The organism is Chitinophaga sp. (assembly GCF_035761305.1).
Taxonomy (GTDB): domain Bacteria; phylum Bacteroidota; class Bacteroidia; order Chitinophagales; family Chitinophagaceae; genus Chitinophaga.
The window spans coordinates 1-45,454 of sequence record NZ_DASTRI010000124.1 but is presented as its reverse complement, the minus strand read 5'-3'; the positions used below and the strand labels follow the sequence as shown (position 1 = coordinate 45,454).

Here is a 45,454-nt window from a genome sequence, read left to right as displayed (position 1 = left end):
CATTCGTTTAATTTGTTTGGTCGTAGGGTGGTGTTGTTCTTTTAATGGCAATGGAAGTTGTTGCCTGCCGCCCCCCACCGGGCGTATTCCTGTGAATGATGCCAATTTATTAATTTTTGGTTAAAAAACTATCATTTCCCGTAAATTAGCTGTTAGAGAGAGTATTGTTTTTTTGACAAGTATTTTTGTATTTTACACAGGGCTAAATCGATTGAGCGTTTTATACCTGCGCTCAATAGGAGGTTCCGGCACACCTGATTTCAAGCACAAACTAATTATCGCGAATGAAACGGCCGTCGTAAAATTTTCATTATATATACAGGTGAATGAATGTTTTATCATGGTAAGTTCCATCTGACCGCCAGAGAAATAAAAAATTAACAGATGAAAGGGATTTCTATAAAGGACATCGCCAAACAGGCGGGTGTGTCACCTACCACAGTTTCTTTTGTACTGAATGGAAAAGCCAAGGAAAAGCGGATCAGTGACCAGGTTAGCAAAAAAATCCTCAAAATTGCCAGCAAGCTAAAATACAAGCCCAACCAGTTAGCACGGGGACTGCGCACCGGTAAAACCAAAACGCTCGGCCTTATTGTAGAAGACATTGCCAATAACTTTTTTGCCAACGTGGCCAAAGTAGTGGAGGACGAAGCCGATAAGCACGGTTATAAGGTACTGTACGGCAGCACCGAAGATAACAGTGAAAAAGCACGGGGCCTCCTGGAAGTACTGAAATACCGCCAGGTAGATGGTTACATTATCGTACCCACCAAGAACATGGAAAAAGAGATAGAGCTGCTGAAAATGGTGCGCAAACCGGTAGTGCTTATGGACCGTTACCTGCCTAATGTAGATTCCCATTACGTGGTGGTAGACAACTACCAGGGCGCTTATGACGCCACCACTCACCTCATAGAGAAAGGTTACCAGAAAATAGCCATTATTACCACCACCTCGGACCAGGTGCAGATGAAGCAGCGTATGGACGGTTTTATGGCCGCCTTTAAAAAACACGGTCTGCCCTACAACAAGAATGTGGTAAAGCGCCTGCCTTTTGAGCTGGACCGTGCAGGGCATACACAGGAAATTACCAGGTACCTCAAAAGCTCCAGGGTAGATGCGGTGTTTTTTGCCACCAACTACCTGGGCATTTATGGCATAGAAAGCATCCGCTCACTGGGACTTCGTATAGGCGCCGATGTGGGTATGGTATGCTTTGATGATCATGATCTCTTCAGGCTGCACAGCCCATCCATCACATGCGTATCGCAGCCGATAGAAGAAATAGGCCGGCAGATCGTAAATGTGCTGATGCAGGAGCTTAACCATCCATCCTCCACCTCACAGCACCTGGTGCTGCAGCCAACACTGGAGGTAAGGGAGTCAACCATGCGAATAGCTGAAACGATTATATAAAAGCGTACATACGTAGCTGTTACACTACTCATAAGCATTAATTACTGTTAAAGCAATCACAAAGCAGGGCTGAAAGCGCCCTGTTTTTTTTGCTAAATGCCTGTACTTATTTAGCATACCCTTCCCTTATTTTAACTATTTTATTGAAAATGATGTGATAAGCTTGCAGATTATAAAAAAAATATCTATGTTTGATGTTGATAAGTGATTGGGTAATAACCAGTGATTAATGATTAAAAATTTAATGTTATAAGTATATAATGATATATTTATAGCATATATTGGTTTCTTTTTTTTCGGAGAGTAATTACAAAACCTTTTCAGAACATTCGGGCGTATTAATCCCTTTGGGGTGGGACATTTAACAAACCCCCTGCAGTGTACGGGCATAAAAATATTATGATATTTTTTACTGTTTTGAAATAAATAACTATATTACATTATATTACGATAAGTTTGGCTATAAGAATTTTGCCATAAATGCCGTTCAAAGGGTGTAAAGAGCGCCTGAAAACGGAATTACTTTTTGAAACCTAATGAAAACCTTATTGACCTATGGAACAATTCAATGCAACGCCATGAAAACCAACGCTGTAAAAGCAGCGGGTAATAATTATTCCTTATACCGGTACTTCAAATTGTAATAGCGGGCTGCCCTGCCAATGAAACAATAATGAATAACTATTGCCAATCTCGTTATCCCCTGACGTGGGATGGATATGACTATGCCAATTCACACATTAACGCTTTAACACTATAGTAATTAATCTAAAAAAGAGTAAAATGAAAAGATCGCTACTCGTATGCGCGGTACTTTTCCTGCTATGTGCCAACTTTATATATGCACAGGAAAAGAAAACTGTAGCCGGTATCGTGCAGGATGAAAAAGGTGGCCCGCTGGTAGGGGTGAGTGTAATGGAGAAGTCCGGCTCGGCTGGCACACTCACAGATGCCAATGGCGCCTTTAAATTAAACGTAAACACAGATGCCACACTTGTACTGTCTTATGTAGGCTACATAAGGCAGGAAGTGCCATTAAACGGCCGCCTTTCGCTGGTGGTAAGGTTATTACCGGACAGCAAAGGGTTGAATGAAATAGTGGTAACAGCTATGGGTATCAAAAGAGAGCGCCGTAAGCTGGGTTATGCCGTATCAAACATCTCCGGCGATGACCTGGTAAAATCCTCTCCCACCAACTTTGCATCCGCAATGTATGGTAAAGCAGCCGGCGTAAGCATTCAAACTGCACCCGGTGGTAGCACCAGCGCCGCTATTATCAAGATTCGCGGTGTAAACTCTATCAATGGCGATGGCCAGCCGCTGATTGTTGTGGATGGTGTGCCTATCCGTAACGATATTGTGAACACCGGTGACGCCAATAAATACTGGGGAGATACCCGCATCCGCGGTAACAGCCTGCTGGACATTAACCCGGATAACATAAAAGAAGTGAACATCCTGAAAGGTTCTGCTGCAACGGCACTGTACGGTTCCAGCGGTAGTAACGGTGTGGTAATGATCACTACCAAGCAGGGTACTAAACGTGCCGGCCTGGGCGTAGATTTCAACTACTCTTATGGTATAGAACAAGCTGCTGTGCTGCCGGATGTGCAGTCAGAATATGGCCCTGGTTACGACAGGATAAATATGGTTGGTTCCGGTTACCCGGCTGATGGCTGGATTCCCCTGGGCGACATAAATGGCGATGGTAAAGAAGATGTAAGGGTGCCTTACGATATTGACGGCCAGTTTGGACCTAAGTTCGACGGAAGGGATGTGGTGTATGTGGATGGCAGTACCCGTAAATATTATGGGAACGACAATAACTGGAAAAAGCTGTTCAAGAATGGTTACAGCTCCCAGGCCAATATAGCAATATCCAATGCAAATGAAAAAGGCAGCTATCGCTTTTCTTATAATCGTATTGACTATAAAGGCATACAAATTGGCGGTAAACAGCAAAAGAATAACTTTAACCTGAATACCTCATATAAGATAACGCCTAAGTTAACCACCGACATTGTGATGACTTATGTGAATGAGTATGTGCATAACCGCCCGGAGCAGATGAACCGCGTATTGGCTAGCTATGCAGGGTTCTTTAGCGCCTTTGATGATATGGATTTCTTCCTTTCCAAGTATAAAACCAGCAAAGGTTATAAGTATGTAACGCTTGACAACCTTAACCGCGACCCTGAGGAAGCCTTCAAATATCCTTTTTATGCTACTGATTTTATGGACTTCCTGTGGAAGCAGCTGCGGAATAACTATGATGAAAGGTCTAACCGTTTTATTTCCAGCTTCACGCTGAACTATGATGTTGCCCCCGGCCTGAAGTTCCGCGGCCGTATGGGTACAGACTTCACCGGCTATACTGCTGAAACCAAAAACTATTCAGAGTATCCGTTGTATATCGGTGAATCTGGTCAATACTCAGTTAACAATAACCAGTATAACATCGCTTACGGCGACTTATTGCTGACTTATAACAAAGAATTCTCTCCCAAATTCGGTTTAAATGCCAGCCTGGGTTACCAGGCCCGCCGCGAAGAGCGCCGCTTTAGCGGAATGAGTACCGCGGGTGGTTTGCTGCAGGAAAACTGGTTTACTATACAGGCATCTAAAAACCCTGTTACAGGCCAGAACGATACCAAGAGAAGCTATTACCTGCAGGATGGTATATTCGGCATCCTGGGATTAAGCTACCGCAACTTCCTGTTCCTGGAAGGTACCGGCCGCTATGAAAGGATTTCTGTGCTTTCACCAGACAACAATAGCTATTTCTATCCCAGTGTAAGCCTTTCCTTTGAAATGTCTAAGGCATTGCATATGCCTAACTTTGTGGACTACAGCAAGCTGCGTTTGTCTTACGGTGTGGCTGCCAACCCTCCGGGCATTTACCAGGCTAATATCGTATATACCGGTAGCTCTGTTAATGGCGTAGCAACCATGTACCCTGGCAGCAACTATGGTAATAATGGTCTGAAGCCTGAGTTTAAGCACGAGTATGAAATCGGATGGGAAAGCAAAATGTTTGAAAACCGCTTAGGGTTCGACATCTCTTATTATAACAACATAGTAAAAGGTCAGATCATTAACCTGAACGTGGCTTCTTCAACCGGTGCAAAAAATATCTGGCAAAACGTAGGTGACCTGAACAACTATGGTCTGGAAGTAGCCCTGTATGGCACCCCCATATCTACAAAAGACCTGACATGGGATATACGCGCTAACCTGGGCTTTAACAGGAACAAGCTGAAAAGCCTGCAGCCCGGCCTTAGCCAGCTCACTTTAATGAACGTGGATAACGGTTCTGCATACATCGTTGCAAAAGTGGGTGAAGCAGCAGGCGACATCATGGTAAACACCTTTAAGAAAAACGACCAGGGCCAGAGCATCATAGATGCAAACGGCTACTACGTATCTGATAACTCCGCTCCCAAAAAAGTAGGTAACATACAGGCTAAGCTGAATGGCGGTATCGGTAATACACTGCGTTACAAAAACTGGACGCTGGACTTCCTGGTAGATTACCGTTGGGGTGGACAGATCCTTTCTGTAACCAACTTTTATGCACTCGGCGACGGTTTGTATAAAAGCACCCTGCAGTACCGTGACGAAGAGCATGGCGGTTTAGCATATTATGAAGATGCTGCTGGTAACAGAACACTGTTAAACGGTGGCGCTGCTCCTCCGGGAACCACTGTATATCATGATGGTGTAGTGCTGGATGGTGTGGATGAAACCGGGAAGAAAAATGAAAAGATCCTGCAGGCTGCACAATACTATGAATATACCTATGGTTGGGGTAACTATGGTGCAAGAACCAAGAACTCTTACCAGAATGCAGTATTTGACAACAACTTTATTAAGCTGCGTGAAGTATCGCTGAACTATTCATTCCCTGTAGCGCTTGCAAACAAAGCAAAAATGCAGACGTTGACCGTAGGGCTGTTTGGCCGTAACCTGCTCTATTTCTACAAAACATTACCTAACATGGATCCTGAAGTAGGTATTGGTAGCAACTTTATAAGCCAGGGTCTGGACGCCGGCTCTTCAGTAGCTGCACGCACAATAGGCGGAACTGTTAGACTGAGCTTTTAATTGATTTTTGCAAAAACTGAAAACATGAAGAAGAACTTTCTTATAATATTAATGCTGGCGCCAGTGCTGGGCTTTATCGGGGCGTGTAAAAAGTCTACGATAGACAGCAAATACCTGGACCCTGAAAAAACTACCGAAGGCAGTATAGATGCCTTTTACACCGGCATGTTCAAGAACCGGAGGGTTATACCGGACTATTGGGGCCTGTGGACATTCACCGGTATACAGATGGGTATTTATACCCAAACCCTGGGATTTGTGAATGCCAATAAAATGTACGAGCAGCCCGAGTCTTATGCACAAGACCGTTGGGACGACTTTTACAGCGCACCGGGTAGCGACAACAACTGGGCTGCTCCAATGTCCAGCTACAGGGAAATAGAAAAAGCCTACGACGCACTTTCTACAGATGCTGATAAGCAGGGTTACCTGCTGTTCACGCAAACTGCCAAAATCTTCCTGTATGACCAGGCCACACAAATGGTGGATCTTTGGGGGGATATTCCGTTCTCTGAAGCAGGTGGTTTGAATGCAACCGGTAGCTTAAAGCTGGCCGCGTTTGATGAGGGCAAGGCCGTATATGACTCTGCTATCACTAATCTGAAAGCTATCAGCAACTGGCTGGCAAATGCGCAACCAGAACAGTTTTACCTGAACAAGCTGGCCAAGCAGGACATCCTGTTCAAAGGCGACCTGCTGAAATGGCGCCGCTACTGTAACTCGCTTTTACTGCGTTTGGCAATGCGTAAGTCTTATGTAGATGAAGCCAATTCAAAAGCGCTGGTACAGGAGCTGATGGGTAATCCTACGCTGTACCCGATGATTGACGCTTATACAGATAATGCCGAAATCGTAACAGGCGGTACCAACCTTATAATAGACCTGACCGCTTCCTTTAACGATGGCCACCAATATGCGCCTGGCTACATGGTGGATTCACTGCTGAAACCCACCGGTGACCCGCGTTTGCGCATATTGTATACTAAAAACGCTGCCGGCCAGTATCACGGCATGATTACCTCAATGACCGCTGCGCAGCAACAGGCGGAAATCGGTGCCAAAGCGATCTCGCTTATAGACAGTACCACCTTTGTAAAAAATACAAAGTTCCCCGGTATCATCTTCACCTCCGCAGAAACCTGGTTCCTGAAAGCAGAGGCGCTTGAAAGATGGCCTGGCGGCGCTGGCGGTGGAAGCGCAAAATCTGCTTATGAAAAAGGCATCCGCGAGTCTATTTCCAACTACTATAAAATACACAACCTGAGCGATTACGGCACCAAGCAAACTGCAGCTACCGAAGCAGAGATCACACTGCTGCTCGCCAGTCCCAAAGTGGCTTATGGTACGGTTACTGAAGATAACCTGAACAAGATCGGGTTACAGAAATGGGTGGCTTTTGGTATCATGCAAAATACACAGTCCTGGGCCGAAATGAGAAGAAGCGGCTATCCCAAGCTGACCTTCCCTGCAGATCCGGGCATTTCAACTGTACCTTCACCGGCGTACAGGTTAACTTATCCTGGTAACGAGCGTTCACTGAATGCGGAAAACTACGCCAAGGTGGCTGACAAGGATCTGCCTTACAGCAAGATCTTCTGGATGAAATAGGCTACTTACTAATCCTATACCTACACAAGAAACAGAGATGTTGCATCCCGGGCTTAAGACCGGGATGCTTTTTTTTATCTGCACAATTCTATATTTTGTGTTTTTGCAGTAACTATAAAATTCCACTATGCAGAAAGTCATTATCTCCTTTTTTCTCCTGCTTTCACTCAGCGCCTCAGCCAATGTTACATTGCCCGCAGTTATTGGCAGCAATATGGTGCTGCAGCGTCAAACGCAGGCAGCCTTATGGGGCCATGCTACCGCCAATGCAAGGGTAACCGTTACCACCTCCTGGAACAAAAAACAGTACACGGTTAAAGCCGGTGCCGATGGCGCCTGGAAAGTAAAAGTGCAAACGCCGGAGGCCGGCGGTCCTTACAACATCACTATTTCAGACGGTAAACCGGTAACACTGCATAACATCCTCATCGGGGAGGTTTGGTTCTGCTCCGGCCAGTCCAATATGGAAATGCCGGTAAAAGGTTTTAAAAACCAGCCGGTATTACATGCCGCAGATATACTAATGAATGCAGATAATTCGCAGCTGCGGTTGTTTAATGTGCGTAAGAAAATCTCAAGAGTGCCATTGTCCGACTGCGATGCCAGCTGGCAGGTTTCAGATGCTGCTTCCGCAGCGGATTTCAGCGCCGTTGGTTACCAGTTTGCCCAAATGCTGCAGCAGAAGCTGAAAATGCCGGTAGGCATTATCGAAGCCACCTGGGGCGGTACCGTAATAGAAGCCTGGATGGATAAAGAAAGCCTGCAGCCTTTTACAAACGAAATTAAGATTCCCGATGCAGCAGATACCCTGAAACTGAAACCTAACGATGCTACCAACCTCTATAACGGTATGGTAGCGCCGGTAGTAGGTTACACTATCAATGGCGCGCTGTGGTACCAGGGCGAAAGCAATCGCGGTCGTGCCGCCCAGTATCAAAAGCTGATGCCCGCCATGGTAAAATCATGGAGAGCTGCCTGGGATTGCGGTGAATGGGGTTTTTATTATGTACAGATAGCGCCCTTCGTTTATAGAGGCGATAAGGGAGAAACGTTCCTGCTGCGCGAAGCGCAGCTGAAAGCCCTGGATGAAATACCCCACTCCGGCATGGCAGTAACCATGGATGTAGGCGATGAGCACAATATTCACCCTACAGATAAGACCATTGTTGCCAAACGCCTGCTGTATTGCGCGCTGGCCAATACCTACGGGTATAAAAACATACCCTGGGCTACGCCGGTATATAAAAGCATGAAAGTGGCTACTGATACCGTTCAGCTGTTTTTTAACAATGCGCCTAACGGACTAACATCCTTTGTTTATAACAAACCGTTATCAGATTTTGAGGTAGCCGGTGCAGATAAAGTATACCATCCCGCCACTGCTTGGATCACCGGTTATGGTATAGCCGTGAAAAGTGAGGAGGTAAAACAGCCCGTAGCGGTGCGCTATGGGTATAAAGACTGGATGGTGGGAACATTGTTCAGCAATGAAGGGCTGCCGGTATCGTCGTTCAGAACAGATGACTGGTAAGCCGGCAACGGCAAAAAAGAAAGGCCTCCTGTATGATACACACAGGAGGCCTTTTAACATTAATACGGACTAATGAACGTAAGGGCATAGCCGCCTGGCGTACTGTTCGTATTGTGGTAAATTACTGCTGTAATACCGGTAGTTGTTTTCAGATCATCAGCAATCCATTCATTACTGCTTGTTAGTGTAAAGGGTCTCGATACGATATAAGTGCCGGTTGACTGTAAATAAAATGTAATGCTGGAAGGAGTTGTACCGCTGCCATCAACCGTATAGGTCATGGTTCCGGGAGAACCCTGTACCGTACCGGTAATTGGCCAGGTTACAAACTTACCACTTTTGATAGCAAAAGCCGGCTTATGAACCGGTGCAAAACTTGATAAAGACAACAATACGCACAGCAAAAGTGCAATAGGAACAAACTTTTTCATAGATACTAATGGTTATTGAGTGATGGGTTAAAAAATTATCGTACTGAATTTAAGCATTTTTATAATACAAAACATGCTAACCCCTGGTAACGTTAAAACCCATACGATAACTAATCAAATAGTACCTATAAATGATCATAATAGCCGGGCTGCACTTACAGCAAACCCTTTATCTCATTCAGCTTCAGCAGGGCTTCTACCGGTGTTAGCCGGTTAATATCCACATGCTCCAGCATATCCCGTATTTGCTTGAAGGTATCGCTGTGCGCATCAAAAATACTTAGCTGCACTTTGGTGGAGCTGGCAATTTGTTTAATGTTTTGCTGCAGCGGCGCTTCAATATGTTTTTCTTCCAGCTGCGACAACACTTCATTGGCGCGGTTCACCAATGCAGGCGGCATGCCGGCCATGCGCGCCACGTGTATGCCAAAGCTGTGGCGGCTGCCCCCCGGCGCCAGCTTACGTAAAAAGATCACTTTGTTGCCGCTTTCCATATTGGTAATGTGAAAGTTCTTAACCCGGCTTAATTTATTTTCCAGCTCATTCAGCTCATGATAATGCGTGGCAAACAAGGTTTTGGGTTTGTGCGGCGTCATATCATGCAGGTACTCCACAATGCTCCAGGCAATGGAAATGCCATCGTAGGTGCTGGTGCCGCGTCCTATTTCGTCCAGTATTACCAGGCTGCGGTGCGTAATATTATTAATAATGCTGGCAGTTTCATTCATCTCTACCATAAAGGTCGATTCGCCGCCGCTCAGGTTATCGGAAGCGCCTACACGCGTAAATATCTTGTCGGTTAACCCAATGGTGGCGCTGCTCGCCGGCACAAAGCTGCCCATGTGCGCCATGAGTGTTATCAGCGCTGTTTGCCGCAGCAGGGCCGATTTACCGCTCATGTTAGGCCCCGTAAGTATGATAACCTGCTGCTGCTCCTGGTCTAAATAAATATCATTCGCTACATAGCTTTCACCCGCCGGCAGGCCGCGCTCAATTACAGGGTGGCGCCCATCTTTAATATCCAGCTCAAAACCTTCTGTAAGCACCGGGCGCCGGTATTTGTACTGCAGCGCATTGGATGCAAAGCACAGCAGGCAGTCCATACGGGCCATGGCCTGCGCGTTCTGCTGCACGGGCACAATATATTCCTGCAGCGCCAGCAGCAAATCGTCAAACAGCTGTACTTCCAGGGCCAGTATTTTTTCCTCCGCGCCGGTTATCTGCTCTTCATACTCCTTCAGCTCCGGGGTAATATAACGTTCTGCGTTGGCCAGCGTTTGCTTGCGTATCCAGCTGGCAGGCACTTTATTTTTATGCGCATTGGTTACTTCAAGATAGTAACCGAAAACGTTGTTAAACGCTACTTTCAGCGACGGTATGCCCGTGGCTTCCGACTCCTTTTGCTGTATCTGCAGCAGGTATTCCTTGCCTGAAGTGGCTATGTTGCGCAGCTTGTCCAGCTCTGCGTGTACACCTTCCCGTATGGTGCCGCCTTTGTTTACCTGCACCGGCGGGTTTTCTGTTACCTGCTGCAGTATGCGGTCCAGTATGGCAGGGCAGGGGTTCATTTGTGCGCACAGGCGTTGCAGGTAGTCATTAGCGTTATTGGTCAACAGCTCCTGTATGGTCTGCACCTGCTGCAGGGCTTTGGCCAGCTGCATCACTTCCCGCGGGTTTATTTTCTTCAGCGGTATTTTAGATACCAGCCTTTCCAGGTCGCCTGCCTGTTTCAGGTGATGCTGCAGGTTTTTGGCAAGGTCTGTTTCTTTAATGAAATATTCCACCACATCCAGCCTTTCATTGATCTGCTGTTTATCGCGCAGCGGAAATACGAGCCAGCGTTTCAGCAGGCGGCCGCCCATGGGGCTTACGGTATTGTCCAGCACATGCAGCAGGGTATGGCCGTTTTCCATGCTGCTGCTCATCAGCTCCAGGTTACGCACGGTAAAGCGGTCCATCCACAGGAAATCGTCCTGGTCTATGCGCTGCATGCTGCTGATGTGCTGCAGGTTGGGATGTTCCGTGTCTTTTAAATAATGCAGCGTGGCGCCCGCTGCAATGTGCGCGTCGGCCAGGTCTTCCACGCCAAAGCCTTTCAGGGAGTGGGTGCCAAAGTGCTTCAGCAGTATTTCCTGGCTGTACTGGGTGGTAAATATCCACTCTTCCAGCATATAGGTGTAAAAGCGGCTGCCAAATGACTGGCGGAAATGTTTCAGCTGGGGCTTTGCAAACACTACTTCTGCCGGGCGGAAGCTTTGCAGCAGCTTGTCAATATATTCCACGTTACCCTGTGCCACAAAAAATTCGCCGGTAGAAATATCCAGGAAAGCCACCCCGGTATTTTTATTGCCAAAGTGTACGGCGGCCAGAAAATTATTGCTGGCATTTTCCAGCAGCTTATCGTTAATGGCTACACCGGGTGTTACCATTTCAGTAACGCCGCGCTTTACAATGCCTTTTACAGATTTGGGATCTTCCAGCTGGTCGCACACGGCTACCCGGTAGCCGGCTTTTACCAGCTTATGCAGGTAGGTGTCCAGCGCATGGTGCGGAAAGCCCGCCAGGTCAACATAAGAGGCCGCGCCGTTGGCCCGTTTGGTTAATACAATGCCCAATACCCGTGCGGCAATCACGGCATCCTCATTAAACGTTTCATAAAAATCACCCACCCGGAAAAGCAGCACGGCATCCGGATATTTTGCCTTAATGGCATTGTGCTGCTGCATCAATGGGGTTTCTTCTGATTTGCTTTTAGCCATAGGGGGCAAATATAGTAAATGTGCAGATGCGGGAAGATGTGCAGATATGCAAATGTGCAGATGTGCAGATGCAGAGATGTTGCTGCACGGATGCGTTTTATCACATCTTCACTGTTTATCCGTAAGCTATCTTATTGGTGCAATCCAACAGGGTATTTTTTATTTACGTACATATATAATTTTAATATATGAATGATTTCATGCTCAATCGCGGCTGAGTTTACCCCGCACACTTTCCTCCCATCTGCACATCTGCACATTCGCATATCTGCACATTTGCACATTCTCCCTTTCCCCTCATCTGCACATCTGCATATCTGCACATTTGCATATATCTTTGCAGCCTATGCGTAAACTAACCATGGAGGAGCTGGGCCGTAAAACCATAAGCCAGTTCAAAGAGGCCGATAAAACGCCGCTGGTGCTGGTGCTGGATAATGTACGCAGCATGCATAATGTAGGATCGGTTTTCCGCACCGCCGATGCATTTCTCCTGCAGGGCATAGTGCTTTGCGGGTACACACCCACCCCGCCGCACCGCGATATTCATAAAACCGCCCTTGGCGCTACCGAAACAGTTGACTGGCAGTACCTGCCCACTACCCTGGAGGCAGTACAGCAGCTGCAGGCCGCGGGCTATTATGTAACGGCAGTGGAGCAGGCCGCCCAAAGCATTATGCTGGATGCTTTTACCCCGCCTGCCGGTCAGCCGCTGGCGCTGGTTTTCGGCAATGAGGTGTCTGGTGTGGATGCCGCTGTTATGCAGCAGGTGAATGGTTGTATTGAGATCCCGCAAAGCGGCATGAAACATTCTCTCAATATCTCTGTTAGCACCGGTATTGTGGTTTGGGATATATTTGTAAAACTAAAAAAACAGTAACCGGCGCTTAGTGGTTGGCTTTCATCAGCTAACCGTTCATAATTGCCGGTAAAAGTTCAGATAATATGATCAGCACCGTTAATAAGTACCTTTCGCTCGTAAAGTTCAGCCATACTATTTTTGCCATGCCTTTTGCCATGACGGGCTTTTTCATGGCCACCGCAAAGGCGCAGCAACCGTTTCACTGGCAGCAGTTTGTGCTGGTGGTGCTGTGCATGGTATTTGCCCGCAGCGCTGCCATGGCTTTTAACCGCTGGCTGGATGCGGATATTGACAAGCGTAACCCGCGTACTGCTAAAAGGGAAATTCCTGCCGGTATAATAGCACCGGGCAATGCATTGTTCTTTGTAATTGCCAATGCCGTGCTGTTCATGCTGTGCTGCTGGTTCATTAACCGCCTTTGCTTTTTCCTGTCGCCCGTAGCGCTGCTGGTAGTGCTGGGCTACAGCTATACCAAACGTTTTACAGCGCTGTGCCACCTGGTGCTGGGCCTGGGCCTTTCGCTGGCGCCCATTGGCGCTTTCCTTTCTGTTACCGGTTATTTTGCCCTGCTGCCGGTGCTGGTATCGGTACTGGTGCTATGCTGGGTATCTGGTTTTGATATTATCTACGCCCTGCAGGATGAGGAGTTTGACCGTTCCCTGTCCCTCAACTCCATACCGGCCTGGCTGGGCAAGCCCGCTGCGCTGCGCTTTTCGGAAGTGCTGCATCTCATAGCCGGCATCCTGGTGGTGGGCATTGGCGTGCAGGGGCACTTTCACTGGCTGTACTGGATTGGCGCCGGAGTATTTATTGTAATGCTGGTATCGCAGCATTTGCTGGTAAAACCGCACGACCTGAGCCGGGTAAACCTGGCCTTTATGACCACCAATGGTGTTGCCAGCGTGGTATATGCCGTATTTGCCATCAGCGATATGCTGGTGATCGGGTAAATATTTCAACCATCATCTTTTTTTAAAATAACTATGGGGCGCATACTAGCTATTGATTACGGGAAAAAACGCACAGGCCTGGCCGTTACAGACCCTTTGCAGCTGATAGCCAGCGGCCTTACCACCGTGCTTACACATGAGCTGGTGCCTTACCTGAAAAAATACTTTGCGCAGGAAACAGTGTCGGAGATCATTATTGGCGAACCAAAGGGGCTCGATGGCAACCCTACAGATGCCACTGCCCTGGTAACAGAATGCATCCGCATCCTGAAAAAGAATTTCCCGGATATGCCGGTGAAGAAGATAGATGAGCGCTTTACCTCCAAAATCGCCTTCCGCTCTATGATAGACAGCGGCCTGAAAAAAAAGGACCGGCAAAACAAGGCCCTGGTAGATGAGGTGAGCGCCACCGTGCTGCTGCAGGAATATTTGCAGTATAAATAAGCGGGTGCGTGGCAGCTGTGAAAGCTAACTATCAATAGCTAACGGCTATTTTTGTAACTTCGCCCTCTTTAAAAAACTGAATTAGCAATGATATTACCCATTGTAGCATACGGTCACCCGGTGCTGAGAAAAGTTTGCGACGATATTGCCCCCGACTACCCGCACCTGCAGCAGCTGATAGCCAACATGTGGGAAACCATGTACGGTTCCAGCGGGGTAGGCCTGGCCGCACCGCAGGTAAATAAGCCGATCCGTTTATTTGTAATAGATAGTGAACAGATTATCAATAACCTGGATGAGGATGAAAAGGCCGACTATCCCGGTGATAAAGGTGTTAAGCAGGTATTCATTAACGCCCATGTGGTAACCGCGGAAGGAGAGGAGTGGCCCTATAATGAAGGCTGCCTGAGCATACCCCGCATCCGGGAAGATGTATACCGCCCCGAAACCATCCGCCTGCGGTATGTAGATGAAAACTTTCAACCCCACGAGCGCACCTTTCATGGCATAACTGCCCGGGTTATCTTCCATGAATACGACCATATTGAGGGCAAGCTGTTTATTGATTACCTGAAACCACTAAAGCGCAGAATGCTCAAAGGGAAGCTGGAAGATATTTCCAAGGGAAAGATCGGGACAGATTACAAAATGATTTTCCATAAATAAGATAGATGAAAATTTTGTAATGTAAAAAAATCCTACTATATTGGGCACTGTTGATTTTTAACGATCCCAGTGTCTGATTTTGCGACCTTCTCTTACATATACAGAAGCTGAACTGGTCCAGGGGCTGAAAGCCCGGGATGAAAAGGTATTCAGTTACTTATATGACCATTATTCCCCGGCATTATATGGCGTGGCCCTTAAGATAGTGAACGATGAGAATATGGCCATAGACGCCTTGCAGGAGATCTTTCTCAAAATATGGCGCAGCGCAGAACGTTATGATGCAGACAAGGGCCGGCTGTTCACATGGATGCTGAATATAGCCCGTAATACAGCTATTGACATGCTGCGCTCGCGGGCGCATAAGCTGGATCAGAAAATACGGGAGCTGGGCGACGGCACCGTGTTCCTGGAAAAGCTCACCGTACAGCAGTCCATAGACCACCTGGGCCTGTCCAAAGTACTGGACCAGCTGAACAAAGAGCAGCGCGTGATTATTGACCTGGCCTATTACCGCGGCTGTACGCAGGATGAAATAGCCAAGCTGCTGGACATACCACTGGGCACCGTTAAGACCAGGATGCGCAACGCAATTATTCAATTAAGGAATATCTTAAAACAGGTGTGAACAAGGTGGATGTCCAACGCTACATATCGTCCGGTATTATTGAAAGCTACGTAGTGGGCTTGGTTTCGGCTACTGAGGCCAGGGAAGTGGAAAACGCCATGGCGGAGTTCCCGGAAATAAAGGCTGCAGTAGAAGCCTGCCGCCAGGATATGGAGCGCTATGTGCAGCTGCACTCAATACCCCCGCCGAAAGGCATCCGCAAACGCCTGCTGGAAGTAATAGAAAATGAAGACTCACTGGAAGGAGAGGCCTTGCTGCCCGAAGAGCTGCGGGAGCCCGAACCAGATGAAGCACCTGCTGGCCCAGGGTTTAGCTGGCCGGCTATTTCCCCCGAACGCATGCTGCAGTTTGCGCTGGCCCTGGCTATTGTGCTGCTGGGTATCAGCCTGTTCCTGAACTTCCGCTACGCCAGCCGTTATAAAATATATAAACAAAAGTATGATGAGCTGGTAACAGTTCATCAGCAGGCTACTGCCGATAACCAATTGATACAGGCAAAGCTGCAGCAGGCGCAGGGAGAGCTGACGCTCCTGAAAAACCCGGCCTTTACCTGGACACGGTTAAACGGTAGCGGTAAGCACGCCGGGCAGTTCATTACCGTATGCTGGAATCCGGCCTCTCATGAGGCATTTGTGCTGGCGCAGGGCTTGCCGGAGCCGGCCGCAGGTCAGCAATACCAGCTGTGGGCGTTGGTAAACGGCAAAGCGGTAGATGCCGGTGTGTTTGAAACAGGACAGCTAAGCAGCAGCCCGCAAAAAGTGAAGGCAATTGCCGCCGCCCAAATGTTTATGGTTACCCTGGAGAAAAAAGGCGGCAACGACACTCCCTCATGGAACCAGGTATTTTTAAGCGGCAGAATAAGCAGCTGAGCACCCTGGTTTTATTATTGATATTACGTATAAGCTTGCCGGTGAATTATGATGTAATCATTTTTAATTGTTGATTAATTTCCTATCTTTCAACCTCATTTCACCCCATTCATAATCTTTGCCTTCTTTAGTGTTTAAAAAGAGTTAAAGCAGACCTTGCCCGGCTAATGGCAGCGTTTTGCCTCATGTAACCGTTTAAATACCAGCAGCATATAGTGGAATCGGATTATACATATACGGAAGCAGAATTGATACAGGGACTGAAAGCCAGGAACCAGCGCATATTCAACTATTTATATGATCATTATTCACCGGCTTTGTACGGGGTGGCGCTGAAAATACTGAACAATGAAAACGCAGCCGGCGATACGCTGCAGGAGGTGTTCCTGAAAATATGGCGGAATATTGACAACTATAACCAGGGAAAAGGCCGCCTGTTTACCTGGATGCTGAACATTACGCGCAACACGGCCATTGACATGCTGCGTTCCAAATCGCACAAGTTTGACCAAAAAATCCAAAATGTGGGTGATGACGTACATTTATATACAGGTCACCTAACCGTTTACCAGTCTACTGATCATTTAGGACTTTCAAAAGTTCTTGAAAAACTGAATACAGAACAGCGCATCATCATTGACCTTGCGTATTATAAAGGTTGTACACAGGACGAAATAGCATCAATATTGAAGATCCCTTTAGGTACGGTTAAAACCAGAATGCGCCTGGCAATGATCCGATTAAGAAATCTTTTAAAAACCTTGTAAAGCAGTGAGCGTAGAGCGTTTTATATCTTCCGGCATCATTGAGTTGTATGTAACGGGGATGGCTTCCGCGGAGGAGGCAAAAGAGCTGGAGGCCGCCATGGCAGACTATCCTGAACTGAAAAAGGAAGTAGAATCATGTCGCCGTGATATGGAGCAGTATGTGCGCCTGCAGGCCATTGCACCGCCGCCTGCCATTAAGGAGCACCTGCTGCGCATGGTAGCAGACGAAACCAGTAAATGCGAAAAAGAATAATATCCGCCTTACCATGGAGGTGAGCCAACCGCATGTTTCAGGTCAGATACATATATGATAGCTACGTCCGTTTTTTTCTTTTAACGCTTCGTTAACAAATCCGTTACAAATTACCATTCCCTACCATCCGCAAATCCGTACATTGCACATTTGCACATCCGCCCCGTTCCCATCCCGCCACTTCCCTCCGTTTTCCATCTGCACATTCGCACATTTGCACATCCGCACATCTAATCCCTCCTTTTTTCCTAATTTGCACAAATGCAGCAATTTTTCGTGGTGATTACCGGCTGCCTCATGGCCGGGCTGTTACACTTTAGCAATGCTTATGCCCAGGATACCGCCCAGTATAAAGGAATGACAGTGAACCTGGATGAAGTGGTTGTGAATGCCAAACGTATAGGCTTTGACGTGAATAGCTTTATAAAAAGGGTAGAGGACGATACCACCTTTTACCGTGCTTTTAAAAACCTTCGCATGCTTGGCTTTACAGCCGACAATGATATTCGTATATATGACGACGAAAAGCAGGTGAAGGCTTCGCTGAAAAGCCAAACCAGGCAAACCATGAACGGGCTTTGCCGCACTATGCAGGTGCTGAACGAGCAAACAACCGGCGATTTTTATACCTCCAGGGGCGACTACCGGTATTATACCGCAGAATTGTATGCCGGCGTGTTCTTTACAAAAGGCACCGCCTGCGTGGATGCCAACGGAGATGGGCCGGAGCAGGGCGGGGGCAGCCTGCAACGCCATAAATCGCAGCTAAAGCAGCTGATCTTTAACCCGGGTAAACCTGTACGCGGCGTGCCCATAGTAGGGTCAAAGGTGGCCATTTTTAATGCTGAGGTAATGCGGTTTTACGATTTCTTTATCAGTGGCGAAGATTACCTGGGCATTCCCTGCTATGTATTTACCGCCCGTCCCAAAAAAGACCTGGGCCGTATTGACCGCGCCGATGTGGTGATTAATGAGCTGGTCACCTATTTCAACAAAGAAAATTTCGAGATAGTAGGCCGCAAATATTCCCTCTCTTATAAAACCCTGCTGTTTGATTTTAATGTGCGTATGAACGTGGAAATGACAAAGAAAAACGACCTCTTGGTTCCCGCCCTGGTTACCTATGACGGCACCTGGGATGTGCCTTTCAAAAAGCGCGAAACAGCCAGCTTTATTGCAAAGTTTCATATAGACTGAAGCATAAAGCAAAAAGCAAAGACACTAAAAGCAAAATGTGCAAATGAAGCCAGCAATGGTATCATTTGCACATTCTTATATCTTCACCATCCACACATCATCCATCTTCTTTTTTCATCTGCACATCTGCACATTTGCATATCTGCACATTTTTCGCGTCCACTAATACACGATTGTTACTGTTCCCGTTTTCCGGAAAGATTGCTGTGTGCTGGCGGCGGTATATTCCATCACCCATACATAGGTGCCCACATTCAGCTGAACGCCGTTTTGCCGGCCGGTCCAGCTAACCTGCGGGTCGGTGCTGAAGAAAATGCGCGTGCCCCAGCGGTCATATACGCTCAGCTTAAAATCAGCCAGCTGGCAGTGGTATAAAGGCCGGAAATAATCGTTCCTGCCATCGCCGTTAGGGGTAAACGCCGAAGGCAAAAACACCTGGCATTCGCAATCTTTAGCCAGCACCAGCACAGAGTCTGTAGCCCGGCCGCAGGTATTGTTGGCCACTACAGCATAATAGCCGGGTGTTGTTACCAGGTAAACAGGAACATTGGTGCTATCCTGCCATTTATAATTCAGCCCTGCGCCGTTGGGGTATAGCCGTATCTGCTCTCCCTTGCATATAACACTGTCAGGTCCCAGGTTAACGTGCAAAGTATCGTCATAAGTTACGTGGATCGTGTCTGAAGAAATGCAGCGGCCTATTTGCGCCCTTACATAATAATAGCCCGGCTCCCGCACATAATAGGTGGCCTGGTCCGAGCCGTCCTGCCACAGGTATAGCCCCTGTCCGAAATCGGCGGTAAGCACCAGGAACTCGCCTTTACAAATAGTGGTGTCGCCGCCCAGGTCCACGCCGCGCAGGCGGTTGTAGTCTACACGTACAGTGTCCAGCACTTCGCACTCATTATTCACTTCTACAAACACCCAGGCATCTACGGGGCTGCTTACCCGTACGGTGGGAGTTTTAGAACCGTTAAACCAGCTATACCCTGAGGCGCCGGCCACCTGTGGCGCCAGCACAATAGACTCGCCGGGGCATAACAGCGTATCGGGCCCCATTGTAAACGGGTATTCATGCCCGCCGAAGCTAATGTTTACGGTGTCGCGGTAAATACCGCAACCGCCAGCGTTCACTTCCACCATGTAAGCACCGCTGGTGGTTACTATATAGGTAGAGGCAGTTTCGCCCGGTATAGGTGAAAAATCTTTATACCACTGATAGTTGCCGTCCTGTGAGGTAGCATCCAGCCGCAGCGCTTCGTTTATACATAACAGATGGTCATCCCCGAGGTCAATTTCCGGTATGGGAGTATAGTACACGTTTACAGAGTCCGGCACCTGGCATCCGTTGATCTTTACCTTGTAGGTGCTGGTAGTATCTGCTACAATGGTGCTGCCAACAGAGTCTTTCCGCTGCCATTCATAGGTGGCGCCGGCAATAACAGGGGCGCTTAGCAAAAGGGTTTGCCCCTCGCACAGTGTGGTATCAATAGGTTCAGGAAAATTGTAAGGTACGGGCTGCACAATAGTAATGTCCAGCGTAGTGGTATCTGCCACACCGGCCCGGTAGGCGGTAAGGGTAACAGTATACGTACCGATGGTGGCATACTGGTGGCTGCCGGTCATATTATCATCGGTATTCAACGCGCCTGAAGGCGGATCGCCAAAATCCCACAGCACAGAATCTATTCCCATATTATCCGTAATGGTGAATTTGATAGCAGTGTTCACACAAGTGCTGGAGTAGGTGAATGGTGTTTGCCATGCGCTCCTTGTTGGGGCGGCATACGAATATTGTGATATAACCATACTGATACCAAATGCTACCAGGAGTATCAGCGTAAATAGGATACGGCAGTTTAGGAGGCTTCTCATGTATAGGACATGGGTATTGGCACTAAGTTAATAGAATTATAAATATATAATACATTTTTTTCATAGAAAAATGAATGATAATGTGGTAACTTATTCATTATCATTAACATCGGATTAGCAAAAAGGCGCATTCGTATGTGCTATATTTGCTTTACAGAACGAGCAAAAGAGTTTCAAAGTGAGAGATGTAACATTAGAGCCGTACAGCCTCATCCGGGGCTGTACTTTTTTTATGCCTTTCTCACAATGCTTATTTAATACTTAAGCAAGCTCATTAATAGTTAAAACGATGGAAGAAAGATTTTATTGAAGGCAGATATAGCAAATTTTCCACATGGCTATTCCTCTAAAGGCCGGGCTGCTACATACCGCCGCCATTTTTCCAGCACACTTTTAAAATCTTCCGGTAAGGGGCTTTCAAATAACATCGGCTGCCGCGTGCGGGGATGTATAAAACCCAAAGTTTGCGCATGCAGCGCCTGCCGCGGCATAATTTCAAAGCAGTTCTCAACAAACTGTTTATACTTCGCAAATATTGTTCCTTTTACAATGCGGTTGCCGCCATAGGTGTCATCGTTAAACAGGGAGTGCCCAATGTGTTGCATATGCACCCGTATCTGGTGCGTACGGCCGGTTTCCAGCCGGCAGGCTATCAGAGTAACATAATTAAAGCGCTCCAGCACCTTGTAATGGGTAATGGCTTCCTTGCCATATTCGCCGTCGGGGTAAGCATCCATGATCTTGCGGAAGCGCTGGTGCCGTCCTACATGGGCCACCACCGTGCCTTCATCCTCTTCAAAATCGCCCCACACCAGGGCCAGGTACCGGCGCTGCACTGTATGGTCAAAGAACTGTTTGGCCAGGTCGTTCATGGCCTTGTCTGACTTGGCTACCACCAGCAGGCCGCTGGTATTTTTATCAATACGGTGCACCAGGCCAAAACGCGGTATCTCGGGGGTTACAGCCCGGGTATGCTCATCGCCCAGGTACCAGGCCAGGCCATTCACCAGGGTACCCGTATAATTGCCGCAGCCAGGGTGCACCACCATGCCTGCAGGTTTGTTAATCACCATCAGGTCATCATCTTCATACACAATATTCAACGGCAGATTTTCCGGCACCACTTCTGTGCTTTCCGGGCTTTTGCTGGAGTACACAATAATGCGGTCGCCGGGTTTTACCTTGTAGTTCGACTTTACCGGTTTTTCATTCACCAGCACCATGCTGCTTTCGCAGGCCTGCTGTATTTTGTTGCGGGTAGCGTTTTCCACCCGGTTCATCAGGAATTTATCAATGCGCAGGGGCTCCTGGCCTTTATCTACCTGCATGTTGATCCGTTCGTACAGTTCCTCACTGCCTTCCCCGTTTTCCAGCTCATCTTCCAGCTCCGGTAATACTTTTTCCGACATGACTTATTGCTAATGATTTTTGCAAAAGTAAATCTATTTGGCATTTTTCCCTGATGGCCGCCATTCATGCAATCATCATCCATTGGTGTTACAAAAGCAGCCACCTTTGGTGCTATTGGCATTTTGACCTGTGCAGGCAAGGCTGCGCCAGAACCGGCAAAAGGGAAGATGAAGAAAACAGCTGTTTTACTGCCGCTTTAACCCGGTGCAGCATTCATACCCTAATCATCGTACTTTTGCAGTATGAAACAGCAGATCCATGTAGATGATTTAGGCCTGATCGATTACCAGCAAGCCTGGGATTACCAGGAAAACCTTTTACAACAGAACGTACGTATTAAGCTGGAAGCCAGCCGTTCCGGCGCAGCAACGCCGCCGGCCACCACCCATCACCTGCTTTTTTGTGAGCATCCGCCAGTGTATACCCTGGGCAAAAGCGGTCACATGGAAAACCTGCTGATCAATGAGCAGCAAATGAAGGAAAAAGCCATTGGCTTTGTGCCCACCAACCGGGGTGGGGATATTACCTTTCATGGCCCCGGGCAAATTGTAGGTTATCCCATACTGGATCTTGAATATTTTTTTACAGACCTGGGCCGCTACCTGCGCTCCCTGGAAGAAGTGATCATCCTTACCCTGGCCGACTACGGCATTGCCGCCGGCCGCTCCAAAGGCGAAACCGGCGTATGGCTGCAGCCGGAGAACCCTGCCGCTGCCCGTAAAATATGCGCCATGGGCGTGCGCTGCAGCCGCTGGGTAACCATGCATGGCTTTGCGCTGAATGTAAATACAGACCTCAGCTACTTTAATCATATAATCCCCTGCGGCATTGCAGATAAGAAGGTTGCCTCCATGCACGAAGAGCTGGGCCGCCCGGTACCGGCAGCAGAAGTAAAAGCCCGTTTACAGCAACATTTCGGAGAAGTATTCGGGGCAGCAGTGCTGGTAAAAATGCCGGCTTAGCATTGGGGCACAAACCATACTACCGGCATAACGCCTTACATATAATGCCGCCGCACACTGGGCTGCGCCGCTGTTTTATACAAGCATGCTAAAAGCTGCCCTTACGATCTGTAATTCAGCGGTATAAAAAAGCTCCATTTCTCTTTCAGCTTGCCATCTTCATACAGCTCAAAGTTAAACCAGCCCGAGTGCAGGAATATGGCCTTTTCCAGTATCAGGAAGGGCTCCTTCACCTGGTCTATCTGGAACAGGAATGTTCCGTCGGAGTCGAAGAATTTAACAGCATATTTCTTTTTTTCTGCATCCGGCAAATTAATGTTCACATTACCGTCTACCGTAGTGTATATGGTATTGGAAGGATGCCACACCACTTTTTCCGGCGCTTTTTCCCCGGGCTTCTCCAGCTCCTTTACATCTTCCATCTGCAGCTTTTGCGTGGCGCTGATAGTGCTGTCCGGCACGGCCAGTACCGTGTGGCTGTACATATACCGGCCGTTGTTCAATAATATGAACAGGCGGTAATAGTTGCTGCCCGGTAAGGGCTTGTTATCCAGGAAAGCATTGCGGGTTTGCGCGGGAGAAGCGGCATAGGCAATGGTGTTAAAGTTCAGCACACTGTCCAGTGAGCGCTGTATGCCTATCTGTTTTACATTGGTAAAGCCCGAAAGCCATTCCAGCTGTATTTTGCCGGACTTAATAAGGGCTGAAAAATCCGGCAGCACCGGCGGAGTATACGATGGTGCCTGTGCATGTACCCCCAGCGTAAATATGTTGAAAAGTAAGGCTATAAATAATAAACGCGCGATCTGCTTCATACAACAAAAAACAGGTTCAGTTCCATTTTATTGTTTCCAGCCCTGCATTTACAGGCAATAAGTAAATATCCATTTGCACTATGCCTGGCCACCAGGCAGCTGCCGGAACCTGTAAAGAGGAATTACTGTTAAGTTGGCAAAAATACAATTAGCGCAACATATAGTGAAGCGCTTTTTCCTAAAAGCATAGAACGCCCGGCGCCAGTGAACTATTGCCCTGCAGGCCGCCGGTATGTATCAGCAGTATACGGCTGCCGGGGGGGAAATAGCCTTGCTGCAGCAGCTGTTGCAGGGCCCATACCATTTTGCCCGTATAAATAATATCCAGCGGCACGCCCGTTTCCCGGTAAAAAGTATTGATAAAGCTGGTAAGCGCTGTGCTTATTTTGGCATAACCACCGCCGTGAAAATCGTGCAGCAGCTGCCAGTGTGCGTGTGCCGGCTTTTCCAGCAGGGCTTCTACCTCATGCTGCAGGTAGGCGGCGCCTTTCAGCACTGCTATGCCCAGCACCTGCTGCTGCGGTTGTGCGCTGTTAATCAGCCCGGCCAGTGTAGTGCCGGTGCCAACAGGGCACAGTATATGCGTGAAACGCTGGGTAGGGGCCAGGGATAATATTTCCTTACACCCTGCAGCGCCGGCGGCATTGTGGCCGCCTTCCGGAATGATAAATCCATCGGGGTATTGCGCGGCCCAATCTGTGCTTTCTTTTTGGCGGTAAGCTTCCCGGCTGATAAAGCGCAGCTCCATGTCATATTGCTGCGCCTGCTGTAAGGTGTGGCTGGGAATAATAGAGGCTTCGCCCCGTATAATACCGGTGCTTTGCAGGCCGGCCAGCTTACACGCCACGGCAGTAGCCGCAATGTGGTTCGACCATGCCCCGCCAAAGGTTACAATGCGGGTTTTGCCGGCGGCAGCTGCCTGCTGCAGGTTATACCGGAGCTTAAACCATTTGTTGCCGGATATTCCGGGGTGCAGCAGGTCTAAACGCAACATGGCTGCCTCCGTTTGAGAAGGCAGCCATGCCGGTTGTATGGATTGTAAAATAATATTTGAATAGTTCAGCTGCATACGTGCTGCTAGTTGAACAACGTGTTCCGCAGGTTTACATTGCCGCTTTTAGTGCGCGCGCTCACGCCCAGCTCAGCGCCGCCGCCCGCGTTAAAATACTGCACTTTTATTTTATGAAAGCCCTGTTTCAGCGGTACAATGCCGGTTTTATCCTGTGCGCTGTGCTCGCCGTCATTGTCTATCACCAGCTCATCATCCATGTACAGCACCGCGCCATCGTCGCTTTTCAGGTTAAATTCGTAAATGGCATCGGCATCTGCCTTAAAATAACCTTCATACGCTATGCTGAAAGCCTCTTTGGGTAAAAAGGGGCGTATGTCAAAAGATGACTGTACGCCGCTGCTGTCTGCGCGTCCGCTTACCTGCCTGGCATGTTTAAATGCATGGTAGTAAGCGTTAAAGCGTACGCCTTTATTGGCAGGCGTTTCCTTAACAGCATCCACATAATCCCGGCGCTCGTAGGTGGCGCTGTACACGGCGCTTTTGCGGCCGGAAGGCGTTACCACTATGCATTTCAGCACTGTAGGCGTTTTATGCAGGGCCAGGCTCACCGGTGCTGTGTAGCGGGTGCTGCTTTCTGTAGGCTCGCTGCCGTCAATAGTATAATAAATGGCGGCGCCTTCTACCAGGGGCTTTAATGTAACCGTGGTTTTAGCGTCGGGGGTAACATTATTTTCCAGTCCCGCAGGTTCGGGTATACGGAAGTTTACGCCGGTTTTATCCATATGCGCCAGCTGTGCGGGCAGGCGCTCCAGGAAGCTGGCATAGTTCTTTTCCGATGCGGGCGACCAGGTGATCTCCGCTGCCGCCAGGGCGCGGGGCCACAGCATATAGTCTACCAGCTGGCCGGTAGGCAGGTACTCTGTCCATAAATTGGCCTGTACGCCTTTAATATACTGCTGCTCATCCGGCGTCATGGCCGGGGACAGCGGTTCATAGTTATACACGGTTTGCAGGGGCAGGTAGCCGCCAATGTTCAGCGGTTCTGTGGCGGGGTTGCCCTGGTAATAATCCAGGTACAGGTAGGTGTTGGGCGTCATGATCACATCATGCTTTTCTTTGGCCGCTGCAATGCCGCCGGCCTCACCGCGCCAGCTCATTACAGTGGCATTGGGCGCCAGGCCGCCTTCCAGTATCTCGTCCCAGCCAATAATGCGGCGGCCTTTGCTGTTCACGAATTTTTCGATACGGTGTACAAAGTAGCTTTGCAGCTCATGCTCATCCTTTAAACCTAGTTCCTTTATGCGCTTTTGGCATTTGGGACATGCCTTCCAGCGGTCCTTGGGGCATTCATCGCCGCCTACATGAATGTACTGGCTGGGGAACAGGTCCATTACTTCGGTAAGCACATTTTCGAGGAACGTGTATACAGAGTCGTTACCTGCGCAAAACACCTCTTTGTTTACACCCCATTTGCCGGACACCTTGTATGGCCCGCCGGTGCAGCCCAGGTTAGGATAAGCTGCCAGCGCAGCTTCGGCATGGCCGGGCATTTCAATTTCAGGTATAATGGTAATATGCCGGTCGGCCGCATATTTCACAATATCTTTCACCTGTTCCTGCGTATAGTAGCCGCCGTGGGGCTTGCCGTCGTAGGTATTGCTGCGCGCAGCATGGCCCACAATGGTTTCGGCCCGGTGGGAGGCTACTTCCTGCAGGCGCGGGTAGCGCTTGATCTCTATATGCCAGCCCTGGTCCTCGGTCAGGTGCCAGTGAAAGCGGTTAAACTTGTACTGGGCCATCACATCAATAAAGTGCTTTACATAGTCCGGCGGGAAAAACCAGCGGCCTGCGTCCAGCATCAGCCCGCGATAGGCAAAGCGGGGGGCATCTGTGATCCTTACAGCAGGCACAGTTACCTGCGCGCCTTCGCCCTTCATCAGTTGCTGCAGCGTTTGCAGGCCATAGAACAGGCCGGCGCCGTTGCCCCGCAGCTGTACCATTTTAAGGTTTACCCACAGTGTATAGCCTTCTGCGGGCAGCGTGCTGTCGGACACAATAGTGATCATGCCGGTGGCGGTTTTAGCCATCGCCTTGTTGGTGGGCAGCGTAAGGCCGTGGTTGGCCTGCAAAAAGCGGTTCAGCAGGTCTGCCACTTTTTTGGCCTCATCATTCCCATACAGTATACGGGTTTGCTTTGAAAAGGCAAAGGTGCCGGGCAATGCCTGTACTGATTTTGGTTGCGGTATCAGTTGCAGAACGGGTTTTTGCTGTGCGCCGGCGATAACGCCCCACAGCAACAGCCAGGAGAATACTAGGAATTTTTTCATGTTTATAATAGTAGTTATGTTGTCGCTTTTCACCGGTAGCATGCCTTGCAGGCTGCTTTAAATAATATTTAATATCAGCGCTTTCTTCTAAAAAGAACGTGTAAAATACTTTTAATGATTAAATTTAACGCTGATTTTATGGTTCAAGATTTGAAAATTAAAAACTAATCAGTAGAAAATGAAACCTACTTTATTGATCCTGGCAGCAGGAATGGCAAGCCGGTATGGTAGCTTGAAACAAATACAGCAGTTTGGCCCCAGCGGGGAAACTATTGTTGATTATTCCATCTTTGACGCTATCCGCGCAGGTTTCGGCAAGATTGTATTTATCATCCGCAAGGATTTTGAAAAGGACTTTAAGGATATTTTCGAGCCCAAGCTGAAAGGCAAAATTGCTACTGATTATGTATACCAGGAAATGAGCGCCTTTACACAGGGCCATGAAGTGCCGGCCGACCGTGCAAAGCCCTGGGGTACCGCACATGCCGTATTATGTGCAAAAGACGCTATTAAGGAGCCATTTGCAGTAATCAATGCCGATGACTTTTATGGCCGCGATGCTTTCCAGAAAGCAGCCGACTTTTTAAATAACCGGTGCAAGCCCGATACTTATGCCGTAATAGGCTATGAGCTGGGCAAAACCATTAGTGAGCACGGCTCTGTGTCCCGCGGCGTATGCGCGGCAGATGCCAGCGGCAACCTGGCTGCTATTAATGAAAGAACCAAAATATATCCCGAGAACGGGCAGATCGTGTATGAAGAAGCCGACGGCTCCAAGCACCCGCTGTCGCCCGATACCCCGGTGTCTATGAACTTCTGGGGCTTTCACCCCTCTGTATTTGACCTGAGCGAAAAACAGTTCAAGGCATTCCTGGACAAGAACATCAGCAATCCCAAATCAGAGTTCTTTATCCCCATTGTGGTGGATTATTTTATACAGCACAAGCTGGGCGTGGTAAACGTAATTCCTACCAGCTCCAAATGGTTTGGCGTTACTTATAAGGAAGATGCGCCCGGCGTGCAGGAAAGCCTGAATGCGCTGGTAGCTAAAGGAGAATATCCCAACAACTTATGGAAATAAGACCGCATGAGAGCATTCTGCAGGCCTTTGGTATAGAAGGCGCAGGCACAACTGTTGAAAAATTCGGCAGCGGTCATATTAACAACACCTTCCTGGTAAAAAAGGAAGATGGTACGCAACTGATACTTCAACGTATAAATACTGCGGTATTCAAGGATCCGGCGGCCATAGCGCGTAACCAGCGCATGGCCGCCGATTACCTGGCCCTGCACCACCCGGATTACCTGTTCATAACACCGGTGCCCACACTAAGCGGCAACGACCTGTTTGTATATAACAATAATGAATACTGGCGGGTAATACCTTTTATTGACGGTTCGGTAACCGTTGACCAGGCCGATGATCCGGCGCAGGCCTTCCAGGCTGCCCAGCAGTTCGGCCGCCTGGCCCGTTACCTGGATGGGATTGACATTCAGGGTTTTAAGCCCGCCATTCCCGACTTCCATAACCTTACGCTGCGCTATAACACTTTTAAAAGCGCCATTATACATGCCGCAGAGGAACGCCGGCTTGCTGCCGCGGAGCTGATAAAAGCTTTCCTGCAGCATGCTGATATTGCGGCCACCTATGAGCGCCTGGTAACCGATCCGCAGTGCCCCGACCGGCTTATGCACCACGATACCAAGATCAATAACGTGCTGCTGCAGAAAGGAACCTACAAGGGCCTGTGCGTATGCGACCTTGATACGCTGATGCCCGGCAAGCTTATTTCCGACCTGGGAGATATGGTGCGCACCTATGTAAGCCCCGTATCAGAAGAGGAGCCGGATGTAAGCCGCATCACCATCCGCGAAGAGTATTACCATGCCTTAATGGACGGTTATTTATCAGAAGTAGGCGGCGCGCTTACCCCAGTGGAAAAAGCACACCTGTACTATGCCGGCCCGTTCCTGGTTTATATGCAGGGCATCCGCTTTCTCACCGATTACCTGCAGGGAGATGTATATTACCCCGTTAAGCACCCGCAGCATAACTACAACCGGGCCGTTAACCAGCTCACCCTGCTGGAGCGTTTGCAGGAAAAACAGGGCGTTTTGCAGGAAATTATCGATACCTGTCTTACAAAAGCAAGGAACGATATATAATATTCTTTTGTTTTTTGTAGAAATTATCTAAGCAAGACGGTAAATATTTCAATATCTTCAAAAAACGTCACCTTGTTTGCGAAACATCAAAATTTTTGACTGTTATTGTTTTTTCGTGCCGACTCTAATACATTTGTAATCGCAGTAAAAAATATATCCCTCCATGTGGGTAAATAAAGACAATAATAAACTCAATCACATTGTACCGCAGCTCAACTGGGCTATTACGCTGGTCGTGATTGTCGTTGTCATTATTAGCCACCAATACGGAGGATAGGTTGACGTGTATAATCACCAGTAAAGATATAGATCGCCTTCCTCCGCAAAGAGGAAGGCTTTTTTTTTGCCCATAAACAAACAGAACAGTCAAACAACATTTGGAAGTTTATAATTTTTAAATCATATGTACAGCTACTACAACGAGAACACCATCCTTTACTTTGACGGTGAGTACGCAAAAGCCACTGAGGCTAAAATAGATCTGTATGGCCAGTCCCTGCACTACGGCTATGCTGTTTTTGAAGGCATCCGCGCTTACAAAACAGACAAGGGAGAAGTGAAAATATTCAAAGCAAAGGAGCACTTTGACCGGTTGAAGCGTTCCTGTGAGCTGATACACATTCCTTATAAATATGACAATGAGGAGCTGATAAAGGCGTGCTACAAGGTGCTGGAGCTGAACAATATGGAGGAAGCCTACATTCGGCCGCTGGTAATATGCCCGCCCAACATGACCCTGAAAGCTGCCAGCGAATCACACATTCTCATATGTGCGTGGGAGTGGGGCGCATACCTGGGCGAAAAGCTGCTGCGCGTAATGACCTCCTCTTATCAACGCCCCAATCCTAAAGCATTCCAGATCGAATCCAAATCCGCCGGTTTATATGTAAACTCTATCCTGGCCTCACAGGAAGCCAAGGAAAAAGGTTATGACGAAGCGCTGCTGCTGGATATTAACGGCTTTGTAGCAGAAGGCCCCGGCGCCAACATCTTCTTTGAAAAGAACGGTAAGCTGGTAACACCGCCTCCGGGCAATATTCTGCCGGGTATTACCCGCGCCACAGTAATAGAGCTGTGCCATGAGCTGGGTATTCCCCTGGAAGAGCGCCTGTTTACCATCGAAGAGCTGAAACAAGCCGAAAGCGTATTCTATTGCGGTACCGCAGCAGAAGTAATCGGCTGGGACTCCCTGGACGGTCAAACCTTCCCTAAAGCCTGGCCCGAATCCCTGGGTAAAGTATTACAGCAGGCCTATAAAGCCAAAGTGCTTGAAAAAGAATTCAAACGCAGCGAAGCTAAAGTAGCGTAATCCAGTCCGGACGGACCCAAAAGAATGTAAAATGTAAAATTTTAAATACTAAATGTAAAAGTAAAATGCCACGGAACCGGCATGGTATTATTTAGCTGCGTTTTACTTCTGCATTTTACATTTTAGATTTATGATTTTACATTCTTTTTGCCCGGCTCCTGTTTCTTTGAACTCCGGAATTTCGACCGCACGTTTTTCACTACAGTAAAGGGTTTGAGCCGTAAAACCACAGATTTGAATACCGGGTAACGGGTAATTGTTGGTTTGGGGCCTCCCGCAAATACTAACTATTTTGTAGCCTCTTAAGTTCCGCTCATAGCGGAATGTAAGACTTATTTTTTCTTGTAAAACTGGAAACAAGCTAATTCAAACGGCAATGGAACTGAATAAATACAGTAAAACGATCACGCAGGACCCTACGCAGCCGGCTGCACAGGCCCAGCTGTATGCTATCGGCTTAACAGAAGAGGATCTGAAAAAACCGCAGGTAGGTATTGTAAGCATGGGCTACGACGGTAATAACTGTAATATGCACCTGAACGACCTGGCAAAAGAGGTAAAGCAGGGTGTATGGGCACAGGACCTGGTAGGGCTCATCTTTAATACCATAGGCGTAAGCGATGGTATCAGCAATGGTACGCCGGGCATGCGCTACTCTCTGGTAAGCCGCGATCTGATTGCCGACTCCATTGAAACCGTTTGCGGAGCGCAATATTACGATGCGCTCATTGCCGTGCCGGGCTGCGATAAGAACATGCCTGGCTCACTGATGGCTATGGGCCGCCTGAACCGCCCGGCCATTATGGTGTACGGCGGCACTATTGCCCCCGGCAAATACAAAGGCCAGGACCTGAACATTATCTCTGCATTTGAGGCCCTGGGACAAAAAATAGCCGGCCAGCTGAATGAAGCCGACTTTAAAGGCATTGTGCAAAACGCCTGCCCCGGCGCCGGCGCCTGTGGCGGTATGTATACGGCCAATACCATTTCCAGCGCAGCAGAAGCGCTGGGTATGAGCCTGCCTTACAGCTCCTCCAATCCTGCGCTCAGCAAAGAAAAGCATGACGAATGCCTGGCTGCGGGCAAGTATATACGCCTGCTGCTGGAAAAAGATATTAAGCCCCGCGACATTATGACGCGCGAAGCTTTTGAAAACGCCATTACCGTGGTAATAGCGCTGGGCGGCAGCACCAACGCCGTACTGCACCTGATTGCCATAGCCCGTTCCGTAGGTATTACCCTTACCCTGCAGGATTTCCAGGCCATCAGCGATAAAACGCCGCTGATAGCCGACCTGAAACCCAGCGGCAAGTACCTGATGGAAGACCTGCACAACATCGGCGGTGTGCCCCTGGTTATGAAATACCTGTTAAAGCAGGGCCTTATGCACGGGCATTGCCTTACCGTAACCGGTAAAACCCTGGCAGAGAACCTGGAAAGCGTACCCGATATTGATTTTGAAAGCCAGCACATTATTTTCCCGCTGGATAAGCCGCTGAAAACCAGCGGTCACCTGCAAATGCTGTACGGCAACCTGGCCGAGCAAGGCTCCGTAGCAAAAATTACCGGTAAGGAAGGCGAGCGTTTCCGGGGCCCGGCTCGTGTGTTTGATGGTGAGTTTGAGCTGATAGCCGGCATCCAGAACGGCCGCGTGAAATCCGGCGATGTGGTGGTGATACGCCAGGTAGGCCCCAAGGGCGCACCCGGTATGCCCGAAATGCTGAAGCCTACCTCCGCCATTATGGGCGTAGGCCTGGGCAAAAGCGTGGCGCTGATCACAGATGGCCGCTTTTCCGGCGGCACCCACGGCTTTGTGGTGGGGCACATAACGCCCGAAGCCTTTGAAGGCGGCGCCATAGCCCTGGTAAAAGACGATGATATAATAGAAATAGATGCCGTTAACAACAAGATAAATCTTGAGGTAAGCAACGAAGAGCTGGCAGCCCGCAGGGCGCAATGGAAACAGCCCGCGTTGAAAGCCACTAACGGCGTATTGTTTAAATATGCAAAACTTGTAAAAAATGCAACAGAAGGATGTGTTACCGATGAAGGCTGAGGTGTCCGGTAAACGGGCCGAAGCCGCACCAGCAACTGCACTGAACATTACCGGTGCGGAAGCGGTGATCCGCTCCCTTATTGCAGAAGGAGTGGAAACCATTTTCGGTTATCCTGGAGGTGCTATCATGCCTATCTATGATGCGCTGTACGATTTCCAGGACCAGGTACATCATATACTGGTCCGGCACGAACAGGGCGCTACCCATGCCGCACAGGGGTATGCCCGTACATCAGGTAAAGTAGGTGTGGTGTTTGCCACTTCAGGACCAGGCGCTACCAACCTGGTCACCGGCCTGGCTGATGCTCATATGGACTCTACACCCATGGTATGCATTACCGGGCAGGTAGGCGCATCCCTGCTGGGTACCGATGCTTTCCAGGAAACCGATGTAATAGGTATTACCATGCCTATTACTAAATGGAACATCCAGGTAACACGCCCGGAAGATATTCCCGGCGCCATTGCAAAAGCATTTTACATAGCCCGTAACGGCCGTCCCGGCCCGGTGCTGGTAGATATTACCAAGAATGCGCAGTTTGCGAAGCTGGACTTTGAGTATAAGAAATGTGAGTACATCCGCAGCTACCGCCCGGTGCCCGAGCTGAATATAGACCAGGTGAATGCCGCCGCTGCACTCATTAACAGCGCCAAACGCCCCTACATCTTATGCGGGCACGGCGTATTGATCTCCGGCGCAGAAAAAGAGCTGCTGGCCATGGCGGAAAAAGCGCAGATACCCATTGCTTCTACCTTGCTGGGCCTTTCTGCCGTACCGGTAACCCACCCGCTGTACGTAGGTTACCTGGGCATGCACGGCAACTATGGCCCCAACATCAATACCAATGAGTGCGATGTGCTCATAGCAGTAGGTATGCGCTTCGACGACCGTATTACCGGCGATGTAAACACTTACGCCCGCCAGGCCAAAGTGGTGCATATAGAAATTGACGCGGCAGAGATCAACAAGATCATTAAGGCCGATGTGGCCGTGCATGCAGATGCAAAGGCCGCATTAACCGCCCTGCTGCCCAAGCTGAATGCGCAAAAGCATGATGAATGGCTGCAAAGCTTCCGCGAAGCGGATAAGAAAGAAGCTGAAAAAGTAACCAACCGCGAGCTGTACCCAACAGAAGGGCAGCTGAAAATGGCGGAAGTAATACGCCTTATATCTGAAAAAACCGGCGGCCATGCCGTACTGGTAACAGATGTAGGCCAGCACCAGATGATAGCCTCCCGCTATTACGGCTTCCAGGATCCAAACACCAACATCACCTCCGGTGGTATGGGCACCATGGGCTTTGCCCTGCCGGCCGCCATGGGCGCCAAAATGGGTACGCCTGAAAAAGAGGTGGTAGCCATTATAGGCGACGGCTGTTTCCAGATGACCTTACAGGAGCTGGGCACCATTTACCAGTCAGAAATAGGTGTAAAGATCGTGATCCTGAATAACAACTTCCTGGGCATGGTACGCCAGTGGCAGCAGCTGTTCTTTGACAAACGCTACTCCTCTACGGAAATGATCAACCCTGATTTTGTGCAGATAGCCAAAGGGTTTTATGTGCCGGGCAGGAAGGTGACCGAACGTGCAGACATTAGCGCCGCCATTGACGAAATGCTGAACCACAAAGGTGCATACCTGCTGGAAGTGGTGGTGGAAAAGGAAGACAACGTATTCCCCATGGTACCATCCGGCGCACCTATCTCAGATATTCGCCTGGAGTAGTTCCGCCATTCACCGCAGTTTTCACCTTTTACCATTGACGATCATGCAAAAAGAATATACAGTAACGGTATATACGGAAGACCGCATCGGTATCACCAACCGTATCACCGTTATCTTTACCCGCCGGGGCATCAACATTACCAGCCTTACAACAGCTGAAACAGAAATTCCCGGCGTATACAAGTTCATCATCACCGTACTGTCTGAACGCGAAAAGCTGGATAAAGTAGTAGGGCAGATAGAAAAGCTCATAGAAATACACCGCGCCTTTGTACATGAAGAAGATGAAGTGGTGTACCAGGAGCTGGCTTTGTATAAAATATCCACCAAATCACTGCACAATGGCAACATTGAGCAGCTGATACGGGATAACAATGCCCGCATTCTTACCATTACGGCCGATTATTTTGTAATAGAAAAAACCGGTCACCAGCAGGAGCTGACGGATATGCTGAAAAAGCTGGAGCCCTATGGGCTGATCGAATATTCCAAAAGCGGCCGCGTAGCCATTGTAAAATGGAGCCGCCGTTTTCACGATCACCTGAAAGAGCTGTCGCGCCAGGACGCAGATAACTTTAAAGCGACCAGCTATTAGTTTTAGCCTTTAGCAAAACACAATCACTAACAGCTAACAGCCCACCGCTAATAGCTGCATTAAGAATAACACATCATAAAAACTAAACTCAAACAATGGCAACCATCAATTTTGGCGGGGTACTGGAAGACGTAGTAACCAGAGAAGAATTCCCCATGGAAAAAGCGAGAGAAGTACTGAAAAACGAAACAATCGCTATCATCGGTTACGGCGTACAGGGCCCCGGCCAGGCATTGAACCTGAAAGACAATGGCTTTAATGTAATCATTGGCCAGCGTAAAGACTCAAAAACCTGGGATAAAGCCGTTGCAGATGGCTGGGTACCCGGCAAAACGCTGTTCGAAATAGAAGAAGCCGCACAAAAAGGCACTATCATCCAGTTCCTGCTGTCTGATGCCGGCCAGATTACCCTGTGGCCTACATTAAAGCAATATCTCACGCCTGGTAAAGCATTGTATTTTTCACATGGCTTTGGTATCACCTATAAAGATCAAACAGGCATTATCCCGCCCGCTGATGTTGATGTAATACTGGTAGCACCCAAAGGTTCCGGTACCTCTTTGCGCAGGCTGTTCCTGGCAGGCCAGGGGCTGAACTCCAGCTTCGCCATCTTCCAGGATGCCACCGGCAAAGCCCGCGACCGTGTTATTGCGCTGGGTATAGGCGTAGGCTCGGGCTACCTGTTTGAAACCGATTTTAAGAAAGAAGTGTTCTCCGATCTTACCGGCGAACGTGGTACGCTCATGGGTTGCATCCAGGGTATTTTTGCCGCACAGTACGAAGTGCTGCGTAAAAACGGCCACTCTCCTTCAGAAGCTTTTAACGAAACCGTTGAAGAGCTGACCCAGTCCCTGATGCCGCTGGTAGCAGAAAATGGTATGGACTGGATGTACGCCAACTGCTCTACCACTGCACAACGTGGTGCGCTTGACTGGTGGAAGAAGTTTAAAGCAGCTACCCAACCCGTGTTTGAAGAGCTGTACGCCAGTGTTGCTGCCGGTAAGGAAGCAGCCCGCTCTATCGCCTCCAACAGCACGCCGGATTACCGCGAAAAGCTGAATGAAGAGCTGAAAGAGCTGCGTGAAAGTGAAATGTGGCAGGCAGGTGCAGCCGTACGTAAGCTGCGCCCGAACGCATAACTCAATTACGAATTTGATAATTACGAATTACGAATTGAATGCAGCGGTTTAGTGAGGCGGTTTGAAATGCGTGTTAATGGTCCGCGCTAATCCAATTCGTAATTCGTAATTCAATAATTCGTAATGCTTAAAGATTTCTCAGTGTTAGTTAGTGTCCAACCGTTAAATATAAAGCAGGCGGCCGAGCGTTTGAAACCTGTGGTGAACCGCACGCCGCTTACCTATAGCGCCACCCTTTCCCGCCGGTATAGCTGTGATGTGTACCTGAAGCGGGAAGATATGCAGATTGTGCGCTCCTACAAGCTGCGCGGCGCTTATAACCTCATCAGCAGCCTGCAGCCCGGGCAGCTGGCCAACGGCGTTACCTGCGCCAGCGCCGGCAATCATGCGCAGGGCTTTGCTTACTCCTGCAAATTGCTGGGCATACAGGGCGTGGTATTTATGCCCATCATTACTCCCAAGCAAAAGGTAAACCAGGTGAAAATGTTTGGCGGCAATAACATCCGCATTCAGCTGGTAGGCGATACTTTTGACGATTGCGCCTTTGAAGCGCAGGCTTTCACCAAACTGCACGGCATGACGTTCATACCCCCGTTTGATGATCCGCTGATCATTGAAGGGCAGGGCACTGTTGCCGTGGAAATACTGGAAGACCAGCCGCAGGTTGATTACCTGTTTGTACCGGTTGGCGGCGGCGGCCTGGCAGCCGGCGTAGGCACCTGGTTTAAAACGTACAGCCCCGGTACCATCATTGTAGGCATTGAACCCCAGGGCGCTCCCTCCATGCTGCGCGCGCTGGAAAACGGCGCACCTGTAACCCTTACCGAAATTAACCGCTTTGTAGACGGCGCTGCTGTTAAAAGAGTGGGTAACCTGCCGTTTGAGATCTGTAAAGAGGTGATAGATAAAATGCACCTGGTGCCCGAAGGCAAGGTATGCTCCACTATCTTACAGCTGTACAATGAGGACGCCATCGTGGTAGAACCGGCCGGCGCCTTATCCATGGCTGTGCTGGACGATTTTGCCGCTGAAATAAAAGGCAAACGCGTAGTTTGCATTGTAAGCGGCAGCAATAATGATATAGACCGTATGCAGGAAATAAAGGAACGTTCCCTGTTATACGAAGGGCTTAAACATTACTTCATTGTAAGCTTTGCGCAAAGGCCCGGCGCGCTCAGGGATTTTGTAAATAACATCCTGGGCCCCAACGACGATATTACCCGCTTTGAATACATTCAGAAACATAACAAGGAAACCGGCCCGGCGCTGGTAGGCATAGAGCTGAAGAACCGGGAGGATTATGATACGCTGATTGCCAACTTCGGCAAATACAACCTGCACTACACCGCGCTGAACGAAGATGATAACCTGTTCGGCTACCTGGTGTGATATACAATAAGTGTTAAAATATCCGCGTTCACAATAGCAGTTGCATACATCTTGTATCTTCGCAAATGTAAGCAGCGCCGGTACGGCGCATGCAATAACATGGCAGAATAATTGAGGCATACGTTACAAGTTAACGCTACCGCTTTAACTGTTTTGCGTCCGGCATTCAGCATAAAACTTAAATATTATGCAAGCAGCTACATTACCACAGTTTGGCGACGCCAATGCTTTTGAAATGACGGAGATCCCAATGCCACGGCCGGCTGCAGGCCAGCTGCTGGTAAGGGTAAAAGCCGCCGGTATTAACCCGGTTGATTATAAAACACGGTCCGGCAAAGGACAGGCCCAACGCTTTACCCTGCCTGCCATACTGGGCTGGGACATTGCCGGCCAAATCGTGGATGCCGGCGTGGGCGCGCATAAGTTCATCCCCGGCGACCGCGTTTTTGGCCTTAGCCGTTTTCCTGAACCGGCCAACGCCTATGCACAATTTGCCGTGGTACAGGAGCAGGAGTTTGCCCGCATACCTGATAATATTTCCGATAATGTGGCCGGCGGCACCCCGCTGGCGGCCCTTACGGCCTGGGAAGCGCTGTACGATCATGCGCAGCTGCAAACCGGGCAGCGCATCCTTATCCATGCCGCAGCAGGCGGGGTAGGGCATATAGCCGTACAGCTTGCGCATAATACAGGCGCTTATGTTATTGGCACTGCATCTGCACAAAACCATGCTTACCTCCGTGAGCTGGGTGTGGATGAATGTATTGATTACCACAATGTGCAATTTGAAAAGGAAACAGCGCCCGTAGATGTTGTGCTGGACGCTATGGGCGGCGATACCGCCCTGCGCTCCCTGGATATTATTAAGCCAGGCGGCATCATGGTATCTCTTCCATCGATGTTTAAAGATGATCCGCAGCTGCTGGCTAAAGCAAGGGAAAAAGGCGTGCGCGTGCAGTGGATGTTTGTGCGGCCCAGCGGCGAACGTATGGAGCACATAGCAAACCTTATGGCCAGCGGCAAGCTGCAGGTAAAGGTGGATGCTGCTTACCCGCTCCGGGAAGTAGCCAAAGCACACCAGGCGCTGGAATCCCACCATATTCATGGCAAGGTGGTGCTGATACCGTAAATTTATGGCTCATCCGCATATTGTATGCTAAGCTTCTGGGAGCAGCAAAGCCTGTTGCACTATCATTATATTATACTGGGCAGCGGTATAGTAGGGCTTTCAACAGCCGTCAGCATTAAAGAGCAGGAGCCGCAGGCCCGTGTGCTGGTGCTGGAAAGAGGTTTGCTGCCCACGGGCGCCAGCACTAAAAATGCCGGCTTTGCCTGCATTGGCAGCCTTACAGAAATACTGGCCGACCTGAAAACACTTTCACCCGCACAGGTAACTGAGCTGGTAGCCATGCGCCGTAAGGGACTGCGGCTGCTGCGCAGCCGCCTGGGCGATAATGCTATTCATTACCGCGAAAACGGCAGCTATGAGCTGATCGGCGAAAAGGAGCTGCCCGCCCTGCAGCAGCTGGATGCTGCAAATGCCCTGCTGCAGCCCGTTTTAGGCGGCAATGCCTTTACCCTGGTAAATGAAAAAATAAAAGCGTTTGGTTTTAACGCCCAATACACCCATGCCCTGGTGCAAAATAATTATGAAGGAGAGCTGCACACCGGCCATATGATGCGCGCGCTGATAGACCTGGCCATTGCCCGCGGCGTGGAAATTAAAACCGGCTGCATCGCTACCCGCATTGAAGAAACACCTACAGGCGTGCACGTTATTACACAGCAAACTTCTGCCGGGGAAGAAATTGTATTTCATGCCGGCAGGCTTGCCATTTGCACCAACGCCTTTACCCAAACGCTGCTGCCCCGGCTGAACCTGCAGCCCGGCAGGGGCCAGGTGCTTATTACCGATCCTGTTCCGGGACTGCCGTTCAAGGGTGTTTTTCATATGGATGAGGGATATTTTTATTTCCGTGAGCTGGAAGGCCGCGTGTTGTTTGGCGGCGGCCGCAATCTCGACTTTACCGGGGAAACCACAACAGCTTTTGAGCTGAACCAGCGCATACAACAGGTGCTGGAAGAAAAGCTCCGCACACATATACTACCCGGTTACACCTTTACCATTGCCACCCGCTGGACCGGCATCATGGCTTTTGGCGCCAGCAAACAGCCGCTGCTGAAGCCTTTTAGCCCTCGCATTTTCCTGGGTGTACGCATGGGCGGTATGGGGGTAGCCATTGGCAGTGAAACCGGGCGGCAGCTGGCCGCACTGGTGCTGGACAAGGCGGAATAGCCTATTCAAATTTTCTCATTTTCTTCATCAATATTCTCATATGCCGCGAAATAGGCCGTGTTTGCTGCTGTAGTCCATCCAACAAATTTTTGCTTTCCAAAATAACTTGCTATATTCATCCGCTTTTTACCAACACCAACCCGGTAAACGGATAAAAATTTATTCTCTTACCACGTTAATTCAATTATGCAAAAGAGTTTACAGTTCCTTGATTACGCAGTGTTCCTCGTGTATTTCTTTATCGTAGCCGGTTATGGATATTATATTTACAGGAAGAAAAAGAAGGCCGTTGCAGATACGAAAGACTTTTTCCTGGCAGAAGGCTCATTAACCTGGTGGGCTATTGGCGCTTCGCTGATTGCCTCCAATATTTCCGCAGAGCAGTTCATTGGTATGTCCGGTTCCGGCTTTGCCATGGGCCTGGCAATATCTACCTATGAGTGGATGGCCGCTGCCACGCTGATCATCGTAGCCATATTTTTTATACCGGTGTATCTCAAGAACAAGATCTACACCATGCCGCAATTCCTTTCCCAGCGGTATGACGACCGGGTAGCTACGGTAATGGCTGTATTCTGGCTGCTGTTGTACATATTTGTGAACCTTACCTCTATCCTGTACCTGGGTGCGCTGGCAGTACAAACCATTTCCGGTTTCAGCTTCACCACCTGCGTGCTGGGCCTTGCTATTTTTGCGGTGTTCATTACACTGGGCGGTATGAAGGTGATCGGTTATACCGATGTGATACAGGTGTTCTTCCTTATACTGGGTGGCCTGGCCACTACATACCTGGCCCTGAACCTGGTGGCCAATCACTTCGGCGGCAATGGAGTAATGGCGGGCGTAGGCATGCTGCGCAAGCTGGCGCCGGAGCACTTTCACATGATCTTTGACAAATCCAATCCCCACTATAACGATCTTCCCGGTTTAACGGTTTTGATAGGAGGTATGTGGATCGTGAACCTGAACTACTGGGGCTGTAACCAGTACATCACCCAACGCGCCCTGGGCGCTGATCTTAAAACAGCCCGCGGCGGTATTCTGTTTGCCGCCTTCCTGAAGCTGCTGATGCCCGTAATCGTAGTATTGCCTGGTATTGCAGCCTATGTGCTGTTTAAGAACGGCGTGTTCCATGCTGAAATGACCGATGCTGCCGGCACTATTAAACCGGACCATGCTTATCCCGTGCTGCTGAACTTATTGCCGGTGGGCCTGAAAGGATTGTCTTTTGCAGCATTAACAGCAGCTATTGTGGCTTCCCTGGCAGGTAAGGCCAATAGTATCAGCACCATATTTACCCTGGATATTTACCGGCATTATTTTAAGAAAGGAGCAAGCGAGCAGCAGCTGGTGACTGTTGGGCGTATAGCCATTATCGTGTCATGCATCATTGCAGTGGTGGTAGCGCCCCAGCTTAGCAACCTGGATCAGGGCTTCCAGTACATACAGGAATACACCGGCTTTATCTCACCGGGCGTATTTGCCATTTTCATACTGGGCTTTTTCTGGAAACGTACTACATCCGCCGCGGCATTAACCGGCGCGTTGTTATCCATACCATTGTCTACCATCATTAAATTTACCATGCCGGAAATGCCTTTCCTGGATCGCATGGGCTGGATATTTGTAGTAATCATTATTATTATGGTTATCATTACCCTGCTGGATCCTAAGAGTAAGAACAATCCCAAAGGCCTGGAGGTAGATAGTTCCATGTTTAAACCATCCGGTGTATTTGCCGCAGGCGCCATACTGGTATGCGGTATACTGGCTGCGTTATATACGGTATTCTGGTAGCAGGAAAATGTAAAATTCTAAATGTAAAATGTATATGTAAAAGTAAAATTCAACCAGCCTGGCACTGTACCGGTTTTGTTGCATTTTACTTTTACATTTTACATTCTTCCCGGTCGGCTCTTTACTTCTGACCTCAAAATCCTCAGTTATGTACTTGATCGGTTATGATATAGGCTCCTCTTCTGTTAAAGCCGCGCTGCTGGATGCAGATACCGGCGTTTGTGTAGCCACTGCCACCAGTCCTGCACAGGAAATGCCCATGCAGGCGCCGCAGGCCGGATGGGCAGAGCAGGACCCTGAACGCTGGTGGCAGGAAGTGCAGCATGCTACCCGTTTACTGCATCAGCAGCAGCCTTTTGACGGCCATACTGTAGCAGGCATTGGTATTGCTTACCAGATGCATGGTTTGGTATGTGTAGATAAAGATGAGCAGGTGCTGCGCCCTTCTATTATCTGGTGCGACAGCCGCGCTGTAAGCATCGGTAACAAAGCTTTTGCACAGCTGGGACAGGAGTACTGCCTGGAGCACCTGCTTAACTCACCGGGTAACTTTACCGCCTCCAAGCTGCGCTGGGTGCAGGAAAACGAGCCGGCCTTATATGAGCGCATAGATAAGATTATGTTGCCTGGCGATTTTATAGCCATGCGTCTTACCGGCGAAGCATGCACCACCGTATCGGGCCTGTCCGAAGGTATTTTCTGGGATTTTGCCGCAGGCAGCGTATCGCAGCCGTTGCTGGACTTTTATAAAATAGATCGTTCGCTGCTGTCAACCATAGTGCCCACCTTTGGGATACAGGGCCGGTTAACAGAGGCCGCGGCCAGGCTGCTGGGCCTTGCGCCTGGCATACCGGTTACCTACCGCGCCGGCGACCAGCCTAATAACGCATTTTCACTGAATGTGCTGCAGCCTGGTGAAGCCGCTACCACGGCAGGTACCTCCGGTGTGGTATATGCCGTGCACGACCAGATTGCTTTTGATGAAGAAAGCCGTGTGAACACCTTTGTGCATGTGAACAATGAAACAGGAACGGGCATACGTAATGGTGTGCTCATGTGCCTGAACGGCACAGGTATTTTAAACAGCTGGCTCAGAAGCATGACCGGCTCCCTGCCTTATGCCGAGATGAATACGCTGGCCGCAAAGGCGCCTGCGGGTTCTGCGGGGCTGCGCATCTATCCGTTCGGGAACGGGGCGGAACGTATACTGGCTAATAAAGACGGTGGCGCATCTATACAAAACCTGCAGTTTAACATACATCAAAAAGAACATCTGCTGCGCGCAGCGCAGGAAGGAATTGTATTTGCCCTGCGCTATGGTGTGGATATTATGACGCAGATGCAGATGAATATTCAACGCGTTCGGGCAGGCCATGCCAATATGTTCCTGAGTCCCTTGTTCCGGCAGGTGTTTGCCAATACATTGAATGTAGTAATAGAATTATATAATACAGATGGCGCCCAGGGCGCGGCCCGTGCAGCAGGCGTAGGCGCCGGTTGTTACGGCGTAGCAGATGCCTTTAAAGGCATGGAATGTATTGCCACCGTAGAACCGGATGCAGGGCAGGCGCAATACCAGGAAATTTATGCAGCATGGCTGGAAGGAATGCAGTAACTTAAAGGATGCCTTACCGGAATAACCCACTTTTATATACAGCCCGGCCCTGGCCACATTGGCAGGGTACACCGGTAGATAAGCGTGGTAGGTTCATGAACCTGGAACATCCCTACATCACCAGCTTTTGGGAGGTGCTCAGGTGGAAGCTGCAAAAAAATCCCTTTCAGCAGGAAAAGAAAATTCCCTATACGCCGCACATCAGCAATGATATTTCGTGGCTGCAGAACAACCGCAACTGCATTGTATGGCTGGGCCACTGCACCTTTTACATTCGCCTGCAGCAAACGGTTTTTCTTACAGACCCGGTTTTTGGCGATATTCCTTTATTTAAGCGCAGGTCGCCGCTTCCACTGGATCCCAACCTGCTTAAAGATGTTCACTACCTGCTGCTTTCACACGATCACCGTGACCATTGCGATAAGCCTAGTATTAAAACAGTAGCGGCCAATAACCCGCAAATGCAGGTGCTTTGCGGCCTGGGTATGGATGGGCTGTTAAAAAAATGGCATCCAAACATACCGGTACAAACAGCAGGCTGGTACCAGCAATATAAAACCAGCGAGCAAGAGCTGGCCGTATTTTTTGTGCCGGAGCGGCACTGGGCCAAGCGTGGCCTGGGCGGCACCAATAAACATTTATGGGGCGGCTTTATGATCCGTAACGGGCATACCGGCATTTACTTTGGCGGCGACAGCGGCTACAACGGCCACTATCAGCAAACCGCACAGGTATTGGGCAAGCCGGATTATGCGCTGCTGGGCATTGGCGCTTATGAACCGCAATGGTTCATGCATACGTTCCATCAGTCGCCGGCCAATGCAGTGCAGGCGTTTAAAGACCTGCAGGCAACCCATCTTATTCCTATGCATTACGGCACCTTTGATCTTGCAGATGAGCCGCTCTCTTACCCGCTGCAGTACCTGCAGCAGGCCACAGCAGCCGGCGGGTTGGCCAATGCGCTGCTAACACCTGCCATCGGCCAGGCCATTTACTTATGACAATACTACCCTGGCGGTTACCAGCAGCTGTCCCGTATGGCGCATGGTGTGTTCCGCCGCATGAAACAACAATCCCATTACAGTGGAGGGCAAATGGCTGCGGCCAACTGTTCTTGCTTCCGTTAATATACGCTCATCCGTATTTTTCAGGATGTTCAGCACATGGGTGATCTGCTGGTCCAGCGCATGCAGCAGGTGCGCAGCCGTTATATTTTCACTGGCAGTGCCTTCTGTTACCAGGTATTGCAGCTGTTGTTTGGAAAGCGTTTGCCCGTTGGCGTAAGTAAGCAGGCGATCCAGCACACCCGCGATATGCTGCAGGTGAAAACCCACAGAAGCCACGCCGGCAGGGCGTGTCCATAACAGCTCAGCAGGGAAGTCATGCAGCAGCGCGTGTAATTCTTCCTGTGCCTGCAACAGCGCATGTGCCACCGGTTGCAATAATGCCGGCACTTCTTCTACCGGGCCGCGTAACCAAACTTCGGGTTGCATTTCGGGCATAAGCAATAATTTTTAAAACAATATATAAAGATATTGCGGCAGGTTGGGTAATTTCGGCTACATTTTGCAGCATATGGCTTTTCGTATTCATACTTTTCAACAGAACGGTTTTAATATCATTGCATTACAGGATATTGAAAATAACACGCAGGTAGAGGTAATACCTGCGCTGGGCGCCATGTTGCACGCATTTACGATTATGCGCAACGGACAGCCCTTAAACATTATTGACAATTATAAGAGCGTGGATGAGCACCAGCAGGAGCTTAACAGCAGCTTTAAGGGCGTAAAGCTGAGCCCTTATGCCTGCCGTATTCCAAACGGGCAGTACCACTGGCAGGATAAGGTATACCAGGTGAGCAGGCTGGCGGCATCCGGCCATGCCGTGCATGGCTTGCTGTATGATGCCGCCTTTGATGTAGTGGAACAATATGCCAATGAGCAGGAAGCAGTGTTGGTGCTGCAGCACTGCTATACCGGCGCAGACGCAGGTTATCCCTTTGCATACGACTGCCGCGTGCGGTATCAGCTGCAGCGTGATAATAATTTGTCATTAAGCACCACATTAGTGAATAAGGCAGGCACGGCCATACCTGTAATGGATGGCTGGCATCCTTATTTTACAACCGGCACGCCGGTAGATGAACTGGAGCTGCAGTTTACATCCCAGCTTATGATAGAATTTAACCAGCTGCTGGTGCCTAACGGTGAGCTGGTGCCCTGTGAAGATTACCTGCAGCCGCGGCTGCTGGAAGATGAGCACCTGGATAATTCCTTCCTGCTGGATTTTACACAAACCGGCCCTTATTGTACCCTGTTTGATCCGCAGCAGCGCATTCAAATTGACCTTTACCCGGATGATAACTACCCGGTGCTGCAGGTATACACACCACCGCACCGCCGCAGTATAGCCATTGAAAATCTCAGCGCCGCGCCCGATGCGTTTAACAATGGTATGGGCCTGCAGCAATTGCATCC

The 45,454-nt window shown here is 49.3% G+C and carries 36 protein-coding genes; 28 read left to right on the top strand and 8 right to left on the bottom strand.

Annotated features, from left to right (window positions below):
• The first annotated feature begins 384 nt into the window (after positions 1-384).
• From VFS25_RS11150 to VFS25_RS11135, 4 genes are all read left to right on the top strand, one after another.
• Positions 385-1,416, top strand: a complete 1,032-nt coding sequence (locus VFS25_RS11150; protein WP_326462218.1) for a LacI family DNA-binding transcriptional regulator — start codon at positions 385-387, stop codon at positions 1,414-1,416.
• A 783-nt stretch (positions 1,417-2,199) separates the two neighbouring features.
• Entirely contained in the window at positions 2,200-5,520 is a 3,321-nt protein-coding gene (locus VFS25_RS11145) for a SusC/RagA family TonB-linked outer membrane protein (protein WP_326462217.1), read from the top strand.
• 24 nt (positions 5,521-5,544) lie between these two features.
• On the top strand, positions 5,545-7,128 hold the full coding sequence (locus tag VFS25_RS11140) for a SusD/RagB family nutrient-binding outer membrane lipoprotein (RefSeq protein ID WP_326462216.1): 1,584 nt from the start codon (positions 5,545-5,547) through the stop codon (positions 7,126-7,128).
• Positions 7,129-7,255: 127 nt separating this feature from the next.
• Entirely contained in the window at positions 7,256-8,659 is a 1,404-nt protein-coding gene (locus tag VFS25_RS11135; protein ID WP_326462215.1) for a sialate O-acetylesterase, read from the top strand.
• Between the two features lie 59 nt (positions 8,660-8,718).
• Here VFS25_RS11135 and VFS25_RS11130 read toward each other — a convergent pair whose 3' ends face one another.
• Both VFS25_RS11130 and mutS read right to left on the bottom strand, forming a co-directional pair.
• Positions 8,719-9,090, bottom strand: a complete 372-nt coding sequence (locus tag VFS25_RS11130) for a hypothetical protein (RefSeq protein ID WP_326462214.1) — start codon at positions 9,088-9,090, stop codon at positions 8,719-8,721.
• Between the two features lie 155 nt (positions 9,091-9,245).
• Positions 9,246-11,849, bottom strand: a complete 2,604-nt coding sequence (gene mutS / locus VFS25_RS11125) for a DNA mismatch repair protein MutS (RefSeq protein ID WP_326462213.1) — start codon at positions 11,847-11,849, stop codon at positions 9,246-9,248.
• 346 nt (positions 11,850-12,195) lie between these two features.
• On the opposite strand from mutS, the gene VFS25_RS11120 reads away from it, so the two are divergent.
• The 9 genes from VFS25_RS11120 to VFS25_RS11080 all read left to right on the top strand — a co-directional run bounded on the left by VFS25_RS11120 (position 12,196) and on the right by VFS25_RS11080 (position 18,485).
• Positions 12,196-12,729 (top strand): RNA methyltransferase, encoded by a 534-nt coding sequence (locus VFS25_RS11120; protein WP_326462212.1) that lies wholly within the window; start codon positions 12,196-12,198, stop codon positions 12,727-12,729.
• A 65-nt stretch (positions 12,730-12,794) separates the two neighbouring features.
• Positions 12,795-13,661 (top strand): UbiA-like polyprenyltransferase, encoded by an 867-nt coding sequence (locus VFS25_RS11115; RefSeq protein ID WP_326462211.1) that lies wholly within the window; start codon positions 12,795-12,797, stop codon positions 13,659-13,661.
• Positions 13,662-13,694: 33 nt separating this feature from the next.
• Positions 13,695-14,105 carry a Holliday junction resolvase RuvX gene (gene ruvX / locus VFS25_RS11110; protein WP_326462210.1) on the top strand — a complete coding sequence of 137 codons (411 nt, stop codon included), beginning with the start codon at positions 13,695-13,697 and terminating at the stop codon, positions 14,103-14,105.
• Between the two features lie 87 nt (positions 14,106-14,192).
• Positions 14,193-14,771, top strand: coding sequence for a peptide deformylase (gene def, locus VFS25_RS11105; protein WP_326462209.1), 579 nt, complete (start codon positions 14,193-14,195; stop codon positions 14,769-14,771).
• Between the two features lie 190 nt (positions 14,772-14,961).
• On the top strand, positions 14,962-15,399 hold the full coding sequence (locus VFS25_RS11100; protein ID WP_414647719.1) for an RNA polymerase sigma factor: 438 nt from the start codon (positions 14,962-14,964) through the stop codon (positions 15,397-15,399).
• A 5-nt stretch (positions 15,400-15,404) separates the two neighbouring features.
• A complete protein-coding gene (locus tag VFS25_RS11095) occupies positions 15,405-16,268 on the top strand; it encodes an anti-sigma factor (protein WP_326462208.1) in 864 nt (287 codons plus the stop codon).
• A 215-nt stretch (positions 16,269-16,483) separates the two neighbouring features.
• On the top strand, positions 16,484-17,035 hold the full coding sequence (locus VFS25_RS11090) for an RNA polymerase sigma factor (RefSeq protein WP_326462207.1): 552 nt from the start codon (positions 16,484-16,486) through the stop codon (positions 17,033-17,035).
• 4 nt (positions 17,036-17,039) lie between these two features.
• Positions 17,040-17,288 carry a hypothetical protein gene (locus VFS25_RS11085; protein ID WP_326462206.1) on the top strand — a complete coding sequence of 83 codons (249 nt, stop codon included), beginning with the start codon at positions 17,040-17,042 and terminating at the stop codon, positions 17,286-17,288.
• A 261-nt stretch (positions 17,289-17,549) separates the two neighbouring features.
• Positions 17,550-18,485 (top strand): hypothetical protein, encoded by a 936-nt coding sequence (locus VFS25_RS11080; protein WP_326462205.1) that lies wholly within the window; start codon positions 17,550-17,552, stop codon positions 18,483-18,485.
• Between the two features lie 162 nt (positions 18,486-18,647).
• On the opposite strand, the gene VFS25_RS11075 is transcribed toward VFS25_RS11080, so the two are convergent.
• The gene (locus tag VFS25_RS11075; protein ID WP_326462204.1) at positions 18,648-20,216 is read right to left on the bottom strand and encodes a gliding motility-associated C-terminal domain-containing protein; all 1,569 of its coding nucleotides are present in this window, start codon (positions 20,214-20,216) and stop codon (positions 18,648-18,650) included.
• Between the two features lie 482 nt (positions 20,217-20,698).
• Entirely contained in the window at positions 20,699-21,769 is a 1,071-nt protein-coding gene (locus VFS25_RS11070; protein WP_326462203.1) for an RluA family pseudouridine synthase, read from the bottom strand.
• A 243-nt stretch (positions 21,770-22,012) separates the two neighbouring features.
• Here VFS25_RS11070 and lipB point away from each other — a divergent pair, with 243 nt between their 5' ends.
• Positions 22,013-22,732 (top strand): lipoyl(octanoyl) transferase LipB, encoded by a 720-nt coding sequence (gene lipB / locus VFS25_RS11065; protein ID WP_326462202.1) that lies wholly within the window; start codon positions 22,013-22,015, stop codon positions 22,730-22,732.
• A 101-nt stretch (positions 22,733-22,833) separates the two neighbouring features.
• Here the strand turns inward: lipB and VFS25_RS11060 are convergent, their stop codons facing one another.
• The 3 genes from VFS25_RS11060 to VFS25_RS11050 form a co-directional block, all read right to left on the bottom strand.
• The gene (locus tag VFS25_RS11060; RefSeq protein ID WP_326462201.1) at positions 22,834-23,547 is read right to left on the bottom strand and encodes a hypothetical protein; all 714 of its coding nucleotides are present in this window, start codon (positions 23,545-23,547) and stop codon (positions 22,834-22,836) included.
• 178 nt (positions 23,548-23,725) lie between these two features.
• A complete protein-coding gene (locus VFS25_RS11055) occupies positions 23,726-24,616 on the bottom strand; it encodes a 1-aminocyclopropane-1-carboxylate deaminase/D-cysteine desulfhydrase (protein ID WP_326462200.1) in 891 nt (296 codons plus the stop codon).
• Positions 24,617-24,624: 8 nt separating this feature from the next.
• On the bottom strand, positions 24,625-26,886 hold the full coding sequence (locus VFS25_RS11050; protein WP_326462199.1) for a family 20 glycosylhydrolase: 2,262 nt from the start codon (positions 26,884-26,886) through the stop codon (positions 24,625-24,627).
• A 178-nt stretch (positions 26,887-27,064) separates the two neighbouring features.
• Here VFS25_RS11050 and VFS25_RS11045 point away from each other — a divergent pair, with 178 nt between their 5' ends.
• From VFS25_RS11045 to VFS25_RS10985, 13 genes are all read left to right on the top strand, one after another.
• Positions 27,065-27,967, top strand: a complete 903-nt coding sequence (locus tag VFS25_RS11045) for a sugar phosphate nucleotidyltransferase (protein WP_326462198.1) — start codon at positions 27,065-27,067, stop codon at positions 27,965-27,967.
• Positions 27,958-29,052 carry an aminoglycoside phosphotransferase family protein gene (locus VFS25_RS11040; RefSeq protein WP_326462197.1) on the top strand — a complete coding sequence of 365 codons (1,095 nt, stop codon included), beginning with the start codon at positions 27,958-27,960 and terminating at the stop codon, positions 29,050-29,052. Before VFS25_RS11045 ends, VFS25_RS11040 begins: the two co-directional genes overlap by 10 nt.
• Positions 29,053-29,455: 403 nt before the next feature.
• Positions 29,456-30,361, top strand: coding sequence for a branched-chain amino acid transaminase (locus VFS25_RS11035; protein WP_326462196.1), 906 nt, complete (start codon positions 29,456-29,458; stop codon positions 30,359-30,361).
• Positions 30,362-30,737: 376 nt separating this feature from the next.
• Complete coding sequence (gene ilvD / locus VFS25_RS11030) at positions 30,738-32,417, top strand: dihydroxy-acid dehydratase (RefSeq protein ID WP_326462195.1); 1,680 nt, start codon at positions 30,738-30,740, stop codon at positions 32,415-32,417.
• Positions 32,383-34,143: a biosynthetic-type acetolactate synthase large subunit gene (gene ilvB, locus VFS25_RS11025; protein WP_326462194.1), complete on the top strand. Its 1,761-nt coding sequence runs from the start codon at positions 32,383-32,385 to the stop codon at positions 34,141-34,143. The genes ilvD and ilvB overlap by 35 nt, the downstream gene beginning before the upstream one ends.
• 43 nt (positions 34,144-34,186) lie before the next feature.
• Complete coding sequence (ilvN, locus tag VFS25_RS11020) at positions 34,187-34,738, top strand: acetolactate synthase small subunit (protein ID WP_326462193.1); 552 nt, start codon at positions 34,187-34,189, stop codon at positions 34,736-34,738.
• 95 nt (positions 34,739-34,833) lie between these two features.
• Entirely contained in the window at positions 34,834-35,877 is a 1,044-nt protein-coding gene (ilvC, locus tag VFS25_RS11015) for a ketol-acid reductoisomerase (RefSeq protein WP_326462192.1), read from the top strand.
• Between the two features lie 123 nt (positions 35,878-36,000).
• Positions 36,001-37,266 (top strand): threonine ammonia-lyase, encoded by a 1,266-nt coding sequence (gene ilvA / locus VFS25_RS11010; RefSeq protein ID WP_414647718.1) that lies wholly within the window; start codon positions 36,001-36,003, stop codon positions 37,264-37,266.
• Positions 37,267-37,453: 187 nt separating this feature from the next.
• Positions 37,454-38,395 (top strand): NADP-dependent oxidoreductase, encoded by a 942-nt coding sequence (locus VFS25_RS11005; protein ID WP_326462190.1) that lies wholly within the window; start codon positions 37,454-37,456, stop codon positions 38,393-38,395.
• 24 nt (positions 38,396-38,419) lie between these two features.
• A complete protein-coding gene (locus tag VFS25_RS11000) occupies positions 38,420-39,562 on the top strand; it encodes an FAD-dependent oxidoreductase (protein ID WP_326462189.1) in 1,143 nt (380 codons plus the stop codon).
• Between the two features lie 186 nt (positions 39,563-39,748).
• Positions 39,749-41,359: a sodium/sugar symporter gene (locus tag VFS25_RS10995; protein WP_326462188.1), complete on the top strand. Its 1,611-nt coding sequence runs from the start codon at positions 39,749-39,751 to the stop codon at positions 41,357-41,359.
• A 148-nt stretch (positions 41,360-41,507) separates the two neighbouring features.
• Positions 41,508-42,974 carry a xylulokinase gene (locus VFS25_RS10990; RefSeq protein ID WP_326462187.1) on the top strand — a complete coding sequence of 489 codons (1,467 nt, stop codon included), beginning with the start codon at positions 41,508-41,510 and terminating at the stop codon, positions 42,972-42,974.
• A 95-nt stretch (positions 42,975-43,069) separates the two neighbouring features.
• A complete protein-coding gene (locus tag VFS25_RS10985; RefSeq protein WP_326462186.1) occupies positions 43,070-43,975 on the top strand; it encodes an MBL fold metallo-hydrolase in 906 nt (301 codons plus the stop codon).
• On the opposite strand, the gene VFS25_RS10980 is transcribed toward VFS25_RS10985, so the two are convergent.
• Positions 43,970-44,476 carry a DinB family protein gene (locus VFS25_RS10980; protein ID WP_326462185.1) on the bottom strand — a complete coding sequence of 169 codons (507 nt, stop codon included), beginning with the start codon at positions 44,474-44,476 and terminating at the stop codon, positions 43,970-43,972. The two genes, VFS25_RS10985 and VFS25_RS10980, sit on opposite strands and share 6 nt — an antisense overlap.
• Positions 44,477-44,549: 73 nt before the next feature.
• Between VFS25_RS10980 and VFS25_RS10975 the strand changes: the two genes are divergently transcribed.
• A partial coding sequence (locus VFS25_RS10975; protein WP_326462184.1) for an aldose 1-epimerase occupies positions 44,550-45,454 on the top strand: 905 nt, incomplete at its 3' end.

Bases quoted from the DNA above. Each gene is read 5' to 3' on its own strand.
- VFS25_RS10985 (WP_326462186.1), top strand. From the start codon at position 43,070: ATGAACCTGGAACATCCCTACATCACCAGCTTTTGGGAGGTGCTCAGG.
- ilvD (WP_326462195.1), top strand. From the start codon at position 30,738: ATGGAACTGAATAAATACAGTAAAACGATCACGCAGGACCCTACGCAG.
- VFS25_RS11055 (WP_326462200.1), bottom strand. From the start codon at position 24,616: ATGCAGCTGAACTATTCAAATATTATTTTACAATCCATACAACCGGCA.
- VFS25_RS11135 (WP_326462215.1), top strand. From the start codon at position 7,256: ATGCAGAAAGTCATTATCTCCTTTTTTCTCCTGCTTTCACTCAGCGCC.
- VFS25_RS10995 (WP_326462188.1), top strand. From the start codon at position 39,749: ATGCAAAAGAGTTTACAGTTCCTTGATTACGCAGTGTTCCTCGTGTAT.
- lipB (WP_326462202.1), top strand. From the start codon at position 22,013: ATGAAACAGCAGATCCATGTAGATGATTTAGGCCTGATCGATTACCAG.
- ilvA (WP_414647718.1), top strand. From the start codon at position 36,001: ATGCTTAAAGATTTCTCAGTGTTAGTTAGTGTCCAACCGTTAAATATA.
- ilvC (WP_326462192.1), top strand. From the start codon at position 34,834: ATGGCAACCATCAATTTTGGCGGGGTACTGGAAGACGTAGTAACCAGA.
- ruvX (WP_326462210.1), top strand. From the start codon at position 13,695: ATGGGGCGCATACTAGCTATTGATTACGGGAAAAAACGCACAGGCCTG.
- VFS25_RS11000 (WP_326462189.1), top strand. From the start codon at position 38,420: ATGCTAAGCTTCTGGGAGCAGCAAAGCCTGTTGCACTATCATTATATT.
- VFS25_RS11080 (WP_326462205.1), top strand. From the start codon at position 17,550: ATGCAGCAATTTTTCGTGGTGATTACCGGCTGCCTCATGGCCGGGCTG.
- VFS25_RS11120 (WP_326462212.1), top strand. From the start codon at position 12,196: ATGCGTAAACTAACCATGGAGGAGCTGGGCCGTAAAACCATAAGCCAG.
- VFS25_RS10990 (WP_326462187.1), top strand. From the start codon at position 41,508: ATGTACTTGATCGGTTATGATATAGGCTCCTCTTCTGTTAAAGCCGCG.
- VFS25_RS11050 (WP_326462199.1), bottom strand. From the start codon at position 26,886: ATGAAAAAATTCCTAGTATTCTCCTGGCTGTTGCTGTGGGGCGTTATC.
- VFS25_RS11040 (WP_326462197.1), top strand. From the start codon at position 27,958: ATGGAAATAAGACCGCATGAGAGCATTCTGCAGGCCTTTGGTATAGAA.
- def (WP_326462209.1), top strand. From the start codon at position 14,193: ATGATATTACCCATTGTAGCATACGGTCACCCGGTGCTGAGAAAAGTT.
- VFS25_RS11130 (WP_326462214.1), bottom strand. From the start codon at position 9,090: ATGAAAAAGTTTGTTCCTATTGCACTTTTGCTGTGCGTATTGTTGTCT.
- ilvB (WP_326462194.1), top strand. From the start codon at position 32,383: ATGCAACAGAAGGATGTGTTACCGATGAAGGCTGAGGTGTCCGGTAAA.
- VFS25_RS11045 (WP_326462198.1), top strand. From the start codon at position 27,065: ATGAAACCTACTTTATTGATCCTGGCAGCAGGAATGGCAAGCCGGTAT.
- VFS25_RS11150 (WP_326462218.1), top strand. From the start codon at position 385: ATGAAAGGGATTTCTATAAAGGACATCGCCAAACAGGCGGGTGTGTCA.
- VFS25_RS11070 (WP_326462203.1), bottom strand. From the start codon at position 21,769: ATGTCGGAAAAAGTATTACCGGAGCTGGAAGATGAGCTGGAAAACGGG.
- ilvN (WP_326462193.1), top strand. From the start codon at position 34,187: ATGCAAAAAGAATATACAGTAACGGTATATACGGAAGACCGCATCGGT.
- VFS25_RS11140 (WP_326462216.1), top strand. From the start codon at position 5,545: ATGAAGAAGAACTTTCTTATAATATTAATGCTGGCGCCAGTGCTGGGC.
- VFS25_RS11145 (WP_326462217.1), top strand. From the start codon at position 2,200: ATGAAAAGATCGCTACTCGTATGCGCGGTACTTTTCCTGCTATGTGCC.
- VFS25_RS11005 (WP_326462190.1), top strand. From the start codon at position 37,454: ATGCAAGCAGCTACATTACCACAGTTTGGCGACGCCAATGCTTTTGAA.
- mutS (WP_326462213.1), bottom strand. From the start codon at position 11,849: ATGGCTAAAAGCAAATCAGAAGAAACCCCATTGATGCAGCAGCACAAT.
- VFS25_RS11060 (WP_326462201.1), bottom strand. From the start codon at position 23,547: ATGAAGCAGATCGCGCGTTTATTATTTATAGCCTTACTTTTCAACATA.
- VFS25_RS11035 (WP_326462196.1), top strand. From the start codon at position 29,456: ATGTACAGCTACTACAACGAGAACACCATCCTTTACTTTGACGGTGAG.
- VFS25_RS11115 (WP_326462211.1), top strand. From the start codon at position 12,795: ATGATCAGCACCGTTAATAAGTACCTTTCGCTCGTAAAGTTCAGCCAT.
- VFS25_RS10980 (WP_326462185.1), bottom strand. From the start codon at position 44,476: ATGCCCGAAATGCAACCCGAAGTTTGGTTACGCGGCCCGGTAGAAGAA.